The 57,671-nt window shown below is 58.5% G+C and carries 44 protein-coding genes (1 of these 44 running past the window's edge); 34 read left to right on the forward strand and 10 right to left on the reverse strand.

The genetic code is table 11. The annotated features are described in order from the left end of the window. Nucleotides 1-268: hypothetical protein (locus RBT76_04805; GenBank protein MDX9857085.1), on the reverse strand; the 268-nt coding region annotated here is incomplete at its 3' end. A gap of 419 nt (nt 269-687) precedes the next feature. Further along, on the reverse strand, nt 688-1,884 hold the full coding sequence (locus tag RBT76_04810) for a GNAT family N-acetyltransferase (protein MDX9857086.1): 1,197 nt from the start codon (nt 1,882-1,884) through the stop codon (nt 688-690). Between the two features lie 666 nt (nt 1,885-2,550). Here RBT76_04810 and RBT76_04815 point away from each other — a divergent pair. Beyond that, a complete protein-coding gene (locus RBT76_04815; GenBank protein ID MDX9857087.1) occupies nt 2,551-3,462 on the forward strand; it encodes a DMT family transporter in 912 nt (303 codons plus the stop codon). 244 nt (nt 3,463-3,706) lie between these two features. Here RBT76_04815 and RBT76_04820 read toward each other — a convergent pair whose 3' ends face one another. Then, entirely contained in the window at nt 3,707-4,207 is a 501-nt protein-coding gene (locus tag RBT76_04820) for a PTS sugar transporter subunit IIA (protein MDX9857088.1), read from the reverse strand. Between the two features lie 304 nt (nt 4,208-4,511). On the opposite strand from RBT76_04820, the gene aspS reads away from it, so the two are divergent. From aspS to RBT76_04875, 11 genes are all read left to right on the forward strand, one after another. Continuing rightward, entirely contained in the window at nt 4,512-6,344 is a 1,833-nt protein-coding gene (aspS, locus tag RBT76_04825; GenBank protein MDX9857089.1) for an aspartate--tRNA ligase, read from the forward strand. A 2-nt stretch (nt 6,345-6,346) separates the two neighbouring features. Beyond that, nucleotides 6,347-7,333 (forward strand): PhoH family protein, encoded by a 987-nt coding sequence (locus tag RBT76_04830; protein ID MDX9857090.1) that lies wholly within the window; start codon nt 6,347-6,349, stop codon nt 7,331-7,333. 18 nt (nt 7,334-7,351) lie between these two features. After that, nucleotides 7,352-9,604, forward strand: a complete 2,253-nt coding sequence (locus RBT76_04835; protein MDX9857091.1) for an HDIG domain-containing protein — start codon at nt 7,352-7,354, stop codon at nt 9,602-9,604. Nucleotide 9,605: 1 nt separating this feature from the next. Then, on the forward strand, nt 9,606-10,037 hold the full coding sequence (ybeY, locus tag RBT76_04840) for an rRNA maturation RNase YbeY (GenBank protein MDX9857092.1): 432 nt from the start codon (nt 9,606-9,608) through the stop codon (nt 10,035-10,037). Between the two features lie 4 nt (nt 10,038-10,041). Continuing rightward, entirely contained in the window at nt 10,042-11,337 is a 1,296-nt protein-coding gene (locus tag RBT76_04845) for a hemolysin family protein (protein MDX9857093.1), read from the forward strand. A gap of 230 nt (nt 11,338-11,567) precedes the next feature. After that, the gene (locus RBT76_04850; protein MDX9857094.1) at nt 11,568-11,849 is read left to right on the forward strand and encodes a hypothetical protein; all 282 of its coding nucleotides are present in this window, start codon (nt 11,568-11,570) and stop codon (nt 11,847-11,849) included. Nucleotides 11,850-11,965: 116 nt separating this feature from the next. Further along, entirely contained in the window at nt 11,966-14,905 is a 2,940-nt protein-coding gene (locus RBT76_04855) for a sigma 54-interacting transcriptional regulator (GenBank protein MDX9857095.1), read from the forward strand. A 136-nt stretch (nt 14,906-15,041) separates the two neighbouring features. Continuing rightward, nucleotides 15,042-15,791 carry a hypothetical protein gene (locus RBT76_04860; GenBank protein ID MDX9857096.1) on the forward strand — a complete coding sequence of 250 codons (750 nt, stop codon included), beginning with the start codon at nt 15,042-15,044 and terminating at the stop codon, nt 15,789-15,791. Between the two features lie 280 nt (nt 15,792-16,071). Further along, on the forward strand, nt 16,072-19,416 hold the full coding sequence (locus RBT76_04865; GenBank protein ID MDX9857097.1) for a TonB-dependent receptor: 3,345 nt from the start codon (nt 16,072-16,074) through the stop codon (nt 19,414-19,416). A gap of 56 nt (nt 19,417-19,472) precedes the next feature. Next, the gene (locus RBT76_04870) at nt 19,473-20,465 is read left to right on the forward strand and encodes a PorV/PorQ family protein (protein ID MDX9857098.1); all 993 of its coding nucleotides are present in this window, start codon (nt 19,473-19,475) and stop codon (nt 20,463-20,465) included. 21 nt (nt 20,466-20,486) lie between these two features. Next, nucleotides 20,487-22,712, forward strand: a complete 2,226-nt coding sequence (locus RBT76_04875) for a hypothetical protein (protein ID MDX9857099.1) — start codon at nt 20,487-20,489, stop codon at nt 22,710-22,712. Nucleotides 22,713-22,769: 57 nt separating this feature from the next. On the opposite strand, the gene RBT76_04880 is transcribed toward RBT76_04875, so the two are convergent. After that, on the reverse strand, nt 22,770-24,938 hold the full coding sequence (locus RBT76_04880; protein MDX9857100.1) for a glycosyltransferase family 39 protein: 2,169 nt from the start codon (nt 24,936-24,938) through the stop codon (nt 22,770-22,772). A gap of 275 nt (nt 24,939-25,213) precedes the next feature. On the opposite strand from RBT76_04880, the gene RBT76_04885 reads away from it, so the two are divergent. From RBT76_04885 to RBT76_04960, 16 genes are all read left to right on the forward strand, one after another. Further along, the gene (locus tag RBT76_04885) at nt 25,214-28,126 is read left to right on the forward strand and encodes a S8 family serine peptidase (GenBank protein ID MDX9857101.1); all 2,913 of its coding nucleotides are present in this window, start codon (nt 25,214-25,216) and stop codon (nt 28,124-28,126) included. 84 nt (nt 28,127-28,210) lie between these two features. Next, a complete protein-coding gene (locus tag RBT76_04890; protein ID MDX9857102.1) occupies nt 28,211-30,988 on the forward strand; it encodes a M6 family metalloprotease domain-containing protein in 2,778 nt (925 codons plus the stop codon). A 193-nt stretch (nt 30,989-31,181) separates the two neighbouring features. Beyond that, complete coding sequence (locus tag RBT76_04895; protein ID MDX9857103.1) at nt 31,182-31,637, forward strand: transcriptional repressor; 456 nt, start codon at nt 31,182-31,184, stop codon at nt 31,635-31,637. Then, the gene (locus RBT76_04900) at nt 31,634-31,864 is read left to right on the forward strand and encodes a FeoA family protein (protein MDX9857104.1); all 231 of its coding nucleotides are present in this window, start codon (nt 31,634-31,636) and stop codon (nt 31,862-31,864) included. The genes RBT76_04895 and RBT76_04900 overlap by 4 nt, the downstream gene beginning before the upstream one ends. Before the next feature lie 34 nt (nt 31,865-31,898). Then, nucleotides 31,899-34,313, forward strand: a complete 2,415-nt coding sequence (gene feoB / locus RBT76_04905) for a ferrous iron transport protein B (protein MDX9857105.1) — start codon at nt 31,899-31,901, stop codon at nt 34,311-34,313. 230 nt (nt 34,314-34,543) lie between these two features. Continuing rightward, nucleotides 34,544-35,347 carry an energy-coupling factor transporter transmembrane component T gene (locus tag RBT76_04910; GenBank protein ID MDX9857106.1) on the forward strand — a complete coding sequence of 268 codons (804 nt, stop codon included), beginning with the start codon at nt 34,544-34,546 and terminating at the stop codon, nt 35,345-35,347. 2 nt (nt 35,348-35,349) lie between these two features. Further along, the gene (gene truA, locus RBT76_04915) at nt 35,350-36,105 is read left to right on the forward strand and encodes a tRNA pseudouridine(38-40) synthase TruA (GenBank protein MDX9857107.1); all 756 of its coding nucleotides are present in this window, start codon (nt 35,350-35,352) and stop codon (nt 36,103-36,105) included. 18 nt (nt 36,106-36,123) lie between these two features. Further along, nucleotides 36,124-36,771: a fructose-6-phosphate aldolase gene (gene fsa, locus RBT76_04920; GenBank protein MDX9857108.1), complete on the forward strand. Its 648-nt coding sequence runs from the start codon at nt 36,124-36,126 to the stop codon at nt 36,769-36,771. Further along, nucleotides 36,771-38,066: an adenylosuccinate lyase gene (gene purB / locus RBT76_04925; protein ID MDX9857109.1), complete on the forward strand. Its 1,296-nt coding sequence runs from the start codon at nt 36,771-36,773 to the stop codon at nt 38,064-38,066. The genes fsa and purB overlap by 1 nt, the downstream gene beginning before the upstream one ends. Further along, nucleotides 38,063-38,764 carry a phosphatidylserine decarboxylase family protein gene (locus tag RBT76_04930; GenBank protein MDX9857110.1) on the forward strand — a complete coding sequence of 234 codons (702 nt, stop codon included), beginning with the start codon at nt 38,063-38,065 and terminating at the stop codon, nt 38,762-38,764. Before purB ends, RBT76_04930 begins: the two co-directional genes overlap by 4 nt. Continuing rightward, nucleotides 38,754-39,518 (forward strand): CDP-diacylglycerol--serine O-phosphatidyltransferase, encoded by a 765-nt coding sequence (gene pssA / locus RBT76_04935; GenBank protein MDX9857111.1) that lies wholly within the window; start codon nt 38,754-38,756, stop codon nt 39,516-39,518. Before RBT76_04930 ends, pssA begins: the two co-directional genes overlap by 11 nt. Continuing rightward, nucleotides 39,505-39,750 carry a phosphoribosylformylglycinamidine synthase subunit PurS gene (gene purS, locus RBT76_04940; protein ID MDX9857112.1) on the forward strand — a complete coding sequence of 82 codons (246 nt, stop codon included), beginning with the start codon at nt 39,505-39,507 and terminating at the stop codon, nt 39,748-39,750. The genes pssA and purS overlap by 14 nt, the downstream gene beginning before the upstream one ends. A gap of 1 nt (nt 39,751) precedes the next feature. After that, nucleotides 39,752-40,462 carry a phosphoribosylformylglycinamidine synthase subunit PurQ gene (purQ, locus tag RBT76_04945; GenBank protein ID MDX9857113.1) on the forward strand — a complete coding sequence of 237 codons (711 nt, stop codon included), beginning with the start codon at nt 39,752-39,754 and terminating at the stop codon, nt 40,460-40,462. Next, the gene (locus tag RBT76_04950) at nt 40,462-40,728 is read left to right on the forward strand and encodes a DUF4321 domain-containing protein (protein ID MDX9857114.1); all 267 of its coding nucleotides are present in this window, start codon (nt 40,462-40,464) and stop codon (nt 40,726-40,728) included. The genes purQ and RBT76_04950 overlap by 1 nt, the downstream gene beginning before the upstream one ends. Before the next feature lie 31 nt (nt 40,729-40,759). Next, nucleotides 40,760-41,008, forward strand: coding sequence for a twin-arginine translocase TatA/TatE family subunit (locus tag RBT76_04955; GenBank protein ID MDX9857115.1), 249 nt, complete (start codon nt 40,760-40,762; stop codon nt 41,006-41,008). Between the two features lie 22 nt (nt 41,009-41,030). Further along, complete coding sequence (locus tag RBT76_04960; protein ID MDX9857116.1) at nt 41,031-41,513, forward strand: hypothetical protein; 483 nt, start codon at nt 41,031-41,033, stop codon at nt 41,511-41,513. 82 nt (nt 41,514-41,595) lie between these two features. On the opposite strand, the gene RBT76_04965 is transcribed toward RBT76_04960, so the two are convergent. From RBT76_04965 to RBT76_04975, 3 genes are read right to left on the reverse strand one after another with little or no spacing between them, the layout of a single operon-like run. Then, nucleotides 41,596-44,088, reverse strand: a complete 2,493-nt coding sequence (locus RBT76_04965; protein ID MDX9857117.1) for a serine/threonine-protein kinase — start codon at nt 44,086-44,088, stop codon at nt 41,596-41,598. A 12-nt stretch (nt 44,089-44,100) separates the two neighbouring features. After that, a complete protein-coding gene (locus tag RBT76_04970) occupies nt 44,101-44,829 on the reverse strand; it encodes a metallophosphoesterase family protein (protein ID MDX9857118.1) in 729 nt (242 codons plus the stop codon). Continuing rightward, complete coding sequence (locus RBT76_04975) at nt 44,829-45,524, reverse strand: FHA domain-containing protein (protein ID MDX9857119.1); 696 nt, start codon at nt 45,522-45,524, stop codon at nt 44,829-44,831. Before RBT76_04975 ends, RBT76_04970 begins: the two co-directional genes overlap by 1 nt. Before the next feature lie 265 nt (nt 45,525-45,789). Here RBT76_04975 and RBT76_04980 point away from each other — a divergent pair, with 265 nt between their 5' ends. Continuing rightward, nucleotides 45,790-46,749: an electron transfer flavoprotein subunit alpha/FixB family protein gene (locus tag RBT76_04980; GenBank protein MDX9857120.1), complete on the forward strand. Its 960-nt coding sequence runs from the start codon at nt 45,790-45,792 to the stop codon at nt 46,747-46,749. Nucleotides 46,750-46,822: 73 nt separating this feature from the next. On the opposite strand, the gene RBT76_04985 is transcribed toward RBT76_04980, so the two are convergent. Further along, a complete protein-coding gene (locus tag RBT76_04985) occupies nt 46,823-47,989 on the reverse strand; it encodes a PKD domain-containing protein (protein ID MDX9857121.1) in 1,167 nt (388 codons plus the stop codon). 375 nt (nt 47,990-48,364) lie between these two features. Between RBT76_04985 and RBT76_04990 the strand changes: the two genes are divergently transcribed. From RBT76_04990 to RBT76_05010, 5 genes are all read left to right on the forward strand, one after another. Further along, on the forward strand, nt 48,365-50,995 hold the full coding sequence (locus RBT76_04990) for a hypothetical protein (GenBank protein ID MDX9857122.1): 2,631 nt from the start codon (nt 48,365-48,367) through the stop codon (nt 50,993-50,995). 8 nt (nt 50,996-51,003) lie between these two features. Next, the gene (locus RBT76_04995) at nt 51,004-51,987 is read left to right on the forward strand and encodes a PorV/PorQ family protein (GenBank protein ID MDX9857123.1); all 984 of its coding nucleotides are present in this window, start codon (nt 51,004-51,006) and stop codon (nt 51,985-51,987) included. Between the two features lie 17 nt (nt 51,988-52,004). Next, on the forward strand, nt 52,005-52,901 hold the full coding sequence (locus RBT76_05000; protein ID MDX9857124.1) for a PorV/PorQ family protein: 897 nt from the start codon (nt 52,005-52,007) through the stop codon (nt 52,899-52,901). Between the two features lie 32 nt (nt 52,902-52,933). Next, complete coding sequence (locus tag RBT76_05005; GenBank protein ID MDX9857125.1) at nt 52,934-54,052, forward strand: isocitrate/isopropylmalate dehydrogenase family protein; 1,119 nt, start codon at nt 52,934-52,936, stop codon at nt 54,050-54,052. A 914-nt stretch (nt 54,053-54,966) separates the two neighbouring features. After that, nucleotides 54,967-56,469, forward strand: a complete 1,503-nt coding sequence (locus RBT76_05010; protein MDX9857126.1) for a T9SS type A sorting domain-containing protein — start codon at nt 54,967-54,969, stop codon at nt 56,467-56,469. A gap of 331 nt (nt 56,470-56,800) precedes the next feature. On the opposite strand, the gene RBT76_05015 is transcribed toward RBT76_05010, so the two are convergent. Together RBT76_05015 and RBT76_05020 are read right to left on the reverse strand one after the other, a co-directional pair. After that, nucleotides 56,801-57,403: a polyhydroxyalkanoate synthesis regulator DNA-binding domain-containing protein gene (locus RBT76_05015; GenBank protein MDX9857127.1), complete on the reverse strand. Its 603-nt coding sequence runs from the start codon at nt 57,401-57,403 to the stop codon at nt 56,801-56,803. Between the two features lie 98 nt (nt 57,404-57,501). Beyond that, nucleotides 57,502-57,671, reverse strand: partial view of a response regulator gene (locus tag RBT76_05020; protein ID MDX9857128.1) — the end only. 232 nt of this gene lie beyond the right edge of the window; 170 of the gene's 402 nt are visible here — the last part of the coding sequence; its start codon lies off the right edge, out of view; its stop codon occupies nt 57,502-57,504.

A 57,671-nucleotide genomic window follows, 5' to 3' on the forward strand; every position in this document is an offset into this window, starting at 1 on the left:
TGACCTGGGTATAGGTGTACCGAACTCCCAAACGAAATATCTCCGTGCCCGTGACCTTGGTCACGGTGAACCGACCTCCCAAACGAAAAATCTCCGTGCCCGTGACCTTGGTCACGGTGAACCAACCTTCCAAACGAAAAATCTCCGTGCCCGTGACCTCGGTCACGGTGAACCAGCCTCCCAAACGAAAAATCTCCGTGCCCGTGACCTCGGTCACGGTGAACCAACCTCCCAAACGAAAGATCTCCGTGCCCGTGACCTTGGTCACGGTGAACCAACCTCCCAAACGAAAAGCGAACCGACCGCGACCAGGGTCGCGGGCACAAGGTCAAACCTCCGCCGAGTCACCAGGACTCCTGAATTTCCGGCACACCCCTCTCACACTTTCCCTACCACCTCGATGGAAAAAATGCCCGCTCCCCCTTTACAAAGACTTCTCTCACACAGGGTGCAAGAACGATGGAACTTTGGTATCGCGACAGATCGTCAAAAACCTGCGTTTACAGCAGTTTTTCCCCTGCCGGACATCAAGATCGGGGGAAGGGGAAGAAATGGGTCCCCCTAAAAATGACAAAACAAAGCCATTTCCCCGTAACCCCCTCGCATTCACGTTTGTACAATGACTTTTTTATTTTTCGGAGAAATCGTGATGTTAGATGCGCCCGATTGGTCAATCCGAATCCGCACTCAGCGCCCGCGCAGCCGCTGAACGGCTCTGCGAAGCGGCGTGATTCGTTTCAGACGTTCCTTCAGTCCGAACAACGCGCCGACAACCCGCCCGCGCAGGCTCGGACTGAACGCAATTGTCTCGTACGCATGCGTCTCTTGAGTCGCAAAGCGGTACTTGTAGCCCGAATCCCAGGGGAATAGATGCAGAAGCGCGATCTCCGGATAGTTCTGCATGCAGTCGCGAATCACTTCCCGAAGCAGGTTGTTCGACGGCGACGTCTCATGATAGGTTTCGTCGTATGCGGCCTTGAGATAATGCAGCGTGCCGCCGTCAACATAGCCGAACGCGGCGGCAATCGGGTGGTCGTTGATTTGGAGCTCAAACAGGTGAAGTGCATCCTGCTCGGCCAGCAACCGAACAAATGCCTCATAGAACCGCCGGCATCGCGCGTCACACCGGGCAATCGATGTTCCGTTGCGCCCTTTCCATCCGGCGTCCTCGATTCCCACCAGCACCTGCCACGCCGCGACTGCCTCCGCACCCTGCCGATGCACGTACCGGGGTTCGCCGAGATTATTCAGCCGCTCGCCGGTCCGACGAAACATGCGGCGCGCCTCGCGCGACAACCCCGCGATATACTGCTCGAAGTCCTGATCGAGATCCGTGATAAAGGTCGGCTCCGCGCGCTGTGCGAACCGCAGGTTGAAGCGCTTCAACAGCTCGCTGTGAAGCAGCGGCTCCGGGCGCTCGAACGAATACGCGAACTCGTAATCGACCAGATCCCAGTCGGACTCGTGATCGACCAGTTCACGCACCAGCCGTTCCGCGAACGCAGCCTCGTAGCCCGGCACGATCAGCGGTTCCGCGTGCAGACAATGCGAGTTCGTGAGGCCGGTGAGCACTCTGATGCCGTGGCGGTTCGACAGCGTCATCGGCAATATGCCGATCACCCGCTCCGAGTCGGCGATCTGGAACAGCCGCACGTGCGATGGCTCGGCGAACGTCTCGTACCAGAGCCGCGCATACTCGAACGATCGAAGCGGCGACGGTTGAACCAGCGTCGCCTGGAGCTCCGACCACGCCTCGCGTACCGTGTCCATGTCCGCGAGATTTCGGACGACCGTCGTGCGGGCCGGTCCGCGACGGTCAATTGTCCGTACGCCGACTGCCGGCGGGCCTGCCGCTACCGGTTCGTGTTCCAGTTTGTCGCTCATAACTTCTATGCCCCTCTCAGGCTGCACATGCGCACAGACATCGCGCCTGTACCCATCCGTTCCTGGCCGGTTTCGTACCGCATTGCGTACACCTCCCCGACCTTTCCTCCAATCGAGTCGCCGATCCCAGCCGATAGAATGAGAATCGACCCGACAGCACCTCGAATCTGGTTCGCACACCGATGCTCGTCGGGTTCAGGCAGAAGACCAGTCCCCGTTTGGTCAACAATCGTCCCAGCCCTGCAGCAAGTTAACTTTCCGCCTGCCGTAGTGCCGTACGTACCGCGTCGAAGGTGTCAATCAATGACGTGTGCAGCCCTGAATCCCTCTAAGTAACATAGTGTGTTTTGTCCAGATTACAAGAACTCTTTTTGATAACTTCTTATACCTCTCCGAAGCGCAACCACATGTCGTTTCGATGGTTACCAGTCGTCATCTTGACGTCCGCAAGCCCCAATATCGACGGCATAGAGTTCGAAAGGGACTCGATAGACAGATTCTGCCCCGCCGAAACCGACTCCGCTGCCCGGGAAAAGCCGTGAAAATCGGCCCGTTCCATCGATTCTTATCAGTTTATCGGCTGTTACCGCTCCGGCGTTAACGACACCGGTTCAACGAGAGCGCACCCAAGTGCGGGATTGACTGATCACCGGGAAACGCGTATGTATGGCCATGCTGTCGCGACTGAAACTGCTCTTCTGCGTCGTCATCTGGGGCTGGACCTTCGTCGCCACCAAAGTCGTGCTGTCCTACGTGACCCCCGTCGAACTTCTGGGGCTTCGCCTGCTCCTCGCGCTTCCCGTTCTCCTCGCAGTCGTTCGACTCAAACGCATCCGATTCCGCTTCGGCCTTCGCGATTCGGGCAAGGTCGCTCTTGGATCGGCGATCATCACGGCACACTTCCTGATACAGATCACCGGACTGCAGTATACCTCGGCCACCAACACCGGCTGGATCATCTCGATCACGCCGCTGGTACTGGCTGTTCTCTCATTCCTGTTTCTGAACGAGCGGCTGGGAATAAGAGAGTATGCCGGTATCGCGGTCGCAACGGCGGGAATCCTGCTGCTGGTATCACACGGCAATCTGTCGAGTTTCGAGTGGCTATCGAGTGTTGGCGATTGGCTCGTACTGGCTTCGGCGCATACCTGGGCTCTGTATACAATCGCGACTCGCGACCTCTCCAGGGCGCACAACCCGCTGGCGCTGACCTTCGCGGTCCTGGCGCCCGCCGGGCTGATGATACTCGGCTACATGGCCGTCACCTCGGACTGGGAGAGATTTCTGCATCTGCCGGCCGATGCCGTGGTTGCGCTCTTGTTCCTCGGCGTGCTTGGGCTGGCGATCGCCCACTGGTTCTGGCAGGAGGGTGTTGCTGATATCGGCGCCGCCCGAGCCGGCATTTTCCTCTACCTGGAACCGGTCGCCACTACCGTACTCGCCGTTCCGTACCTCGGGGAGCAATTCACCTGGGCGACTGCCCTCGGCGGCCTGGCGGTCCTGGGCGGCGTCTACTTCGGACAGCGGCGACGCAAGCCGAAGCGGGCCGCCGTATCGATTGCCGCTGATGACCATTAAAATGGTCGCCCGGCAGATTCAACGGGCGACCATGAACGGTGTGGGGGTAAACACACGGGGATGAGGTCTACCGGAGCAGCCCACCACCGATTGTCCGGTCGGCGGGACCTGCTTTCTTTGACGGATTTTATCTTCGAGCTTCGCTCGGTAAGTGATGGACGATCCTCCCGCCGGATTGTGTAAAGGAATTGATCGCGCGCCTCAGTGTCGCGGCGCACATGTCCACTACCACTATAGCCGCCGGCTATTCCATCGAGCGAACGAGGCGGATGATTTCGCCGGGAGATTGCGCGTTCATGAGATCGCTGCGGAATGACTCGTACTGCAGCATCCCGGCCAGCGTCTTGAACGCCTTGAGATAAAAGTTGTCGTCGTATGGCGGGGCCGCCATGACAAAGAACATATGAGTGGGCTGATTATCCAGCGAGTCAAAATCGTAGCCGACGGTCGAGCGGGCGAATGCCAGCATGAACTCCTTGGCCTGCAACGACCGGATGTGCGGGATTGCAATTCCATAGCCGATTGCAGTCGTCGCCTTGCGTTCGCGATTCACGAAATCGATCAGCAATTTGGTCTCGTTGCCGACCCGATTGTCGGCGGCCAGCAGTTGCACCAGCTCACCAAGCACCTTTTCTTTGGCGTTCTGACGCCACTTTTCACGCGATGCGCCTTCTTCGGGCGGCTCGATGACGGTCGTCAGCTCCAGCTTGACCAGCTTTTCTGTCAGATAGCGCGAAAGATTCATACAGTCATTTATCGACAATTTAGTCCAGAACGTGCACCGTTCCGGCCCGTTTACTCGGACCCCCACGATACGACCAACCCCGGTGCATTGTCAAGTGCCGGCGACACTTGCATGCGGCGGACCGCCTCGGTCAGGGCCGCGCTGCCCACCACCGCCGCGTATTTGCAGGCGGCCGATGAGCCACTTGACTTTTCCGGTACGCAGAATGATATTCGGGCCACCATGAGCCTATCCGGTGATGTCTCAATCCACGGCTGCCTTCTGCCGATAATTTAATGAACAGCAAACAGTTAATGAGGAGCCTGTGCCACCCTTCCTAAGCCTGAAACGAACGCACACCTGCGGCCAGTTGCGGCCCGCCGATATCGACACGCCTGTCCGCCTCAACGGCTGGGTGGCCGGCTACCGAAATCTCGGCGGCTTGATGTTTTTTGATCTCCGTGACCGATACGGAGTTACTCAGGTAGTGGTCAATCCCGAGACTCTGGAGAAGGACATGCTCGCCGCGGCGGAGCGAACCAGATCGGAATTCGTCGTCGCTGTTGTTGGCCATGTCAGAAAGCGCCCGGACGGAACCGCCAACCCCAAGCTTGCCACCGGGGAAGTTGAAGTGGTCGCGGATCAGTTCCACATTCTTTCCGAATCGCGCACCCCGCCGTTTGAGGTTGCCGATCAGACCAACGTCAATGAAACCCTCCGTCTTGAGTATCGTTACCTTGATCTCCGCAGGGCTCCGCTCCAGCGCGCCTTGCGTATGCGGCATCAGGCGACCATGGCGGTGCGCACCTATTTCGACCGAAACGGCTTCTATGAAATCGAGACGCCCCTTTTGATGCGGTCCACGCCCGAGGGCGCTCGCGATTACGTTGTCCCGAGCCGCGTCTCGAAAGGCAAGTTCTACGCGCTGCCGCAGTCGCCGCAGCTGCTCAAGCAGATCCTCATGATCTCGGGTTTCGATCGCTATTTTCAGATCGCCCGGTGTTTGCGCGACGAAGACCTGCGGGCCGACCGTCAGCCGGAGCATACCCAGATCGATGTCGAGATGTCGTTTGTGACACCCGACGACGTATTTGCAGTGATTGAAGGCATGCAAAAAGAGCTGTTTCGAGCAGTCCTCGATATCGATATCGAAACACCCTTTCCACGATACACCTTCGACGAAGTCATGAATCGATGGGGAATCGACAAGCCCGACCTGCGTTTCGGCATGGAGATAGTTGACCTGACTGATATTGCAGGCCAAAGCGACTTCAAGGTGTTTGCCGACAACGTCCGCTCGGGTGGCGTCGTGAAGGGCATCGTGCTGAAAGGCGGGGCGTCCTACTCGCGAAAGCAGATTGATGACCTCACCGAGCTGGCGAAAAAGCACGGAGCCGGCGGGCTGGCGTATATTCTGCGATCCGAGGGCCAGGACAAGTCGCCCATCCTGAAGTTCATCGGCGAGGACGTCAAAAACCGAATGTGCGATCGTGCGGGAGCCTTGGCGGGCGACGCGCTGTTTATCATATCGGACAGAAGACTGCGCACCGAAAGCATCTTGGGGCAGCTCCGCCTGCATCTCGGGCGCGTGCATGATCTTGTCGACAGAAGCCAGTTCCGGTTCCTGTGGGTAACGGACTTTCCGCTGCTCGATTATAACGAAGAGGAACGGCGATGGGACGCCATGCATAATATCGTCTCTCATCCGCACGAGACCGATCTTCCCTTGATCGACGAAGGGTTCTCGTCGACTCTGCCGGGCACCGACCTGAATCACCCCTGGCGTCGCGCCCGGGCGATGCAGTATGATCTTGTGGTGAACGGGTGGGAGATCGCCTCTGGCGGGCAGCGAATCAACCGAAGTGAACTGCAGAAGAAGATTCTGGCGATTCTGGGTATCGACAACAACCGGGCGGAGAGGATGTTCGGTTTTCTGCTTCGCGCGCTCGAATACGGCGCGCCTCCGCACGCGGGCATTGCCCTCGGTCTGGACCGGCTGGTCACACTGATGGGCGGATATGAGTCCATTCGCGACGTCATCGCATTCCCGAAAACGGCTAACGCCTCGTCGTTGATGGACGGCTCCCCGTCCGAAATCGAGCCGTCGCAACTCGAAGAACTGGGGCTGCAAATTGTAGCGAAGGAGACCTCGGCTTAGGCATGCAACCAGATTACGACGAGAAGAAGATCGGCACGTTTACGCCTGGCGATATTGATCAGCGGCTTTTGTTCGGGCAAAACGATTCCTTTCTCCGCATGATCGAAAGCCGCTTTCTCAGCCGTATCGTTGCGCGCGGCGAACGCATCCAGGTGGAGGGACCGCCGGAGGAAGTGGAGCAGATACTCCGGTTGCTGACCGATCTGACCACCCGCATCAAGCAGGGCGAAGTAATCACCGAGCAGTACCTCAACTACGCCATCGGAATGATCCGCCAGAACGGTCTCGGTCCGGCGGCGTCGATTTCCACCGAAGCCCTGTTGACCAGCGCGCTCAAGAAAGCGATCAAACCGAAAACGATCGGGCAGACGCGATATGTCGAGGCCGTCGACCAAAACGATCTGGTGTTTGCGATCGGCCCGGCCGGCACGGGGAAGACCTATCTCGCCGTCGCGATGGCTGTCGCCGAACTGAAGACCAAGCGGGTCAACCGGATCGTCTTCGCGCGGCCCGCCGTCGAAGCAGGCGAGTCGCTGGGATTTCTGCCCGGCGATGTCCGCGCCAAAGTAGATCCGTACCTTCGCCCGGTCTACGACGCACTGTACGACATGATGCAGCCGGACAAAATCGCCAAGCTGCTCGAAATGGGCGTTATCGAAATAGCTCCGCTCGCGTTTATGCGTGGTCGGACGCTCAATGAGGCGTTTGTGGTTCTTGACGAAGCCCAGAACACTACGACCGCTCAGATGAAGATGTTTCTCACCCGTATCGGAGAAAAATCGAAAGCGGTCATCACGGGCGATGTCACGCAGGTCGATTTGCCCGACAAAAAGACTTCCGGCTTGATCACCGTGCAGAAGATCCTGAAAAACATCAAAGGAATCGAGTTCATTCACCTGACGGAGAAGGATGTCATCCGTCACCGGCTCGTCCAGCAGATCATCAGCGCCTACGAGCGATACGAAGGCGCCCGGCGAAAGGATTCCTGATCCCGCAGGGAATGCCGCATGGCCAAGCTGATTCGCATACTCATCCGCCGCGTTCAGCGCTTGCTGAAGGTCCAGTCCGAAAGCAGGCAGGTGCAGACGCCGACCGCCCAGACGCGGACCATCAAGGTCCTGCTGCTGGTGCTGTTCTCGGTTCTGCTCGTCGTCATGTACCCCGGCGAGGACCTGTTCGATCCGTTTGATATCCCGAGGCGCGGCGAAATATCTCTGCAGGACATCCTGGCGCCGTTCGAAATCACCGTGTTCAAGGGTGAACAGGACCTTGCGCGCGACCGCGAGCGGGAACGTCAGTCCGTTCCCTACGTGCTGGTGTCCGATTCGTCGGTGATCGATACCGTCCGCCAGAGATTACGTTCGTTCCTCGGGTTGGTGGATTCCGTGCGGACAGCCCGACCGGAGGGCGCGGGCATGACCGAGGATGAGGTGCGCCTCGTCAGCGGACGATTCCCGCTGATGAGCCGCTCGGCTATCGAGAAATCGCTCGGTCGCCCCATCAGGCTCACCCGCGTCGGTACGCAGCTGGAGCGCATTTATGACTCGGATATCTATCGCATCGGCGTGCTGCCCACCGGCGCGTCCCTGCCGGAGGGGGGAAGCCGCTCCGTGGTCGTTCAGCGGGGAGAACACGAGGTGTCGTTCCAGCGGGACCAGTTGTACGATCGCGCCATGGCGAACCTCCGGCTGTTGACTGCCCTCAATCGAGTGGCCGACCGTGATACGATCGACGTCGACTATTATTACAACGTCGGCAAGAACTTCATTCAGCCCAACCTCCGCGTCGACATGGACGAGTACAACAATCGGCTGGCGAAGGCGCTGGAGTCAATCTCGCCCGTCAAGAAGATCGTCGAAGAAGGTGACATCATCGCGCGCGCCGGGCAGCGTGTCACCGTCGAACAGGAAGAGGTGCTGGTCGAGATGGCGCGCATCCAGCGCCAGCAAGCCGCCGAAGAAGGGTGGCTGCTCGCCGCACTGCCCTTTGTCGGCCGCGTCCTGCTGACACTCGCCGCATTCATCGCGCTTTATCTGTTCCTGTACAAATTCCGCAGGACGATCTACAACTCAAATCCCAAAATCCTGGCGCTGTTTCTCGTGTTCGTCCTCCAGTTCGGCCTGATCTATCTGATCGGGTCCATGACCGAACGGATAGGCATATCATCGATCTACATCTACCCGATCGCGGTCCTCCCGGTGATGATTACCGTGCTGTTTGATCCTGAGATCGGCATACTGTCGACGATCATCCTCGCGCTGTTGTTGGGCGTGATGCACCGTTTCAGTTTTACGATTACCCTGATGACCGTGGTGGTCGGTATGGTCGCGTGCTTTACGGCCGGGCGGGTTTACAAGCGGTCCGACTTCTACCGGATTATGCTTGCCGTCATCATGGCCTACGTGCTGCTGATCCTCGTCGTGGAAACGCTCAAGCTGACACCGAACCCCGAGATCATACCTGAGCTGGCCCTCGGCGCCCTCAACGGTATTATCACGATCGTTCTGGCGATATTTTTCCTGCCCATATTCGAATCGTTGTTCGGATTCACCACCGACCTGACGCTGCTGGAGTTGTCGGATCTCAACCACCCGCTGCTCAAGCGGCTGGCGCTGGAAGCTCCCGGTACGTACCATCACTCCATCGTGGTCGGCAACCTGTGCGAATCCGCTGCGAAATCGATTAATGCCAATCATCTGCTGGCCCGCGTCGGCGCCTATTACCATGACATAGGCAAAATGGAAATCCCGGAGTACTTCGTCGAGAACCAGCTGAGCGTCAAGTCGAAGCACGATGTGCTCACGCCGTCCATGTCATCGCTGATTTTGTCCGCGCATGTCAAGAAAGGTCGCTGGCTCGGCGAGGAGGCCGGCTTGCCCAATGAAGTGCTGAATTTCATCGAAGAACACCATGGCACGATGGTGATGAGCTACTTCTACGACAAGGCGCTGAAACAGGGCGCCGACCCGTCGGATATCGACAAATACCGCTATCCCGGCCCCAAACCGCAGACGCGCGAGACCGGGATATCGATGCTTGCCGACGCGGTGGAGGCTGCCAGCCGAACGCTCGACGAGCCCAAGCCGGCGCGGATCAACAACCTGATCCAGCGGATTATCAACGATCGGTTCCAGTCCGGACAGCTTGACGAATGCCCGCTGACGCTTCGTGATCTGGCCCGTATCAAGGAGTCCTTCGCGAAGGTGGTGATGGCGGCTTTCCACCAGCGGATCGTCTATCCTGGCAGGGATGAGAAATAGCATGCGTCTTGTCGTTTATAAGGAGGTACGGGCGCGTCTTCCGCGCGCCAGGATCACCGCGATGTTCGAAGCAATTACCAATGACGAGGCCGAACCCGACAGTCGGGCTGTCATCAATCTGGTTTTCACGTCCGACAGGCGGCTCAGGACGCTCAACCAAACCTTTCGCAGGAAAGATGCGGCGACCGACGTCCTGTCATTCAATCTGGACACGTCGAAAGAACCGAGCTCGACGTTCGGCGAGATTTATATTTCGGTGCCGACCGCCGACCGGCAGGCTGCCGCGTATGGCGCGAGCCGGTCCGAGGAGTACCTGCGTCTGGTCTGCCACGGCCTGTTGCACCTGTTCGGGTACGACCACACCCGGCGCGCCGACGCGATCGAGATGAAACGGCGGGAGCAACTCTATCTCGCCATGGCGATGGAAGGGTGATGCCATGTTTGAAGCCATCGCCCTGTTTTTGATCGCCGCCAGCTACACCGCCGGCTATTTCGTCTCGTTGTATTCCATGGCCGTCTATGTTGATCCGGACGACCTGTCCGAACTGGCTCCCGACGTTTCCAACGGCACCCGGCACTTTCTCGAGACCCTCGCCAAGAATCCGCGCGCCAGCCTTCAGGTCGCCACCGTGTTCAAGTCGTTTCAACTGGTGCTCGTATCGGTGATGAGCGGTCTCTTGTTGGAACAAATCTCCGCCCGCTCGGAACTGACCGTTTTTGTCGCCTTTCCGGTCGGATTCGCCGTCGTCTGGCTTCTGCAAATACTCTTTGTCGAATTTCTGCCGCGCCGTCACGCCCGCCGTGCGGTAAACCCGAACATGCTGCGACACCTCTGGCTGATTCGTCTGGTCCACTGGCTGTTTCTGCCCATTGTCGGGGGCTACCGCCGAATTCTGCGAAATAATGCCGACGTGCCTGTGAGCGAGGAAGACAAGGAGGATATCATCGAGCGGGCCATTGAGACGCTCGCCGATCAGGCCGGCATCGACGAGCGCATCGTCGAAGACGAAGAAAAGGAGATGATTGGGCAGATTTTCCAGCTCGACCAGACCGTGGTTCGTGAGATCATGATCCCCCGTATAAAGGTGACCGGGATCGAACGCCACATGTCATTCCGCGACATCCAGCAGCTGGTTGTCCAGGACGGTCATTCCCGGTTCCCCGTTTACGAGGAATCGATCGACCGCGTGATCGGCATCCTCTACGTCAAAGACCTGTTCAACAATATGCCGGGACCGGGGGAGGAGTTCGTCATAGCCCGGTATCTGCGGAAGCCGTTTTTCGTTCCTGAGTCAAAGGTGATCGGCGAACTCCTGCGCGAGTTCAAAGCGCGCAAACAGCATATCGCGCTCGTGGTCGATGAATACGGCGGACTGGCCGGTCTGGTGACGCTTGAAGATATCCTCGAGGAGATTGTCGGCGATATTCAGGACGAACACGATCCCGATGAAACCCAGTTGCTGGTGCGGACCGACGACGGTTACCTGGTCGATGCGTCCATGCTTGTCAGCGACCTGCAGGAGGTCCTCGACACTGAATACGAACAGGGGGATTACGATACGGTCGGCGGCCTTATGTACCATCTCTTTGGCGAAGTTCCTCGTCAGGGGCAACGAATCCGCTGGCATGATCTTACCTTTGAGATCGTCTCAGTTGACGCTCATCGAATCCGGCAGGTTCGCATCCGCCAGCGCGCGGGAGCCCGTATCAACGGCTTCGAAGACGAATTATAGCCGTCCCCGGATTTCTGCCGTCGAGATCCGTGCAGCATCATCGCTGCTACTCGGAGCGGTCTGTCGGCGCAATAACTGCGCCGCGTAAAATATTGCTTGACAGATGGGTATGGGATTTTTACCATACAGATGGCAAAGTATGCGCTCGACGCGCCCTTTGCGTCGTGTTCATTGAGTTCTCGCAGTTTGCACCAAGCAGGGCGATTTCACGTTGTACAGGAGGCAGGGTTATGAGAGGTTCACGAGTCTCAGCATTTCTGGTGCTGTGCGTGTTCGTGGCCGCTTTTGTCATCTCAGCCCCGATGTTGGTAGCAGAGCATGCCTGGGACGCTGACGCGTCGGGCAGCAGCACCGGCGTAACCGGCGATCCGGTCGGCCCGACCGGTCCCGATTCGACCAATGAGGGTTCCTCAGGCATGGAATCCACCAGCACCGTGAGTTCGGGAGGAACGACCGTTCTCGAGCAAGTGTTGTTCCAACTGATCTTTCACGTGTCCGGGGGTGGGCTGTAGCCCCACTGGAGATGATCGATGTGAGGCAGTGGCCAACAGGTCCAAATGCAGGGAGAGAGTTGATGTGATTGGAGCGTTAACGAAGATTCAGACGTAACACAAAACACAGAAGAATCATGGACCGACCCTCACAAAAATTCGCGTTCGATAACCGCCTGCTCGAGGTAGAAGAACTGTTCCGCCAGCGCAGCATCGGTACCGCGATCCGCCAGTTCGATACCTTGAATGCCTCCGACTTCGAAGACAGCCCGCACCAGAACGGGCTGTTTCTGTTATTGGCGGCGGAGAAGGGATTCGCCGAAGGGAATTACCGCACCGCCATTGAACACGGACTCAAGGCCACCCGGGTCCTCGCGGACTTCCCTCTGAACCGGCAGTACGGCCGTGTCCAGCTGGTCCTTTCCAAGTCATATTCAGCCATCGGCGATCTGAAAAACGCCGAAATCCGTGCACACAATTCGCTCGCATCGTATCGCCGTGCGGCCGATCACGTCGGCCAGGTCAACGGCCTGAACGAGTTGGCCCGTATCGCATTCATCCGAGCCGACTTCGACAAAGCCCTCGGGTATCTTGATGAGGCGATTGAAATCGCCGGTGAGGAGCCCCGCAAAGTCGCCCAGCTGACCGGTAACGCCGGCACGATTCGCATGCTCGCCGGTCTCTGGAAGCAGGCCGAACAGGATTTGAATACGGCGCTCGAGTTCAACACCCGGCACAAACAGGAAATCTCGCAGGCCGTCAACCTGCTCTCGCTTGGGTACCTGCACATCCGCAAACGTGAGTTTGTCTTCGCCGCGCGCCACCTCGATCGCGCCCACGAGATTATTAGCCGTCTCAATCTGAAACGAGAGCGCGTCATATATCTCGAGTACATGGGTGAAATGGCCTTCGAGCGCGGTGACATTTTTAAAGCCAAGGCAACCCTGTCAGACGCATACCAGGAAGGCCGTATGCTCGCCCCGGAATCGTCGCTCGTCAGCCAGGCAAGCCGTCGGCTTGCCGATGTCGAGCTTGCGCTCGACAATCACTCCGAATCGATGAAGCATGCGCAGAAAGCGCTGGAACTTGCCCAGACAGTGGGTGAGAAAGCGGAAGTTGGCGCTTCCTTTCGCGCCATCGCACGCATCTTCGCCGAGCGCGGAGAGTTCGACGACGCCCTGACCTATATCCGGCAGGCGGTGGAAACCCTCCAGCACGTTGGCGATCCGCTTGAGCTGGCTCGCACCATGCTTGTCCAGGTCCAGATCAAGATGAAAGCCGGGCTCGACGACACCGATCGGATGCGTCAGACGCTAGATGACGCCCTGCGCATTTTCCGCCGCCTCGAGCTCGAATACTGGATTGCGGAGACCGATCACATTGCTGGTGTGCTCGCCTGCCAGGTGGGTGATCTGGCCCGCGGATTCAAGCACCTCTCCCGGGCCGAACGGTCGTTTACCGCGCTCGCTGAAAAAGGCAAGGTGCGCGCCGTCAATCAGTTCCTGCGTTCCCTTGCCGATTCGGCTGTGGCGGTCGCAGTCTCCGACCAGAATGAATTCAAAGTCTTCGGCAATCTGGTGTCCCCTTCGGAAATGAAGGAGCTTAAGATGGGACGGATCGAAGAGACTCTCGACGTCCTCATCAAGCGGACACGGGCCAGCCGTGCGATAATCTACACCCCGGACTTCTACGAGACTCCCGTCGTCGCATCGAAGCCGATGACCGAGCTGCAGGCGCACCGGTTCGCCGAGTCGTTCTCGCAGTTGCTGGGCGAAGAAGTAGCGCAGGACCGTCCGACCTTGTTGCTCGATTGCCGGCGCGACCCGTACATCAACGATCTGTTCGGCGACATCCCGGACCCCGTGGCGAGCGTTATTGTCGTTCCGTTCAAAATGAGCGACAAGTCCACCAGCTACCTGTATCTCGATCGTACGGCCGGCGACAATTCCATTAACCCGTTTTCTCAGCCAGATCTGAACTTCACGGTTGGCTTCTCCGACCTGATCGCATTCAAGGCGGCCGAGTTGCAGAAGATGAAGCTGCTTGAAGATAACCGGCGGCTCAAAGACCAGCTCAAGATGGAGGCGGCGTTCCCGAATATCATTACCCGGTCCTCCCGGATGCTGGAGATGCTCGCACAGGTGCGACAGGTCGTCGATTCGTCTATCTCTATCTCCATCGAAGGGGAGACCGGGTCCGGTAAGGACTTGCTGGCCCGCGCCATCCATTACAATTCGGTGCGGCGTGACAAGCGGTTCATCTCCGTCAACTGCGCCGCGCTGCCCGAAACGCTGCTCGAGTCGGAGTTGTTCGGCTATCGCCGCGGCGCGTTTACCGGCGCCGATCGCGACAAGGCCGGGCTGTTCGAGGAGGCCAACGGCGGGACGTTTTTCCTCGATGAAATCGCCGATATGCCGCTCGGGATTCAGGCGAAGATCCTTCGCGTGCTCGAAGAAAAAGAAATCGTGCGGCTTGGGGAAACCTCGCCGCGCAAGGTCGACGTCCGGATCATCTCGGCCACCAACAAGAGTCTTCGCGAGGAAATCGAACGTGGGACGTTTCGCCATGACCTGTATTATCGCCTTTCCGCGCTGACCTTCCGGCTGCCGCCGCTTCGCGATCGCAAAGAGGACATCCCGCTGCTCGTGGAGCATTTTCTGCGCGAAAGCGGCAAGTCCGTCTCTCCCACCGTCATGAAGTGCCTGGTTGCGTACGACTGGCCGGGCAACGTGCGCGAACTCGACAACGAAATCAAGAAACTCATTTTGTTGACCGGCGACGCCGAAGAGATTTCCAGCGACACTCTGTCGTCGAAAATCGCAGCTGCGCTTGATGCCGACCAGATCGAGTCCGCCCCCGACATCATGCCCGTCTCCACCGGCATAGAGTTTACCGAAGAGTACTCCCTGTACGACTATCTGGCCGAGCACGAACGTCAGTTCATCATCAAGGCGCTTCGTGACCAGAAGGGTGTCAAGAAGCACGCCGCCGCTCTGTTAAAAATCCCGGAATCGACCCTTCGGCTGAAGATCAAGCAGTACAACATCGACCTGAATCAGATAGATTCGATTCACTGACGGATGACACGGAATTGTATCGAGAGCGCCTTGTCTCACAGGGCGCTCTTTTGTATTCTGTCGTATGCGACCGGCCCGGCTATACACGCATCACTGCGGCGATCCCTGGTTCAACATGGCCTGCGACGAATGGCTCATGGCGTCAGCAGCAACCACTGACACCGTTTTGCTGAGGCTGTACACCTGGCGTGTCGGAACGATTACGATCGGATACAACCAGCGCCGCGAAAGCGCGTGCGACTGGACGCGCGTCAGCGATACGCCGGTCATCCGGCGCGTTACCGGCGGCCGGGCGCTCTTCCACGACCCATCCGAACTGACATACTCCATCGCTCTTGATACGGCGGCCGGCCACCCGTCACATCCTCTGAACAGCACTGTCTCTCAAACGTCGAGGTTGATCGCCCACGCGCTGGCAGCTTTCGTCGCCGCAGCCGGCAAGCCCGTCTCATACGTCAGGGTGTCATCGTCCGACAACGCGCGCCCGGCCTATTTTCATTCGGCGCCCTGTTTCGCCTCGCGGGCGCGATACGAACTCGCCGACGAACACGGCAAAGTCGTGGCCTCGGCCCAGCGCCGGATCGGATCGGTTTTGCTGCAGCACGGATCGATCAAGTTGCGCGGTGTGGCCGGACACCCTGCGCTGCCCGGTGTTGGCGACGATGCCGGCGGAAGTGCCCGGCACCCCATAAGTGCCGACGAATTTTCACGTTACGCTGCGCTTTTTGCTTCTGCCGCAGGCGCATCCCTCGATCTTGAGATCGCCCCCGCCGAACTTGACTCGCGTGATATTGACGGGATTTCTCACTGCGCCGAGCGCCTCTCCGAAAACGGCCTGGTGCGCCGTGATCCAATTAAACAAAGTACTTCAGACGCCAGTCTATAATGCGTCGGGCGAACTCCCCCGGTGGGGAAAAAATCGCTTGACGCGAGCGCGGAAATAAGGCTATTTTTCGAGCCATTGTGGATCAGTACAGCGTGGTAACCGTCAATGAATGATAGGCTTGTGGGAACGGTTCTGAGGTTGGGACAACACCAAGATACTCTCTCACGCAATCATCCATCTCCGCACTTTATGTACTGACCTGAAACAGCTCGCGCTCTTGACCGGCGTGAGATAAGGCGTTGCAAGATAATAACATTTCAGATACGTGAGGAGGAAGACGATGCAGGGCGTTGGTAACGCAGTCCGCTTCGGTAGAGTGCTTCTGCTCGTGGTCTTGCTTCTGATTCCCTTGCAGGTGTTCGGTCAGACCGGGCAGATCAAGGGACGAGTCACCGATGAAAAGTCGGGCGAGCCGGTCATCGGCGCTTCCGTGCTCATCGTCGGGACTAGTATGGGTGCGATGACCGACGTCGATGGTCGGTATCAAATCCTGCGTGTGGAAATCGGCAGCTATGACTTGCGGATCAGCCACCTTGATTTCAATACCGTCGAAGTCAAAGGCGTCACCGTCAACGACGGTCTTACGACGGAGCAGAATGCGAAACTCTCGCAGAAGGTCACGGATATCGGCACGACCATCGAAGTCGTTGCCGACCGCGATATTATCGAAAAATTCGAGACGCAGACGTCGACCAAGATCACCGCTGAACAGATCCAAACCAAACCGGTGCAGAATGTCGATGCCTTGTTGACGCAGGTGGCCGGTGTGCAGACCAGCGCCACCGGTGAAGTCTTTATCCGCGGCGGTCGCGCCAACGAGGTGTCGTACATCGTCGACGGTGTGGAGATCGGTGACCCGCTCGGCGGGCAGGGAGCTGCCGGCGCCAACCTCTCGCTGGTCTCCGGTTCGATTCAGGAAATCCAGATCATCAAAGACGGCTTCGACCCCGAGTACGGAAACGCGCTATCGGGTATCGTCAACATCAAGACGGCGACCGGCTCCAAGGACAACACCCAGATCAATATGCAGTACATCACTGACGATCTGGGCAATTCCGAGTTGAACAAGTACTCGCGCAACTATGACTACGCGCGCTTTTCGCTCTCCGGTCCGGACCCGCTGCTGAAAAACAAGATCCTGCCGGCGCTCGGCCTCAATTTCCTGGCCGACAAAGAGTTTACGTACTTCTTCTACGCCGAGGTCTCCAAGGACGATGACTATTATCCGATGCAGAACTACGATACCCCGGCTACCGAACGCGGTTGGTCGTCCTTCAATTTCCTCGGCGTCGATATTCCCGAGAGAGCCCGCAACCAGACGTACTGGATGGGTAACCTCAAGTTCAAGCCGAGACAGAACCTGAACTTCGTGCTTTCATACAAGTCGACGCACTCGAAAGACACGCGTCTGTTCGGCTATTGGGAGTACCGCTACTCCAACGCGACCCTTCCGGTCCGCCAGGAGAATTGGGAGTCGTTGTCGCTCGAGGTGTCGCAGTCGCTGAGCCGCAATACGACATATGAATTGAACCTGTCCTACTACTCGCAGGACATCTCGCTCAAGCCGGGCGACCCCAACAACCCCGGCCGGACCCTCGATCCTGATGACTTTATGCTGCAGGGTGAGTGGGAGGATTACACCGACCTCAACGACAACGGCGTGTACGACGCCCCGGAGCCGGTGATTAACCTGTTTCCCGACACCGCAGTTTATGGCACGGATTTTTCCGGCCCCGCATATACGTTCGGCGAACTGAATCTGGATCAGGATCCTCTCGACCCGCAGAGTCCCGTCCTCTCGGATTTCCGATTCAATGATAACGGCGTGATCGACTTCCTCGAAGGCGAGCCGTTTATCGACCTGAACGGAAACGGCGTGTGGGACAGCGGCGATTTGCTGCAGGACAAAAACGGCAACGGACGGCTCGATCTCAATCGGGTCCAGCCGATCAACAATCGGACGCCGGAAGCATTTGTCGATGGAGACATCATTCTCGGCGAACCGTTTACCGACATCAACCGCAACGGCGTCTACGACCGTGGTATTGACCGCTTTGTGCGATCCGAAGATCCGGCCATCAACCAGGATCTGAACTACAATGGTGTCTACGACGGTCCCAACAGCGTCTGGCAGCCCGGCATCCCGTTCCTCGATCGCAACGGTAACGGCATCTACGACGCCCCGAATTTCCGCTACGATCCGGGCGAAACCTTCACCGACGTCAACGGCAACGGCTCCTATGATTACGGCGGCTCATCCACCTTTCTCGATCCGTACAACTACGACCCAGATGCGTTCTGGGTCGAGCGCGGCATCGATCGCTGGCGCGGTGAATTGCAGGTCTATCAGCAGCTCGGCAACCACGAGTTGAAACTGGGCGGCGCCATCATCCGTGAAGACTTCAATTTTGTCGAGATCCAGCGGCCCTACCTCAGCTACACCGGCCGCCCGGATGGAGGCCCGTACCCGGACCGCGGGGCATTCCGCGACGTGTTTGATTACACCCCGTGGCGCGGTACGGTTTATTTCCGCGACAAGCTCGAGTATGGATCGATGATCGCGTCGCTCGGCTTCCGCTGGGATTTCTTCCTGCAGGATGTTGACAACCTGATCGATGTGGCTGTCAACGACGATCTCGGGTCCGGTATCATCGAAGGCGACCGTCAGAAGTTCTCGCCTCGTATCGGGTTTTCCTACCCGATCTCGGACAAGGCCAAGGTCCACTTCAACTACGGACACTTCTACCAGTTGCCCGAGTATCAGTGGATGTACGCTCGAAACACCGCCTCCGTGGACCAGGACCGGGTCGTCGGCAACTACAACCTGGACTTCCAGAAGACTATTCAGTACTCGTTCGGCGTGAAGTACGCCATGAGCGAGTATTATTCGATTGACGTTTCCGGCTACTTCAAGGATGAGTTCGACAAGATCAACAGCCAGTCGGTGCGTATCGGCGGTCTGACCCGTCAGCAGTACCGCAACAGCGACTACGGCCGCAGCCGCGGATTCGAGATCACGCTCGACAAGCGGGGCGGCGGATATATCACTGGTCAGCTCAGCTACACCTACGCATTTGCATATGGCAAGGCGTCGCAGACCAACGAGAACTACCTCGAGGATTTCGAGCTGTCGAACGAACCGCTGTCGGAAACCCCGCTGGACAACGACATCCGCCACTCGCTGAAGACTGCTATCACGTTCTATATTCCGAACAACGTCAAACCGCGGCTCTTCGGCCTGCCGATTCCGAACGGTTGGTCCATGTCGATCGAATCGATTATCGAGAGCGGTCGTCCCTTCACGCCGTCGCGCTCCTACCCGGGGATCTCACAGTCCACGGCCGAAGCGATTGAAAACAATTCGCTCCGCTACCCGGCTACGGCGGTGTTTGACGCTCGGTTTTCCAAGGAATTTACGTTCGCTGGACTCAGCTTCGAGGGCATCCTCTGGGTTGAAAACGTGTTCGACAGCCGCAACGTGCAGGCCGTCTACACCAACACCGGCCGCCCGGACACCCAGCAGAACGTGAACCAGGTCATCAAAGGCGGTACGCCCTACGACGCCAACCCGTACAACTGGGACTACGGTCGCCAGGTCCGCGTCGGCATCGAGGTCAACATTTAAGCGGGCAACCGTGAGGCTGTCGAAAGAAAAGTGGTGAAGAATAAATGAGGCGAGACATGGTACGCACAACGACACGTCGACCGCTCGGCTGCTCGGCCCCCGTCCGGGCGGCTCTGGCGCTGACGGCGATTACGCTTGTACTGGTCGTTCTGCTGACACCCGCGGACGCGAGAGCTCAGGCAAAGGTGGGAACCACCGGCGCCCAGTTCCTCGAACTCGGGGTTTCGGCGCGAGCGATGGGTATGGCCGAGGCGTATACCGCCGTCGTCGACGACATCTCTTCCATATATTACAACCCCGCTGCGCTCGTGCAGATGTACGGGCGGGAGGGCATGCTGACCTACATCGACTTGCCCGCCGACATCGACTACGGATTCGGCGCCGTGGGGTTCCCGCTTGAGTCGATCGGCGGTGTGCTGGGTTTCAGTATGGCGGCCCTCACGACCGGCGATATCATCGAGCGAACCTACGAACAGGGAACTGAAGTCGGAACCGGCCGCGTCTTTACGGCCAACGACTTCCTGTTCTCCGTCGGATATGGACGGTATCTCACCGATCGCTTCTCGATCGGCTTCAACGTCAAGTATATCGGCGAGTTCTTTCATGAATATTCGGCCAGCGGATGGGCCGCCGACGTCGGTACCGTCTACGATACCGGGTTCCGCGGGTTTAAGATCGCGATGGTCATTACCAACTTCGGTCCCGATCTCACCATGATCAGCACGTCCTATCCGCTGCCGATCAACTTCAGATTCGGCGGCGCCATCAACCTGTTGGAGAATGTTGATCATATGGTGACGTTTGCGGCCGAAGGATCGCACCCCTCCGACAACCTCGAGAAATATAATGTCGGTCTCGAATACACGTTTAAAGACCGGTTCGTCCTTCGCGGCGGCAGCCGCTTCAACTACGACGAGGACGGTTTCACCGCAGGCGGCGGCATTCGCTGGCCGTTGGGCGAGGAAAGCGAAATTCGCGTCGACTACGCGTTCCAGGACTTCGGCGTGCTGACCGAAGTTCATCGATTCACCATGGGATTCGCGTTTTAAGGAGGGTGGAAAGTCAGGCTTATGAACGCTCTATATAACAACGCAATCGCCCGCGTGCTGATCGCGATCACCGCACTCGTCCTCGTTCTCGCAGCCGTCGGCTGTGATCGATTGACAGGCGAAAAGACCCCAAACCGGGCGCCCGATGTCTACTTCGTCAACGTCCCGCCGGACGGCCACCAGACGTCGTTTGATCCCGTCGTCTATTGGGTAGGTACTGACATCGACGGAACGATCAGCATGTATCGCTATATTGTCGTCCGTGAGGACGAAATGGGCGGAACAACCGACCCCGCGGTGTATGCGCAGACCGTCCTGCCGAACCGTCCCGAAAGCGACTGGACGTATCTCGACGTGCCGCCGGAAGATCCGCAGACGACGAACATCATTCCGATGTCGGCCAACCTCAACGATCCCATCTCGTCCTATGTAGGACAATACGTGTTCCTGCAGGCCTTCGACGATATGGGAGCGCACTCGCCCATCATTTGGAAACTGTTCCTCCGTAACGATAACCCGCCGAATACCAATATTTCCATCACCGATCAGGTGTATATCAATGCGGCGGAACCCGCCGGCGCCATCACCGGCGTCCGGTTCTCGATTTCGTCGGAGGACCCGGACGAGGCCGACAGCCTCTTCGAGTTCCAGTGGAAGGTGTTTGGACCGTACACATTCGACGATGAGTCTGATACCGCGCAGTGGCAGCGCCTCGCCGACCTCTATTTCAAGCGCGCGCTGGTGACTACTGACGCCCGCGTGTTTATCTCGGGCTATGGACTCGCCGACACGATCATACAGGTCGTGGTGACCCCCGGCGGCATCGATACGGTCGAGTCTGTTATCCTTATTGATACCGCTGTCGTATCGAGCAATCTTGACCCGTTCTACGGCCGGGTCGAAACAACGCTCGATATGGAAGCGTTCGTGCAGGACGGCGAGCTGTTCAAACCGGTCGACAGCTCCTACCGGAACGGCAGCCCGTGGGTATCGAACAACAAGGCGGATACCTATGCGGATTCGTTGTACAATCTGTTCCGTAACGAGTCGAACACCGTCACGCTTCAGCGCTACTTCCTGCTGTGGGCGCAGGCCCGCGACGCCGCATCGGTAGTCGACGGGACGCCGCGCTACCGCGGATTCGAAGTCGTCGATCCCAAGTACGAACGTGACATTCTGGTCATCGACTTCATGAGCTTCCTGAGCCGCATCAACGCCCCGGTCTTTGCGGCGGCCCAGGGTATCGATACGGCGCGGGACTACTGGGCCGAGAAGATTGCCACGTGGGCGAACACGTACTATCCCGGGGAAGTGGACTTCATTCCGTCGCGCGACATCATCCGCACGGAAGCCCAGTTGAACGAATTGCCGCTCGGCCAGTTGCTCGGATACAAGGTATTGATTCTCTACAATGACTACCTCCCGGCCGCGGGTATGGCCGATGCGTCGGGTGTCGGCAGCACGCCGCAGGCGCTTAATATCTTCACCGCTATCGACGCAGGCGTGAACGTGTGGGCGACCTGGCGCTCGCCGGTGTACGGTGGTATCACGAATACGCCGTCGTTCGCCGTCCGGGTACCGCCTGAATTTGTCACCTACTTCGGTGTCCAGCAGCTTGCCTATTCCGGCTGGGGCTTCTATGCGCGCGGTAACGCCGGCCCCAAAGTCCGAATCGAGGACTTTGTCGGCGCCATCTCCCTCAAGAAAGGCGAGGGATGGCCAGACCTCACCATTGATACGGCAAACCTGCACCGTCGCTACGACTGGCCGATCCGCCAGTCCGGCCAGACCATCGACTCCTCGTTTGTCTGGGAGCCGCCGCTCGGGTTAAAGTTTGACCTCGACAATTACTCGTATCCGGAGGTGAACTGGGCGCTGAGAACCTATGGCACCGACATCATCTATCTGTACAAGTCGTTCTTTTCGCCGAATCTTCATCCGCTCGGACAGGAACTGACGTTTGATGGAGCGCCCGTCGGCATCAGGTACGAGACCGACCTGTTCCGGACCGCTTTCTTCTGCTTCACGCCGCTTCCCATGGAAGACGACGTCATGCAGACTGTCATCGACAGCGTCATGAACTGGCTCTATGATCCGCAACTTGCGGTTCCGACAACCGGGACCCGCTACCATGGCTCCGATGTCACGATTGGCGCCGATCGGGCGCGCGAGGCGTTTTTTGAGCGCGGCCTGCGAGAGGAGCAGCATCGTCGTCAGACGAATAAGACGGTGCGGATCGAACGATAGCTGCCGGGTGATGACTGATGGACCACTCTGGGGACCGGCCGCGTGCCGGTCCCTTTCTTATTGTGGTTGTTCGGGGACTAGTCGCTTCAGCGTTTCCGCGCCAAACCGCCTGTCAGCCTCGGCCATCACGCTGTCTGCGACCGCCGGGCGACCGGACTGATAGTAGCCACGGGCGAGATTCACGTACGCCTCCACTCGCATCGAGTCCAGATCGATCGCTTCCCGGCTGTACTTGATGGCATTGGCGAGATCGCCACGGATGCCCGCGAGGAACCCGAGCTGGAAGTTCGACTCGGCGAGGGCGCGTCGGCGGTTGGACGGGCTGTTGCGAAAGTCGCGGTCAAACGCCGTATCGTCCATCTCGATCGGCGGGCGTTTGGCTCCCAGGGCGACACGCAAGATGGAATCGGCAGTGCCGTACGCTCCGCGCGCGGCCGCTACAGTCGCCGCCTCATTCAATACGAAGATATCGTTGTCGGTATCACGAGCCCGCTCCCGGATAATATTCACCACCGAATCGACCGACAAGGTACTGTCCCCTGCAGCCGCGCGGACCATGATCCGCGAGGCCATCGGGTCGTACGGCCGAAGGGCAAGTGACCGACCCGCCGCGGATCGTGCGCTATCGGCGTGCCCCTCGATAAGCATCAGCGACGCTAAATTCGCGTAGCCCGCCGCCCGCTCGGGATGTTTCGCTATTTCACGCCTGTAGTAGTACTCCGCGGAATCGGCCCGGCCGAGTCGCAGCCAGGCTGTCCCCATGTTGAGATTGACCTCGGGGAAATCGTCGTCCTGTCGAAGCGCAGCGGCATAAAGCTCACGCGCAGTCTCAAAGTCTTCGGCGGCGTAGAGGTGGGACCCGCGTATCATCAGCGTGTGGACGGCCGTTCCCTCCGACAACGATACCAGTGGCGCGTAGCTGACTATCCCGGCGCATATCCCGATCAACATCGCCGGCGCAAGGCCAATTGCGCTGTGCCGTTGCCGCCATGCTTCGGTGATGCCGGCTCCCGCCAGGACCGCAAAAAACGGAATGAGCGGCAGTCTGAATCTACTCGCGAAAAAGAAGAGCGCTCCGGAAAGTACAGTTGCCAGTAGCACGGCGGCCAGCCAGCGAACCCGCTTGTTTTGCTTCCACAGCAGTATCAGGCCCATGATCGCCAGCGCGAATACGAGACCGAACTCGATGGGGTTGTATCGGAGCAATGCGACCCGCGAAAAGTACTCGGCGAGATCGCGGTTGTTGGAAACTTCACGGTTCGAGATGCTGTAGTGCAGCTTCCTGCCAAATAGCGACAGGAACGAAACCGGGTTGTCTTTCATCCACTGCACGGCCTGATCGGTCCAGTAGCCCGATACCTCCCCAGGCGTCAGGTCCCGGCCAAGAGCTTCCTCCGCTCGGTGAACGACGTCCGCGATCCGCCAGTTGTGCCCCAGCGGCTCGGGAAGCACGGCCGAGAGACCGTCGGCGCGCTCGTTGTTGCCGATATAGAGGTTTATACCGCCCTGCGATGCAATCAGGACGGGATCGTCCGCCACAACGATGTTCCGCACGGTCAACGGGACAATGATGAGCCCCGCTCCGGCAAGAAACACCGCGGCTCGCCGTAGACCCACCCGCCAGCTTAGAAGCGCAACCGGTATCAGCGCGCATACGATCATCCAGACGAGCGCGGTTGGTCTGCAAATCGAGGCCAGCCCAAACCACAGCCCGGCCGAAAAAAACATCCACGGCGTCGGCCGCTCCCACCACAGTAGAACCCGGTACATGGCTACTTGCAGCAGGAGCGTGAACAGGGGGTCGAGCAGCAGCTCGAATTCGAAATAGATGGCAGCCGGGTAGACGGCATGAATCAGCCCTGCTGCAAATCCCGCCCCGGGCGATACCAGTCGGCTGGCGAGTCGATAGGTCATGAATACCGAGCCAAGGCCGACCACGAGACCAAAAAGCCGACCTGTAATCAGGCCATCACCGAACACCGCATACAACGCTGAGAGACACCAGACATACAGCGGTGCCCGGAAGTATGTCGTGTCGCCGACTACGTCTCCACCGGCAATCACCTGCGCCCAGTGATGGTGATAGTAGTTGTCAACCGTAAGCATCGTCCAGTCCGGCATCGCCCGGTAAACCCAGAAGTACACCAAACGGATGGCCACGGCGATCGCCATGAGAATGATGATGGTTGGGAGATTGCTGGCGTGCGCGTGTTGGGATCGAGTCATGCCTCGAATATAAGGTCGCTGCTCGGGACACACCTTGAAAAATTATGCACTCTTCGGAACTCATCGTCCGCCGTGGTCGTCAATTTGCACACATGTGCTGACACATTCCTTTCGACCCTCGCCTCCACAATTCCATGAATAACCATGTAAGCTATTATCTGTCAATATCTTAAACGATTTCCTCGGCGGCGGGAGTGCATCCGCCTGCAGGGTGTCGGTCCGTACCAATCGACGGCACAGCCTTTGCAGCAAGACCCTGTTGAATGGAGGAAAGTATGAGACTCCGGTTTGCCATCATCTTCGGTATCACTGCCCTGGTACTCCTGGCCGCTGTCGATGCGGTCTCGGGCCCAGCCAAACTCTCGCCCCGGCTTCAATCGCTTGATCGCCGGGCCGCCGATAGTGACAGCCTGATCGAAGTGGTGGTTTTCCTTGAAGACCGATCGGCGCAGGACAATCTGCCTTACGCGGTCTCCCGGCCTCATATGAAGCGATCCGACCGCATCAAGTCCGTGCTTTCCCGGCTTTCGTCTGCCCGCGCCAACGGTTCATCAGAAATAGAAGACTTTCTCAATTCCTTTGGCCACGGTGAATCGCGCCGCTTCTGGATCGTCCCCGCGTACGCCGTGACGCTTCCGGTCAGTCGCATCGATGAGCTCGCTGCCATGGAAACGGTCCGGATGATCGTAGAGAACGTCTCTTTGTCCTTCGATGAGCCGGTCGACGTACTCGCCGCCGGTGAGTTGTCGACGTCGTCGGCGTCCACCCAATTGAACTTGCTCAACGTCCCGTATCTCTGGCAGCGCGGGCTCACCGGTTCCGGCCGGCTGGTCTGTTCGTTTGACACGGGCGTGGAAGGATCCCATCCGGCGCTCGCCTCCAAGTGGCGCGGAACTCACGCACCCGTTTCCGAATCGTGGTTCTCCCCGGTCAATCCAAACGCCACACCGTACGATGTCGCCGGCCACGGTACGCATACGATGGGAATAATGGTCGGCTCCAACGCCACCGACACGTTTGGTGTCGCCCCGGGCGCCGAGTGGATCACCGCCGGGGTGATCGATCAGGGACGTACCTTCAATACTACGCTTGCCGACATTATCGCCGCCTTCCAGTGGGTTCTCAATCCTGACGGCGATGTCAATACAACTGACGACGTACCCGATGTAATTCTCAATAGCTGGGGTATACCCGCCGGCCTGTTCGCGCCCTGCGACCCGACCTTCTGGGGCGTCATCGACGCGGTCGAGGCTGCAGGCATCGTGACCGTATTCGCCGCCGGCAACGAGGGGCCCAACGCCCAGACTCTTCGCGATCCCGCCGACCGTGCCACCACTCCGCTGAACTCATTCTCCGTCGGGGCGGTTGACAACAGCCGGCAGATCGCATCCTTCTCCAGCCGTGGACCGTCGCGGTGCAGCCCCGGCGAGATCAAGCCTGAGGTCGTAGCCCCCGGCGTCACCGTATACTCATCCACAAAGGGTGGAACCTATGCCTTCATGAGCGGCACCTCCATGGCGGCTCCTTATATTGCCGGCCTTGTTGCGCTCTGTCGGCAATACAATCCCGATGCGACAGTTGAAGAGATCAAAAACGCGTTTCTGCAGTCCACCGTGGATCTTGGTCCGGTCGGCGAAGATAACGCCTACGGGCACGGTATTGTGGATGCTTCCCTGTTGCTCGAACATCTCCCGATGCCGGGCGGATATATGTTCGTCATGAATGGCGATCCGTACCTCCCCGACGGTGTCGCGCTCCCCGGCAATGACGTCTCCATGCAGATTCTGCTGACAAGCACGACCGGCAACGCCAACCAGATCACGGGCCGCCTGGTCAGCGACGACCCGGCGATCGCAAGCGTTCTGGACAGCATAAAAACTTTCTGGTTCGGTTCTGGAGCGACCACCGCCCTGAATCAAACCCCGTTCACGATCCGCCTCGCTGCAGACTTGGTCCATGGTTCGGAGGCAGACTTCACGTTGTACCTGGCGCTGGAGAACGGCACGGTTGTCGACACGCTGACGTTCGGAGTTACGGCCGGATATCCTTCGCCCGGCGCCACCCTCGACCACGAAGGCGGCTCACTCCAGTGGACTGTTTCGGATTTCGGCCAGTACGGCTTCGCCGCCGGATCGATTTACAACCTCGGCGGCACGGGCTTCAGCGCTTTCGGTGGAGAGAACCTCCTGTATGAGGCCGGTATAGTGGTCGGCCGAAATTCGCTCCAGCTTGCCAGCTCCCTGCGCGCCGAAGACGGCGCGTTTCGCCCCAGCGACTTCACGCCGACTCGGGCAATTGCCTCCGCTCGCCAGGACGACGACGGCGCCGTGCATTACACCGCCGAGTTCGTAGATACGTACGCCGACATCCCCATTCCGGTCGCCATCCACCAGACGACCACTCACTTTACAAACGAAGTCTCCGGCGGCGTGGCCCTCGTTCGTTACCGGCTGATTAACGACTCGATCGAACGCCTGACCCATGTCAGCTTCGGTTTCCTCGCTGATTTCGATCTCTCCGACCACGCTGACCGTCTTCAATTCGACCCGACCGCCGGCCTGCTCTGGCAGACCAACGATTCGGGGCTGCTGGTCGGTCTGCTGGCTCTGAATGGTCTCGATGCCTTCCACGGAATGTCCAATGGAGACGCCAAGTCGGGCTTTTCCGCCACCGAGCAGTATGACCTCATCAGCGCCGCTGTCAGCCGGATGGATGACTCCACAACCGGGGACATGATCATGATGATTTCGTCCGGCGAATTCGACATCGAGGTCGGTCAGTCGGTGGAAGTTGCGTTTGCTATCGTAGTCGGCCGCACGATCACCGAACTGTACGGCGCGGTCGAAGATGCCCGTCATGCGTACGACATCTCTACACCGGTCGACGACGGTCGTCGCGATCAACTGCCTCAGGCCTTTGTGCTCGAGCAGAATTATCCCAACCCCTTCAATCCGGTTACGACGATCGCCTTCTCGCTGCCGGCCGCGTCCGACGTTCGGCTCGAGGTCTTCAATACGCTCGGCCAGCGCGTCTCCGTGCTGCACAACGGCGCTCTCCCCGCGGGCTCCCACACGATCGAGTGGGACTCCACCGATGACGCCGGACGTACTGTCGCCTCAGGTGTCTATTTCTATCGTCTCTCCAGCGATACGCACGCCGACTCTCGCAAAATGATCCTTTTGAAATAACCCCTCGCCGGACTATATTACCTTTCACAAACACAGGACGGATTCGTCCTGCTGCACCAGAAGTCACGAAGAGGTATGATCGGTATGGAGAGGTCCAACAGGTTGTCTACCGCCGCTGTCTGTATCGCCGTCGTTGTAGCTTTGGTTTCATCTGCAATCGGCCGGCCGCCCTCCGACGAAGCTATCGCGAAATGGAAGGCTGAAGGCGTCTACGAAGAGAAGATTGCGCAGTGGCAGGATTTCCTGAAACGCGAAGGACTGCACCTGTCAACGTGGACCCCTGAGCAGCTTCAGCGGTACGCCAAAGACGCCGGACTCGATGACAACGATCCTACCGATGTAGACACGATCAACTTGTGTGTTATCATCGTCGATTTTTCGGACAATCAACTGAGCTGGGGGTTGGTTCGCGGAGACAGCACCGCTTTCGACTCGGTGTTGTTCGGCGACGGTCAGGACGGGCGCCCGCTCAACCCCACCGGATCGATGACAGATTATTACCTCGAAGTGTCGTACGGCCAATTGTATGTAACAGGGAAGTGCTACGGGCCTTTCCGTATGCCCGAAACGTACGTGCATTATACCTGGATAGACGACGGCCTGTCCCGAGGTTCGGAACTCGCTACTGATGCCGCGGTGGCAGCCAATAACGTTATCGACTACACCCAGCACGGAACCCCCGGGCTCGGCATGCATGGGCTGACGATAATCCATGCCGGGCTCGGCGCCGAAAGCGGTGCAACAGGGATTTGGTCCCATGCTGCGGATATCGGGACCGCCCTCACATTGGACGGAGTAGCCATCGTTGACTATATCATGAATCCGGAAGAAGTTCCCGGTGGTGGGCTGTCGCCCATCGGGGTCTTCTGCCACGAATACGGTCATACGTTGGGCTGGCCGGACTACTACGACACCCAGTACAACCCCGGATCATCCGGACTCGGCCGGTGGTGCCTGATGGCCTCCGGCAGCTACAACGGCAATTCAATGCGACCGGCCCATCCAAACGGCCGGGCGAAACAATTCAGGGGCTGGCTGCCCGCGGTCGAAGTCCTCAGCAACATGAGTCAGGTCGAGATCGCTCCTCTTTCGACGACCCCGTCCGCCTACTACATGAGCAACCAGCCGGGTTACGCGGCGGAGCCTGAGCGGTTTTTTGTGGAGAATCGCCAGCCGTATGGATTCGATGAGGCGCTGCCCGGATTTGGGTTGTTGATCTATCACCAGGACTTTTCCCAGCCCAACAATAACAACCCCAACGCCTATCAGGTTGGCGTGGTTCAGGCCGACGGTCTCTGGAGTATGAATTTCGGCGGCAGCAGCGGTGACGGCGGCGATCCGTTTCCCGGTACAACCAACAACCGCGAGTTGCACGCCTATAGCTATCCGAACACCCACCTGAACACCGGCGACACTACGCAAATCGGAATCTGGAATATCTCAGACTCCGATTCGCTCATGTATGCTGATCTCGATGTCACCTGGTCGCGTCCGTGGCTGGTCTTCACCGGAAGCGATTCGCTCGTGTTCACCGAACAGGCCGGGGACGGCGACGGATACTTCGAGGCGGGGGAGACCGTTGCGTTCAACTGCCGTGTCAAAAACCTGATGCGCAACGCGGCGTACGCAACCGTTACTCTTTCCGCCGACGCCCCGGAATTGCAGTTCGTCACCAACGGCGTGCTCACCGATTTACTCCTGTCGCCGTTGAATCGACCACGGCTGGCGGAACCGATCGTCTTTTCGATTCCGTCGGACTTCGAAACCCGCAACGTCAATTTCACGCTCTCGTTTGAGATCGACTCCACCATATCGGCCCTCAGCCAGTTTCATTTCGAGTTCCAGTTCCAGCGGCTGATCGGGACGCCGGAGCTCCTCATCGTCGACGATGACAACGGCGTCGACAGCGAGGAGCCGCTCAAGGACATTTTCGACCGTCTCGGGATCGGATACGCGATATGGGAAAGCCAGGATGCGGCCGACGCTCCGGACTCGCTGGACCTGATGGAATTCCCGTACGTGTTCTGGATTACGGGTCCGCCGCACCTCGACTGGGCGGCCGATGGGCAGATCGGCGTCGACGATCGGGCGGCAATTCGCGGTTTCCTCAATCACGGCGGGAACCTCTGTATTTCCTCTGCGTCAACAGCAGAGATACAGGACGAGTACGCTCCGACCTTCTTGAGTGACTATCTGCACGCCGGATATCCGGGAACCAACACCGAGGGCAAGCCAACGGGCATACTCGGCCTTGCCGGCAATGCCATCGGCGGCGACCTGGTCAGCTTCGAGGTCGACCCGTACGCGCCGGGCTTCTGGTGCAACCGCCTGACCGCCGTTAACGGCGGCTCGGAAGCATTCACGGGTATCTTCCAGTCGGGCACCATGGGCGTTACCTACAGCGGCGCCTTTCGTACCGTGCTGATGAGTTGCCCGATCGAGTACCTCGCTGCGGTGCCCTCTTTCGGGGAAGACTACAAGTCCGTCGACACGCTCGTCGCTCGAATCATGCAGTTCTTCGGTCGGATCCCCACCGATGTCGGTGAGGGAGAGGGGATCGAAATTCCGGAATCATTCTCGCTCGATCAGAACTACCCGAACCCGTTCAACCCAACCACCACGATTTCGTATGCGATCAGCCCCGCCGCCGGCGGCGGTCCTCAGCGGACACAATTGGTCGTGTATAACGCTCTCGGTCAGAGAGTCAGAACATTAGTCGATAAACTCCAGTATCCCGGCGGTTACGTCGTAGATTGGAACGGGACCGACGATGCCGGGCGGAAGGTCTCGACCGGCGTCTACCTCTACCGATTGACGCGCGGAGATCAAAGTGAAACTCGGAAAATGATCCTATTGAAGTAAAAGATGATTTCATCTACGTTTTTATTCCAAGCCGCCCGGATACGGGCGGCTTATTTATTGCCTTCCAATAGATTAAAAACGTGAAAAAATTCTCATATTTCGCTTGACTCCTGCCGAAATACTAGTATAATCGAAAATGAAAATCGTTTTCAATTAAATCGAGTAATTGAGAACATAATAGGACCATGGCACGATGAGAGAGTTCCTCAAAACCAAGGGCTTCAAGATGACTCCGCAGCGGGAGTTGATCTTTCGCTCCTTTTTCGCCATGGGCAAACACGTCTCGGTCGATGAGTTGTACGACAAAGTGCGTCAGGCGGACTCATCGGTCGGCTACTCAACCGTCTGGCGAAATCTCAAATTGATCTGCAGAGTCGGACTCGCCGAGGAAGTGAACCTGGGAGACGGCGTGACGCGGTATGACCGTGTCACCGAAACGCCTCACGGCCACTTTTATTGCGTCGAGTGCAAGAAGCTCACCGAGTTCGGCATGGACAACATAGTCGGCCAATTGGCTATCATTTCCCGCGACTATGACTTTGTTCCGTCGGGATTCAAGATAGAAATTCAAGGGCGCTGCCGGGCGTGCCGCGAGAAACTGGCCATCGATCACACCACCGATGCAAGCGCGGAGGCACACAGGGCATGACCGTACTCAGCAAACTCACCCCCGGACAACGAGCGCGCGTTGTCGGCTACGCCGAAGACTCGCCGTTGGTGCGCCGGCTCACCGAACTTGGATTGATTCCGGGCCGCGAAATCCGGTACGTGCGTAATGCGCCGCTTCGTGATCCGCTCGAAATTCAGATCGGCGCCAGCTATCTGTCTTTGCGACACGCCGACGCCTCGCTGGTTGCCGTAGAACTGGAAGACTGATCGTCCGGGCCGACGCCCGGCGCCGGTGTCGCGTATGCTACAGCCCGCCCGATCTACCGCCTCCCGTACCACGACGGTCGCCATCTGCGGCAATCCCAATTGCGGAAAAACAACGATTTTCAACGCTATCACCGGGCTGCGCCAGCGGGTCGGCAACTACCCCGGCGTGACGGTGGAAAAGGTGTCCGGCGATTTCCGCCTCGACCGCTTCCCCGACAAAACGTTCTGTCTGCTTGACATCCCCGGCAGCTACTCACTGGCTGCCTTTTCTCCCGACGAGTACATCGCCGCCCGGGCCCTGTTCGGCGCGATCGACGGAGAACCGGCCCCCGATGTCATCGTGTGTGTGATCGATGCCACGCAGCTCGAGCGCGGCTTATACCTGCTGTTCCAGGTGATGCAGATCGGACGGCCCGTAGTCGTGGCGCTGAACATGATCGATCTCGCTCTCCGAAAAGGTCTGGTCATCGACACGAAAAAGCTCTCGACTCAACTCGGCGGCGTGCCGGTCGTCAATGTCATCGGCAGCCGTCGCGAAGGAATCGACGACCTCAAGGCCGCAATCGGCGAGGTCTCCGCCGCGCAGCATCAAAACGATGTGCGCTTCTACGATCGTGATGTGGAACAGGCGATAGACGACATAGCCGCTGGCGGCAATGACGGCTATTGCACCCGGGCCGAATACGTCCGGGTATTGTTCGATGTCGATGGCCCCGCGGAGAAGGCGTTTCTGGCCAATCACGACCCCAATTTGGTGCGGACGATTGAGGCGGGTCGCGCCCGCCTTCGCGATCGCTTCGGCACGCTGTCGGCAGCCGAAACGGCGCCGCTTACACAACGGGCGGCTGCCATTCGCGGCGAGGTAGTCAAAGCCGGCAAAGCCCGCAAGTCGCGCTCCGACCGAATCGATACGATCGTTCTGCATCCTGTCGTCGGCCCCGTGTTGTTGCTCTTGATCATGACATTGATGTTCCAGTCGGTGTTCAGCTGGGCCGAGCCGGTCATGAATCTGGTGGACGGCATGTTCGGGTGGCTTGCGAATCTCGTGGCCGGTTCCATGGACGATGGACCGCTGCGGTCTTTGCTTACCGACGGCATTATCGGTGGTGTTGGATCAGTCGTCATCTTCCTGCCGCAGATCGTCATTCTGTTTTTGTTCATTTCGCTGATCGAGGATTCCGGCTACATGCCCCGCGCCGCCTTTCTCGTCGACCGCCTGTTCGGCTGGTGCGGGTTGTCGGGAAAATCGTTCATCCCCATGTTGTCGTCGTTCGCCTGCGCCGTACCCGGCATTATGGCGACGCGAACGATCGAGGACCGGAAGCTGCGGCTGATAACCATCATGGTGTCGCCGCTGATGGCCTGCTCGGCGCGCCTGCCCGTCTACGCCATCATGATTGCCGCGTTCATCCCGCACCGCACGTATGCGGGCATCTTAAACTCACAGGGACTGGTGCTGACCAGTCTTTACCTGCTGGGGATTGTTGTGGCGGTCCTCGTCTCGTTTACGCTGAAGAAACTCGTGTTCCGTTCCGACCGGAGCTCTTTCGTCATGGAACTGCCGTCATACAAGGTTCCGACACCGGATTCGGTGCTTATTCGTGTGTACAACCGGGCGCGCTCTTTTCTCGTGCGGGCCGGGACGGTCATCGCAGCCATCACCATTATCGTCTGGGCCTTGAGCTACTATCCACGCTCGTCCTCGATTGTCGCCCAATATGAGGTCGCTCAAGCGGCTGCGGAGACTTCTCACGCCGATGAGCTTGCCCTACTCGAACCCCCGTTGCAGGAAGCGCTGGCGGCGCTTGAGCCGGTTCGACGCGCCGAATTCGCCGCTTTCATGAGCAGCCTCACCGAAACCGCATCGGATGCGGATGCCGCACGTGTTCGCGCCGCGTTTGACCCTCGGTCAGATGCCGAACAGCGCGCCGCCGATCTGGCTCTGCAGCGACACCTGCTTTCCATCGCACACGAGCTCCGGCTCAGCGAACTCGAACGCGAAATGGCGGGCGCCCTGCTCCGCCACTCGTACTTCGCCCGAGCCGGCAAAGCGCTTGAACCGATCTTCGTGCATCTCGGCTGGGACTGGAAAATTACCATGGCCGTGCTCGCGTCGTTCCCCGCGCGCGAGGTGATTATTGCCACGCTCGGGACAATCTACAATCTCGGAGGGGATGTCGACGAAAGCTCCGGATCGTTGGTTGACAAGATGCGGCGAGCGACATGGGAAGACGGCCCCCGCACGGGAGAACGGGTCTTTTCGCCGGCGGTAGCGCTGTCGGTAATGGTTTTCTTCGCCCTGTGTTGTCAGTGCGGCGCCACCGTGGTCACGATCCGCCAGGAAGCGGGAGGGTGGATTTATGCGGTCGCGACCTTTGCATACATGACTACGTTGGCGTTTGTGGGGGCCTTTGTCACCTACAACCTTTTTACCTGGCTGGGCTACTGATGGACATACTCTGGCAACAGATCACCACCGGTGTCCTCCTTGCCGGCGCCGCCCTTTATCTGGCATTCAGATTCATCAGGCGGCGCCGGGAAAAAGGATGCTGTCCCGGATGTAAGGTCGGCCGGATCGTCCGGCCTCAGGCAACCTTTGAAGAAAGAGATCGGCAGTCGCCTTCGCGTTGACACGTGCCGGCTCCCGAGCCTATATTCCCTGCGACTGATTGTCGCACTATGATTTACCGCTCAACCACATTTCTCGGGCAGTACCGGCCGCTCGATTCGTTTCTGCACCGGCTCGACGCCCGGGCTAAACTCGCCCCGGTCGTGCTGGTTATGATCCTCGCTCTGCTCACTGAGTCGTTTGTCTTCTACGGTGTCATCCTGGGAGTGCTGATCCTGTCTCTGATCGCATCCGGAGTCGGCCCCAACCGACTACTGGTCAGTTTTCGTCCGGTTCTGTTTATGGTTGCGGTGACAGCGCTGTATCATCTGCTTTTCTCCGAGCGTGCGAGCGAACCGCTGGCAAGCATACTGGGGTTTGCGGTGACTGAGGGTGGCGTTCGAATGGCGGCGTTTTTCTCCCTGAGACTGCTGATTTTCGTATCCATCGCGTTTCTGGTGACTCTTACCAGCTCCCCATCCGATCTGGCCGAAGCCCTCACGCGTCTGGCGCGACCGCTGACGGCCCTGAGGGTTCCGGTAAATGACCTGGGACTCGTGCTGTTCATGGCAATCAGGTTTGTCCCAATCCTGATGGACGAGTTTGCCGCCATCCGCAGCGCCCAGATGATTCGCGGCGTCGACTTCTCCGGCGGATTTTTCGCCCGGATCAGGAAAACCGGTTACCTGCTGGTTCCGGTATTTCTGGCGGCGCTGTCGCGTGCCGACGAGCTGGCGCTGGCCATGGAAGCGCGAGGTTACCGGGGTGGAGCCCGTCGCACGTTCTATTCGCATACCTCATTCGCTGCAATTGAACTCTTCTTCCTGATGACAAGCTGCGCCGGAATCATGGCTCTCTACCTGGGGACGAGATAGCCATGGTACGACGCAATATCAGACTCCTCATTGAATACAAGGGGACTTCGTTTGCCGGTTGGCAGATGCAGAAGGAACAGTCAACGGTGCAGGGAGCGATAACCGACGCGATAGTTCAGGTCACCGGCCAGCGAGTCGCGGTTACGGGCGCCGGACGAACCGATTCCGGCGTGCATGCCCTCGGTCAGGTCGCCAATTTCCATATCGAGCACCACCTCGATCCCGAACGGTACCGGGACGCTCTCAATTTTTACCTGCCCGATGACATCCGGATCAGGAAGTCGGATGAAGCCCCGGATGATTTCAACGCCCGGTTCAGCGCCAGTTTCCGACGGTACCGCTACCTGATCGGGCGCGAACGGTCAGCCCTCTACCGGGAGTACCGTTGGGAATTGCCGGAACGGCTGCGTTTCGAAGATCTGCAGGCAGCCGCGCGGATCGTTGCGGGAACTCATGATTTTACGCCGTTTTGTGTGATATCGTCCCGACAGGACAATGGCGATTGCACGATTTTGCACTCGCGATGGCATACGATCGGGCCCCTGCTGACATACGAAATCCGTGGTAACCGCTTCCTGCACAGCATGGTACGCTCGCTTGTGGGCGCCATGGTGAATATCGCCTCGGTGAATCGCGATAACCACCCCGCCAACTTGACTTTGACCTCCTTTGCGGATATCATTAACGTTCCTTCGGAAACCCGTATCCCTTTCACGGCCCCGGCACACGGTCTGTACCTGGTGGCTGTGGGATACTAGACACAGGACTAGGCCCCGATGAAGTTTTTTATCGACACGGCGAATATCGATGAAATCACCAGAGCCACCGCTATGGGCGTGCTCGATGGCGTGACCACCAACCCCTCGCTTGCTGCCCGGGAAGCCGCCCCGTACCGCGACATCCTGGCCGAAATCTGCCGCATCGTGCCGGGTCCGGTTTCTGCCGAGGTTATCGCCACTGACTACCAGGGAATGCTCAATGAGGCAGAGAAGCTGTGCAAGATCGCCGATAACATCGTGGTGAAAATCCCGACCATCGGTGAAGGGCTTCGCGCCATGAAGTCCCTGTCGGGTGATGGTATTGCCGTCAACGCGACCCTGGTATTCTCTGCGATGCAGGCGCTGCTCGTCGCGAAAGCGGGCGCGGCTTATGTCTCCCCGTTCGTGGGCCGGCTCGACGACATCTCCACCGACGGCATGCAACTAATTGAAGATATCATCACCATCTATCACCAGTACGACTACCAGACCGAAGTACTGGTTGCCTCCGTGCGACATCCAATGCACGTTCACCAGGCGGCCCTGATGGGTGCGGACGTGGTTACGATGCCGTTCAAAGTCATCGACCAGCTCATCAAACATCCGCTGACAGATATCGGCCTCGAGAAATTCCTCTCCGATTACAGGAAGGCCGGGAAGCGCTGATGATAGACCGCTACACTCTGCCGGACATGGCCGCGCTCTGGAGTGAACGGGCCAAGTTTGAAAGCTGGCTGGAAGTCGAGATCGAGGCCGCCCACGCGATGGCTGATGCCAGGATCATTCCGGTCAAAGCATACCAGTCGATCAGAAGAAAAGCGAAATTCGACATCGCTCGGATCGACGAAATCGAGGCCGAGGTTAATCACGATGTGATCGCGTTTTTGACCGCCGTATCGGAGCATGTTGGCGAAGATGCCAAGTATCTTCACTTCGGTCTGACGTCCTCCGACGTGGTCGACACGGCTCTGGCTCTCCGCATGAAACGCGCCGCTGCCATAATCGACAGGAAAATCGCCGAAGCGCTCAAAGAGATCAAACGTCTTGCGTTTAAGTACCGCCTAACTCCCTGTATCGGCCGCACTCACGGCGTGCTGGCGGAACCCACGACGGCTGGGCTGAAATTTGCCCTGTGGTACAGTGACCTGACCCGGGCCCGCGACCGATTCGCACGGGCAGCCCAATCGATGGCGGTAGGCAAGCTCTCCGGCGCCGTCGGCAATTTCGCGAATCTCGACCTTTCGATCGAACGGGCTGTGTGCAAGCGCCTCGGACTGGCGCCGGCTGACATCTCTACCCAGGTGCTGCAGCGCGACCGTCATGCCGAATTCGTCGCGGCGCTTGCCATTCTCGCCTCCACGCTCGAAAAATCCACGACCGAAATCCGCAATCTGCAGCGACCCGAAATAGGGGAAATGTCCGAAGGGTTCGCCAAGTCGCAGAAGGGCTCTTCGGCTATGCCGCACAAGCGCAACCCAATCACCTGCGAACGCATCTCCGGTATTGCCCGGCTGGTGCGGGGGTATGCGTTGACGGCAATGGAGAATATCGCGCTGTGGCACGAACGGGATATCACGCATTCCTCGGTCGAGCGAGTGATTATCCCCGATGCCACGACTATTGTCGACTATGCCCTAAAAAAATTCATCGACGTGCTCAAGGGTTTGGTCGTAAATGAAGAACGGATGATGCGGAATATCTACTTTGGCGGTGGGCTCGTATTTTCTCAGAAACTGCTGCTGAAGCTGGCCGGGCCGGTCGGCTCGCGCGACACCGCATATCGCATGGTCCAGCGCAATGCCCTTGCCGCGGCCGAAGGGCACGGATTGTTCAACGAGCTTGTTAAAAAAGATACGGATATCAGGGCGCACCTGTCGACTGCCGAAATCGACGCGTGTTTCGATCTGAAGCAATACACGAGGAATGTGCCAAAAATCTTCAAGCGAGTGTTCAAAGGATGATTGCGCGCGAAGGTCTGCTCCTCATTTTTATCGGGCTGGTCGCCACCGGCATCTGTGTTTTGCTGGCTTCCCGCTTTGACAGCCGATCGCTGTTCGTCGGAAGCCTTCTGCTTGGCGTCTTGACGTTGTTCACTACCTTTTTCTTTCGCGATCCGCACCGGCCGATCCCTGCCGGCCCGGGACTGTTGGTGTCACCCGCCGACGGAAAGATCGTGGCGATTGACCGGCTGGTCGACCATCCGGTCATCGGCGGCCCGGCCATCAAGATCTCCATCTTCCTGTCGGTATTTGATGTCCACGTAAACCGGGTGCCGATATCCGGGGTCATCGACTACGTCAAGTATAACCCGGGGGAATTTCTGGCCGCCTACGAGGACAAAGCGTCCCAGGTCAACGAACAGACTGAAATTGGCATGACCGCGGCCGACGGCCGCCGGGTCGTCTATAAGCAGATCGCCGGAATCATTGCGCGCCGGATCGTCTGCCGCCTCTCGCCGGGCGACCGCGTTGAGGCCGGAGATCGATTCGGACTGATTCGATTTGGCTCGCGCACTGACCTCATTATCCCGGCTGACAGCCGCATCGACGTTTCTATGGGCGACCGCGTAAAAGGCGGTCAGTCCGTGATCGGCTGTCTGGGAGTCAACGAGACGGGCAGCGCGGCCGAAAAGCTGCGGGAGCGCCGCGATGCAGGTTAACAGAGAGATGTTCCCCGGCATCTTTACGATGGGGAACGTCGTGTGCGGCTTTTTCGCGATACTCTCGGCGTTTGACGGCAAAATCACGACGGCGTGCTGGTTCGTCCTGCTGGCCGGCTTTCTTGATGTGCTCGACGGCAAGGTGGCCCGCCTGAGCGGGTCGACCTCGCGATTCGGCATCGAACTCGACTCGCTGGCCGACTTCCTGTCGTTCGGCGTCGCCCCCGCCGTCATCGTCTATGTCATCAAGCTTCACGAACTGGGCGAGTGGCGGTGGATTCTCTCTGTCGTCTTCATTATTGCCGCCGCCTACCGTTTGGCGCGATTCAACGTCCTCGCCGACACCGAGGAGAAAAAGGACTTTCTCGGTTTGCCCGTTCCGATGGCGGCGGTCGGTCTGGTGTCCTTTGTCATCTTCTGCTGGTACATCTGGGGGAAGCTCGAGTACTCCGAGTGGCTGATCACGATGATCGTGCTGTTTGCCTTCCTGATGGTGTCCCAGGTGTCCTACGACGCCTTCCCGGACCGTTTCACCAGCCCTCGCGACCGGGTCAAGCTTGCCGTCACAATTCTCGCGGGACTGGCCATCGCGCTGAATCCCAGACTCCTGTTGTTTCCGTTTGTGGCGTTGTATATATTGTACGGCATGACTCGAGAGGGTTTTCGACTTTTCAATGCCGGGGTCGGTCGTGTAACCGGACGGCCTTTTCGACCCGGCAGAACGAAACAGGATGACACCGATGACGAGCAGTAAAAAGGCAACCGTGTATGTGCGCCTCAAAGACGGCGTGCTCGATCCGCAGGGAGTGACGATCCAGAAGGCGCTTGCCCAGATGGGCTACGATGACTTCCTGTCGGTCCGCACCGGCAAGTTCTTTGAACTTGAAGTGAGCGCCGGGGCGAAAGATATCGATAGGAAGATCGACGAGGTGTGCTCGAAGCTGCTCGCAAACCCCGTGATCGAGGCCTTCGAGGTAAAAAAGTAGTATGAAAGTCGGCGTCGTTACATTTCCCGGCTCCAACTGCGATTATGATGCCTACGCCGCCATCCGGCATATACTGGGTGAGCATGTGGAGTTCCTCTGGCACAAGTCTGAAGATCTGGCGGGCTCCGACCTCGTCATCCTCCCGGGCGGATTTTCCTACGGTGACTACCTGAGGGCGGGCGCAATCGCCCGGTTTTCTCCCATCATGAAGAAGGTCATCGACTTTGCCAGAGGCGGCGGACTGGTTGCCGGCATCTGCAACGGATTCCAGGTTCTCACCGAGTCCGGACTGCTGCCGGGCGCTCTTATCCGCAACCGGTCACTGCGATTCAGCTGCAAATACGTTACGCTTCGGGTGGAAAACACCGCTACGCCGTTTACCGGCGCGTGCCGCAAAGGTGAACTGCTCCGTATTCCGATCGCACACGGCGAAGGCAATTACTACAATTTCGACGGTGACATACGGCAGCTTGAGGATGCCGGCCGTGTGGTGTTTCGGTACGTCGATGCACAGGGATCGGTCACCGACGACGCAAATCCGAACGGCTCCGTTAACAACATCGCAGGGATCGTCAACGCCGACGGAAATGTGCTTGGCATGATGCCGCACCCCGAACGCGCTGTTGAGTCGATTCTCGGCTCGCGTGACGGTCTGAGGATTTTTGAATCGGTTCGGGCCGCCGTGCCCGCACTTAACCCGGTGGGGGACTAGTGAAACGACGAGAACTCACGTTTATTATCATCGCGCTGGTACTCGGCGCAGTCATGGGCGGCCTGGTCGGCGATATCATCGGAACCTACCTCCCGCCGGGTGCGGCCAAAACAATGTTCACGAAGTCCGTGCAAATCGGCATCAATACCACACAGATAGACCTGTTTGCCGTCTCACTCACGTTCGGCCTGATGTTCAAGATCAACTTCATGTCTGTGCTCGTGGTACTTCTGGTAATCGTTTATTTCCGCTGGTGGTACCTGTAATGACCCGGGTAACATCACAGGAGGTTGTCTGATGTTTGGAATGGGACCCTGGGAGCTTTTCCTCATATTCGCCGTCATCTTGCTGCTATTCGGCGCCAAACGGCTGCCGGAGATGGCGCAGGGTCTCGGCAAGGGGATCAGGGAGTTTCGCAAGGCGATGAAAGAGACCACCGATGAAATCAAGGGGTCGACCGACGCCGCCGACTACATCGAACGCCACGATCCCAAAAAAGGCGCCGCGAAACCGCCGTCGAGCGACAGCGACACCAAACAAGGCTGAGCGCGGTCGAAGGTAGGGCGATATGAGTGCGAAGTTCACCAAGGAAGACGCAGATAGAATCGGCGCCGTGATCGGCCCCGAAAAGGTCTCCTTCGAAAAAGACCACTACCGCATGAAGGTCTCCAATCCCGAGGAAAAACGAATCCTCGTTCTGGAGATCTATCCCGAGACACAGCTCGGCCGAAAACGCGGAATGCTGGTGGTCGTCTACACCGGTAATACCCACCTCCAGCTGCATAACTGCACCGGGTACGTGGTTTCCGAAGAACTTGGCGAGGTTACCTTTGTCGCCGAAAAGCGCGACCGCCTCTCCGGTCTGGTCGTCGAACGCGGCGCTTCCTGTTCCCTCTACGCCGGACTCGACCGCGACCTGATTTCATCGGACTTCACCCAGCTGGGCGTCGAGGTGATGCTCTCCGGCGTCGCCCTGTCGCTGACTGAAGAAATTCTCAGCAAGGACGGTGAAACGGACGAGGCGCTTGACGGACACGATCAGGACGACTGAGTTCGCCGCCCGCCGGTTCGCATCGATAAAAAAGCCGCCACGAATCGTGGCGGCTTTTCTCATCCAGCCTTGTCGCCGGCCATCACCGAGACGCGAACGACTCCACGAAATCTTTCATGTCGTTGGCCAGCTCGCTGGCGCGCTGGTACCGCGCCACTGGATCCTTCTTCAGCGCCTTGGCTATGATATGGTCGAACAGCAGCGGCACGTGCGGATTCACGTCCGACGGCTTCTGCGGCTCATGATTCATGATTGAATAGATGAGCGACGTGATGTTCTCGCCCTTGAACGGACGCCGTCCCAAAAGCATCTCGTAGACGACGACACCCAGCGAGAACAGATCGGCCCGGCGGTCGATCGCCATCCCCTTCAGCTGCTCCGGCGATATGTAGTTGGGCGTCCCCATCGCGATTCCGGTCTTGGTCATCGAATTGGAGTCGATGCGCGCGATACCGTAATCCATCACCTTGACCCGGTAGTCCGACAGTATCATGATGTTCGCCGGCTTGATATCGCGGTGGACGATTCCCTGCTCGTGGGCGTAATCCAGCGCGTTGCATATCTGCATGATGATCTGCGCGATAATCCGGTAGTTGAATCTCGTCTTTTTCTTGATCAGGTCCTCGAGCGTCACGCCCTCGAGGTATTCCATCGCGATATACTGCAGCGGCCCCTCAGAACCGACATCGTAGACGGTCACGATATTGGGATGTGACAGCTTCCCGGCCGCCTGGGCTTCGCGGTGCAGACGCTCCTTCAACTCCGTCATCTCCTCAGGATCGTTGACGAAATCGAGGCGGATAGTCTTCAGCGCGACGGGACGATTAATGGCCGGGTCGATGCCCTTGTACACAAGACCCATCGCTCCCTTGCCGAGGATTCCGGTCACCTGGTACCGGCCGAGGTTCTTGACGTCGGGAGCCTGGTGCTGCAACTCGACCTTCTGACTGTCGGTCATGTTACCCGACCGCTCCACGCCACCCGATTCCGAGAGTCCATCCACCGATTCCGGAATGCGGATCTGGTCCGACGACATGCCGATTTTGTCCGAGTCGCGAAGTCCCGGGGGCGTATCGTCATGCGTCGCCGCCGCACTGGTGGCGCCGTGTCGCTGTGAATCGGACAGAGGCGGCTTGTCGCCGGATCCGTCAAGCTGCAGCATCTGGTAATCGTCATACGACGATTGTTTATCGCCGAAATCCATCGCGGCCGTGGCCACATTCAACGGATCAGACGAACCCGACTCGATCACGCGGACACGCCCGCTGTCGCCGTGACTCACGGTGTCCCGGGTCTCGACCATTCTCGACGGTTTCTTTGAGGTCGGCCGACGAGCGGGCGTCTCACCCGCGATCCACACCGAGTCCAGGAGCGGCGACGCAACCATGAACAAGATCAACTGCAGGCCGAGGTACACGGAATTGAACAGCACGTTGGCGCTGGTCAGCAGCACGTAGTTCACATTCGCCAGCACCACCAGACCGCCCGCCAGAATTACCAGTCGATACAGAAGCGACACGCGCGGGAGTATAAACGCACACAGCCCGCCGAGACCGAACAGCACCAGCATGTCGATCATCGGCGTCCCCGTGCGCTCTATCGTGAAGCGCTGGTCGACAATGTTCGCGATAGCCGTCGCCTTGACGACCGATGTCTGTACCTGCTCGCTTACCGGCGTGCGGAATCGTTCCTCTCGCGACGGATCGTCCACCGATATGAAAACCAGGCGATCTTTGAATCGCGACCGATCGAAAGTGTCGGAAAGAACATCAGCCGCCGAATACTGCGTAAAGGGATTACCGTCGGCGAACGTCAAAAACAGGTTGCTGCGCTCGTCGATTGGAATCGTCCGCGCCGCGCCCAGTTCAATGGACTCGCCCTCGTGTACCGTGATCATCTCCGGAGGAACGTTGAGGAAAAGCCCGGTCGCTATCAGCGCCATCGACGGGTAATAGAATCCCTCGTAGTTGACGATCAACGGTGTGCGCCGAAGCGTCCGATCGTCATCCGGACTCTCATAGTTGAAACCAAGGTAACTCCGCGTGGCGAGCAGCTTCTCGGCCGGCAAAAATACCTTTCGTGCCAGCAGGCTGCTGTTTTCGGCCATCAACCCGATCGGGTTGTCGATAACCATCGCGTTATTGAACAGATACTTGGGGTTGCTGGTCAGGCTGGTACGGTAGGTCGCCAGTGCGATGTCGTAGGGAAGCACCGTGTTTTTGATCCAGCTGAGCTGTCCCGCCAGTACTTCCGTATAGCCGGCCGTGTCCTGCGCCGCGTCTTCAAACAACTCCGTATTCAGTACCAGCACCTTCGGTTCGCCCGCCGCGGTTGCGGCTGCCAGATCGGCCAGGCGGTCCCGGTTCCATGGCCATTGTCCGAATTCATCCTGCGCCCTGGCGTCGATACTTACCATGACCACTTTGGCGTCATGGGAGTCCGGCGCGGTCACCCGGCACAGAAAATCGCTGATCGAACGCTGCAGGCTGTCGAGCGGACCGACACCGTTCGCGTACAGGATGACGATGAAAATCGTGATCAGCAGATACAGAATATACGATGAATACTTAGCCATGGCTTCCTCGCCTTACTGACCCACTGTAAGTCGTTCCACGAGCATTCCGGGTACTCCAGCCGCTCGCATTTTCTGCTGCGTCGCGGCTATGTCATAAGCAACGCGGTGATAACTGACCGACCGGCTTTCCGTGTCGAACGAAACATAACAGGCATTGGGATCGCCGTCCCGAGGCTGACCCACTGAACCTACGTTTATCAGGTACTTCTTTTCGTCGGATGGCTGGATGTCATGTCCCACCTGGTGACGAATATCCCCCTCCGGTGACTGAGAAAAGATCATCGGCAGGTGTGAATGACCGTAAAAACAAATCGTCCCGCGCATCCGGTCAAACGCCCGGCGCGCCTCCTGAGTGGCCAGGATATACCGCCAGCTGTCCGGCTCGTACGGAGAGGCATGAACCAGGTCGATATCGGCCAGGTGGGCCTCCATATCAAATCCCGCGATCGTCTTGATATCCGCGTCGGAAAGGTGCTGCTGGGTCCAGACTGCGGACTGAGCGGCGACCGGGGAGAGGTACTCGCTGGACACTTTCCCCAGCGCATAATACTCGTGGTTGCCCATCAGGCGAATGTCACAATGCTCCATCACGAGGTCCAGGCAGGCCGATGGATCGCAGCCGTAGCCGACCACGTCGCCGAGGCAGTACGTCGACTCAAAGCCTCTGCCGCGTATGTCCGCCAGCACCGCAGTGAGCGCCTCGAGATTGGCGTGGATGTCCGATATCACGGCAAAAACCACTAATTGCCTCCTTCGACAAACTTCAGAGTCGTTTTTCCGACCGAAACCAAATCGCCGTTTTTGAGCCAGCAACGCTCGACCGGCTCGCCGTTGACGCACGTCTTCCCCTTGCGACCCAGATTCACCACCGCATAACCTTCCGGCTCCTTCGTGATCTTCGCCTGGATGCCGGAAAGCATGAGTCCCTTCGCCTTGACATGAACGAACTTGGCTTTGCCGATCGTAGTGACCTCACGGTCGAGCGCGTATTCGGCAAACTCTGCGTTCTCCTCGCCGAGCAATACCGAGCCTCCGTACTTGGCGACTATTTCACGCTCCGACCGGTCGGTTTGGAGAAGCTCTTTCTGCCTCTTCGTGTTCAGAACCATCGTGCCATCCATGTCGGACCCGTCGTCGGCGGGGCCGGTGGCCTGGCAGTTGTAAATGAGTGAATACTTCCCTATTGTGACGACATCTTTGTCGCGAAGCACGTCCTCGCCGATCTTCCGGTTGTTCACGAACGTGCCGTTCAGCGATTCATTGTCGATAATGACTGCGGCGTTTTCGTTAAACTCGATCATGGCGTGCTTGCGCGAGACGCCGCGGTTCTCAAGTACGATGTCGTTGTCGTTGGTCCGGCCGATCGAAATGCGTTTCTTCTCGGTGACGATCCGCTCGATGACCTTGTCTTCGTACTTAACGATGATCTCCGGCATACCGGTATCCTTTCATCCTGTTTAGAACAGCAGTATCCCGCATCGAAACCGGGCGGTCGATAGCTGCGGCACGCCGCGACACGGACGGGATAAGCACTACTCTTTTCTCTTTTTGTCGGCAATCGCCTCGCAAAACTAAACCCTCGTCCCATAAGCCGTTGGCACCCTTGCCACCGGTCGCCGCTGACGGGTGAAAAAGGTTGCCTCGGGTTGCGGATGATTCTATATTGGCGGGAAATTGATATCCAACCCGCAGGTGACATGCATGAAGATTCTGGCTATCGCGTTGCAAAAGAACGGCTCCCTGTTGTCGGCCGATTTTGAAGTGCTGGAAGCTGCCAAATCTCTTGGCGGAGAACTACATACGGCGATCCTCGCGGAGCAGGCCGAAAGCCTCGCAGCCGAGCTCGCCAAACGCGGCGGCGGCAAGGTCCTCGCCGTCTCTAACCCCGCGCTCAAGTTCTTTCACGATGAGATATATGCAAAGGTCATCGGCGAACTGGTCACGAAGCACGGCATTGACCTCGCCCTTTGCCCCGCAACCACCTACGGAAAGGCGCTGACAGCGCGATTAGCCGGCGCCAATGGCGGCCGGGCCGCCTCCGACGTCACTGCCGTCAAGGTCGAAAGCGGCAAACTCACCGTCACGCGCCCCACCTTCGGCGGCAACGTCATTACGACCCTGCAGACCGACAGCGGGCCGTTTTTCGTCTCCATCCGCCCCAAGATCTTCAATGAGTCCAAAGACGGCTCGGGCAACGTTGTCGTCGAATCCGTCAGCGCTGCCGCCTTTGAAGGCAAGGCGGTCATCAGAGACGTCCGGGTTGAAGCCGCCGCGACACAGAATCTCGCCGAGGCCGATGTTATTGTCTCCGCCGGCCGGGGCATCAAGGGGCCCGAAAACGTCAAGCTCATTCAAGATCTCGCGGCCGCCCTCAACGGCGCCTTCGGCGCGTCTCGCGCGATCGTTGATGCCGGCTGGGTCGAGTACAAACACCAGGTCGGGCAAACCGGACGAACCGTGAATCCCAAGCTCTATATTGCCTGCGGAATCTCGGGCGCCATCCAGCATCTCGTCGGTATGCAGACGTCCCGGACGATCGTCGCCGTCAACAAAGACAAGGACGCCCCCATCTTTAATATCGCTACCTACGGCATAGTCGGCGACTTGTTCGAGATCGTGCCCGCTATGACGAAGAAGTTCAAGGCGGAATTGGGCGCCTGAATCGGCTCCGATAAAAACTGGAAGCCCGTTGACCTCGCGGTCAACGGGCTTTTTTCTCAGTTTCCGATTTTGGTCACTGGAATGTCGTAGAATCCGTTACGGTAATCGTGTCAAATGCCGTGTCCGGCACGTTGCAGTCGTTGTTCACAACAAGAAAGACGGCGTACTCACCGGCCGTGTCGTACGCGTGTGTGGGGTTGAAAATTGCCTCCGTACCGCCGTCGCCGAAATCCCAGAAATAGGACGTGGCGTTGGTCTGCGTGGACGCGGTGAAAAACACGTTGGTAATATTGGAGTCGAGCTGGCTGATCGTGTTGATTACTGCCTGCGCCAGCGGGTTGACATACACGATTGACTTGAGCGTGTCGCTCAGAAAGAGCCCTTCGGTATACACTTTGTTCCATATGTTCCGTGCGCCCGCCGTCGTATAGCCGCTGTACAACACCGGGCTCGTCTCGCCGCGAACGGAATCTGTGGGGGAGAAGAACCAGTAAATGCTGTCGACCGTCCCCTGGGTTATCGTGAAGTCCACGGTTACCGTCTCGAGGCCGCAAATTGTATCCTGGGTCAGGCCCCCGTTGACCGTGAATTCCACGAGCGCGCAGCTGCGTACGTCAATCAGATCCTGCTGGACGATTGTTGAGTCTCCGCACGCACCGCTGACCGTAAGCGACACCGAATACACCCCCGGCTGTGTAAACACGTAGTCGGGATTTGAGCGAAAGCTGGAGTCGATATACGACGAGTCTGCCGTATAGAACATCCACTTGTAATCCGTAATTCCCCCGTGAGACTCATTGATGAACTCAACCCGCGTGCCCGCGCATAAAGTCAGACTGCCGCCCGTTCGGAATGCGGCCACCGGATTCGAAACCAGCACATAGCGCGTTTTGGACTCCGAGTCGGTCCGATCCAGCGAATCCCGCACCACAAGCGACACGGAATAGAAGCCCGGCTCGACGAATATGAACTGCGGATTGGTGTCGCGAGAAGAATCCACAATCGTATCGGCAAACCGGATCACCCAGTTCCAGGCCTCTACCGGACCATGGGATTCATCTGTGAATCGCACCGTGCACGGGGCACATCCCTCGCGTTTGTTGGCCGAAAACTCGGCCTCTGGATAATCAAATACCACGGTGGTGTTGTTTTCAGTGATTAATTCATCGCAGCCCGGTCCGGTGAACAACAGGATAATAGCACAAAGGGCCGATGCCGCCAGAAGCACTTTACGATGCATACATATGTCCTGTTACCTGAGTGAGTCTCGGTCCTATATACGGTCGCGAGCGAAGACTGTCAATGCTGGAGTTCATCCCGGTGTCGCGCCTTTTGTACACCGGAGTTCCCCAACCGTTTCTGCCGGGCACCCGATCTCTCCCCGGTTGTCTACCCGCACGGAGACACTGGAACTCCCGGTGCGCACCCGCTGTATAAGAGTCGAAATACCAGACAGATCCAAACCGCTTGCCTCAGAGGAGTCTTTTCGCTATTATCTCGACTGTTATCGATATATGAACGTTTCCGAAACTCTCGACGTCCATTGAACAAACGGTTGAGATAATCCCGTACTTTCGTCGGTCGACGGGGTACGGCTTTTTTGTGGGAGCGCAGCGTGAAATTTCTCGGATCGCTTCTTCTGGTCTTGAGCCTCGTCCCAGCCACTTTTGCCGACACCCCATGGACATTCGAATTGTCCGCGCCGCGCCAGGCCGCCGGCAGTGCCGCCGAACCGCCTGATACCGGCCTGGTCACTAATTCGGCGGTGGATATCGTGCTTCATGACGGAGCCGTCTGGCTGGGCACCAGCAAAGGACTCATGTTCACCTACGACGCGGGACAAACCTGGCTTCGCTACGACCAGACCAACGGTCTGGTGAGCGCTAACCTGTCGGCCCTGTTTTCGGCGCCGGGAGGGGACCGGCTCTGGATCGGCAGCAATCACGACGAGTTGGTGCAGGATCAGCTGTTCTCGATTTCCGATGGCGTCTCTTTCTCGCCCGACAACGGGGACACATGGACGCAGGTCGACTTTGGAACGTCCGGCCTGAATATCCCGTTCGTGACCGGCGGCAACCGACAGGTGTTCGATTTCACCGGAATGAATCGAGCCGACCTCGGCGGCAACTGGCGGTTTTTCGCCGCCTTTGCGGGCGGTTTGCTCGCCTCGCAGGACGGTGGTGACGGATGGCGCAGGATATTCCCGACACCTTCAGATTCCGTGCAGTTTTACACCCCGAACGCTCAGCCGTCGCTCCGCAACCGCTATTTCTCCTGTATTTCTGACACCGCCCACACGGACTCAGTTTTTCTCTGGGCAGGCACCGCCGCAGGTATCTTCCAGTACGTGTGGGTCAAGCCCGGCGACAAGCTGTACAACCGCACCATCAGGTCCGTCGCCTTCTGTGATACCTGCTCGGTCGGTGATCGGTACTCGCTGTTCATCGGCGGAAATCTTGGTCTATCCCGAGGCCGGTTCACCGGTGGTCCGTTCGATACGAAATTCGAGGCCGACGGCCTCCCCGGCGAATACATTTCAGCCCTGGGCGTGTTTGAAGGGCGGCTGTTACTCGGTATTCTCGACCTCCCGTCGCTGACTCCGATACTCGCCTACTCCGACGACCAGGGAGAGACATTCACCGACATCACCCCGGCGTCCCTGACTGACAGCGTCACCGCTTTCGAACGCATGGGCGACCGGTTGTACATGACCGCAGGCGCCGCCGGGCTGTATGTATCGAGCGACACCGGCCTTACGTGGCAGCGAATCCTCTTTGACTCGCTGGACGCAGCGTCGCCCGTCAACGCGGCGAACGCCCTCGAAGTGATGCCCGACACCCTCCGCATCGGAACCGACTCCGGCTTCGTCACCGCCGTTTTTGATGCGGCCGGAAGTTTCACGCAACCGCCGCTCATCAACGCAGACACGGTCTTTGTCGAGTCGTTGCGGCGTTCCCAGCGCGTCGTTGGCATCCGGACCCAGCGGCTTGCCGCCGACACCATCACGTGGCTTTTGTGTCATCCCGCCACGGCTCAGGGCACGGCGGTACTTCTGTACACCGATGACGGCGGTATCGATTGGGACGGCCGCTTTGTCGATTCGGTCATGACCGATATCGAAATCGTCAACGATACCCTGTACGTGGTTGGTGAGGAGGGCATTTTCTATAACGTCACCGGTCAGGGCGCGGACTTCGTTACCGGCTCCATTACCGCCGGCGGTCTCTCGCTATCCGATGATTCCGTCCTGACCGTGGTTGCCCGTGACTCCCAACTCGTGTTTGGCACCAACCGAAGCCTGGCGCTCTCGACCCAGCCCGATTCCGTCCGCCGTTACTCGATTCACCGTGCCAACTTCGATACCCTGACCGCCGATTTGAACATCAACTACAACTTCGACAACACCCTGCTGATAGACACCGGTGGCGTGCGAGTCGGACTCACCGGCGACTTCATCCCGGCCCTCGATATCCAGTACCGCCAGGGCGGCCAGCCCCCGCGTCTCTGGGCGTCGGGCCGCCCGGTCAGCAGTGGCGGCAACGGCATCTCCGTCGCCCGCTTCAACGAAGTCGAGGTCGTCGACACGCTCGGGACTATTCTCGATACCATTGTCGAAGTCCGGTGGCGCGGCGTACATTTCGACGATTTCGCGTGGAACTTCGCGTTCGACGACGAAGTCGTTTTTGCAGCCTGCAACAGCGGTCTTCTTATGAAAGACATGAGCGCCGCCGACAGCCTGGACAACACCTGGGACACGGTTCGGTTCGCCGGTACCGATGAAGTGTTCGTGAACCCCGGTACGCCGGTCTACGCGGTCGAGGTCATCGACAACTACCTGTGGGCGGGGACGGCCGACGGCACGGTGCGGATCAATCTCGATGACTTCTTCGACCAGCGGCGTTTCCATTACACCGATGAGTCGGCCGGTGACGACGAGGTCTATGCGTTTCCGACGCCGTTTCGTCCCGATCGCGGCGAGGAACTTGACTTCCATTTCACGGTCGTCTCCGACGCGTACGTGACGCTGGAGATATTCGATTTCGCCATGAACCTCGTGGCGACGCCGATCGACGACGTGTTCCTCACCGCCGGTATCTATCACGGCGGCACGCCGAGCGGAGCACAGGGCATTACCTGGAACGGGCGCAACGACGAGGGCGACCTCGTGGCAGTCGGCGTCTACTACTTTAAAGTCACCTATTCGACCGGCGAGGTCCACTGGGGCAAGCTCGCCGTGATTCCATAGGAGTTCGCATGGTACGGTTTCTTGCGACAATGGGTGCGCTTCTTGCGCTGATAACGCCGGCTCTGAGCGCGGGCGACGGTGACGGCGGCTACGGTGGCGCTTTTTACCAGGTTCCGTTGGGCGCTCGTCCGACCGCCATGGGCGGCGCCTACCGGGCAATATCGAATGACGGCGCTGCCCCGCTGTTTAATCCCGCCGGTCTGTCGCTGCTCGATCGTACGCTGGTGGCGTCTTCCTATCGAGCCATGCAGCTCGACCGACAGCTCGGTTATCTGACGTTTATGTTCCCCGTGCAGGGGCAGACCGCAATCGGCGGCCACTGGCTGTATGCCGGCTCCGGCAAGGTGCGCGAGCGGGACTCCGACGGATTCGATCTGGGACGCGATTTCTCGCTGAACCACCACCAGTTCAGCGTCGTGTTTGCCAAACGGTTCGAGAAGTACCTCGCGGTCGGCGCCAACCTCTCCTATCTATACGCAAAGTTTCCCGAAGTCGTGGCGACCGGGGTCGGCTTTGACTTCGGCGGGCTTCTCTTTGTCGACGAACTGATCGACCGCGAAAAGCGCGACGACATGCCGGTGAAAGATATCCGGCTCGCCCTCACGATCAAGCACATCGGCAAGGAGTTCGCCTGGAACAGTGAGAAGTACAACGCCAGGTACTCCGGCGACGCTATCGGGTATGAACAGACCGACAAGGTGCCAGTCGAGTTCGCCCTCGGCTCCTCGGCCCGTTTTTTCGCGCGCAAGCTTCTGCTCGCCGCCGACGTATCCATGAACGAGAAGCAGGGACCGATCGCCTACGCGGGAGCGGAATTTTTCCTCCGACCAGAGTTTGCGCTGAGAGCCGGCTACTACCAGAAACGCTTCACCGCCGGCACGGGCTACGTCTTTACGTTTGGCAGCGTCACGATGGCCGTCGATTACGCCTTCTCGACCGACCGGGTCGACGAAGGTTCGGAACACATTTTTTCGTTCGACTTTCTCCTGTGATGAGGCGGTGACAGACCATGCACATGCGACAGTTCACGGCCGCCCTCCTGATTGTTCTTGCGGGCGCCGCTCAGGCTAACGACGGGCTCGCGTTGATGCGGGTCGAACCGGGTGCGCGACCCTCCGGGATGGCCGGCACACTGGTGTCCATCGACGGCGACCCGCTCTCGTCGGCGTACAACCCGGCCGGCGGTGGCGGCGTTTCCTCCTTTGTCGTGTCGTTCGGGTACAACACCTATTGGGAGAATATCGAGCTGGCCGACGGCTACTTCGTTGCTCCCTTGTTCGCGCGATGGAGTCTGCACGGCGGGATTCGCTACGCCGGTGTCAACGATATCGAAGGGCGAACGCAGCCCACGCTTGATCCGTTCGAGATAACGACCTTCGATGCCGAAGACGTGTCTTTCAAGGCGGGACTCCGGTACGACGTGTCGTCGACCGTATCGGCCGGTGTTGCGGCGGGCTGGTATATCGAGAAGATCTCCAGCTACCGGGGGTCGGCCTTCAATGTCGATCTCGGCGTACTCGTCCGCGCGACTCACGCTCTCACGATGGGAGCAGCCGTGACCAGTCTCGGGTCTGACTTCCAGCTCGAAGAGAGCGGGCAGGGTCGCTCCCGTGACATCTCGCTGCCGACCACCTACCGTGTGGGCGGTTCCTACCGCTACGACCGGTATCTCGGCGCTCTCGATGTCGTCTACGTCAACGACGATCCTCACGTACACGTGGGGGCGGAGGCCGACATCCATGAAGTCTTCACCGTGCGAGCCGGCGTGATGACCGGGTACGATTCCAGGAACATCACCGCGGGCGCAACCATCCGTCGGCGGAACTTCTCTTTCGACTACGGCTTTGTCCCGTACAGCAATGACTTCGGGACATCGCACCTGTTCAACCTGACCGTCACTTTGTAACATATAAACCGCTAAGGAGCGCATTACGTCAGATGGCTAAGTACAAGATTGCGTGGATGCCGGGCGACGGCGTCGGCAACGACGTCATGGACGCCGCAAAGATCGTTCTCGACAAGACCGGACTCGATGCGGAGTACATCCACGCCGATATCGGCTGGGAGTTCTGGCGGACCGAAGCCAACCCGCTTCCGGATCGCACCATCAAGATCCTCAACGAAACCGACTGCGCGTTGTTCGGCGCGATCACGTCGCTTCCCAAAGAGGAGTGCGAGAAGGCGCTGGTTCCGTCGCTGCAGGGTAAGGGGCACGTCTACTCCTCGCCGATCGTCCGGCTTCGCCAGGAATTCAACCTTCGCACCAATCTCCGCCCGTGCAAGGGTTATCCGGGTAACCCGCTGAACTACCGGGACAACATCGACCTGATCGTGTTCCGCGAGAACACCGAAGACCTCTACGCCGGGGTCGAGTTCTTCCCGCTGCCGGATGAAGTTCGCGAAGCAGTCAAGAAGCACAACAAGAAGATGGCGCGCTTCGACAAAACACCGAGTAACGAAATCGCCGTCTCGCTTCGTATCAACACCAAAACGGCTTGCCGGAATATCATCATCGACGCCTTCGAGCACGCGAAGACTTACGGTTACAAGAGCGTCACGGTGGTCGAGAAGCCCAACGTGGTGCGGGAAACATCGGGCCTGATGGTCCGTACCGCCCGCGAAGTGGCGAAGAACTACCCCGGCATCGAACTGTGGGAGACCAATATCGACGCCATGTGCATGTGGCTGATCAAGAACCCGCTCGACTACGGCGTGCTGGTGACCTCGAACCTGTTCGGCGATATCGTCTCCGACTTGTGTGCGCAGCTGGTGGGCGGTCTTGGTTTTGCGGCCTCGGGCAATATCGGCGACAAGTACGCTGTCTTCGAGCCGACCCACGGCTCCGCGCCGAAATACGCCGGCCAGTACAAGGTGAACCCGATGGCCATGCTTCTGTCGGTGAAACTCATGTTCGACTGGCTGGGCGAGTCGAATCTGAGCGCCGCGCTCGAGAACGCTATAGCCGACGTCGTCAAAGAGGGCAAAGTGCGCACCTACGACATGGGCGGCAAAAACACGACGCTTGAGGTGGCGCAGGCGGTCGCCGCGAAATTGTAGGGCGGATCCGTATTCGAATCCGCTACTGGTAAAGCGTGCCACAGGTGCCGTTAGGCGAGATCGCCTGACGGCACTTTTTTTTATTCCCGGCGCATAGGCGAATTTGAAAAAGTCCCTGTAATTTGTTGTCGACGGGCCAGTTACAGCAAAATGGCTTTGTTTTGTTATTTTCAGGGTACCCTATAGTGTCAATCTGTCTAACTCGATGTGGCGGGGGAGGATAATATCTCGCCTGGTGTTGTTGTTCTCGCCGGGGCCGTGAGCCATGATTGAGATCGATTCCTCCGTGAATATCGGGGTCACGGTGATATCCGGGAATGCATCTCAACGTGCAACCCCGACTCCGCCGCAATACGGAAAAGTCATTGTACAAGTCTGATCGCATGGGAGTTACAGCCCGCCGCGGCGGGGTTCGTTTTGTCATTTTTGAGGGGGCCCCATTTTTGTTCTGCGGATCGGTGACGGCGATATGACGTTGCCGCAGCCGTGTTACGGTGTCAGGCAGACAAGTACACCGGTCGTTTTTCGCGTGGTTCGCAGACATCAGTTAGGCTCCTCTTTCTACAATAGAGGGTCGCGCCGTTTTTACCTTCGAGGATGCAGCGAAAGTGAGGGGGGATTGATTCGAGGAAACAAGAGCGTCACGTCGAAGAGAACGGGGGTCCTGTTAGTGAACCCATAGCAATCAATGGGGGACTCAGCCACGGCGGCGATAATGGCAGGTCCGGAGACGAACTTTCCGTACGGTGACTGACGGTCCTGGGGGCAGGCCCACCACAGGCGGGCGGGCCAACGGGCGGGGCACCACGGGGTCGAGGAAGATGCTGTTGCTGAAGCAAGCGATCTGTCAGTGGTGCGGAGATAGAAACTGTACAAGCGAGTCGAGTTTTGTATATTGGTGCAGGAGGGACGTTATGACAAAAATAGCTCGTCTTTTGTTAGGTCTCGCACCGCTGTTATTTATCGGTTCCGCAGGCGCGGTCGACATTCTTCATCAGGATGTAATTGGTGACCTTGCTACCTACCATCGATTAAGCCCAATCGCAAGCGCCGAGGGGGGTTACCGTGGCTTCGTCGCAAGCGACCTTCTGCAGGACCGCATTGATATCTACGATATTGCTGGGGTCATCACCGATAGCCTGCTCATACCGATCGACCTCTCGGATGCGATTGCCCGCCTGAGTGAAGGCGACGATATGTTGCTCGTTTATGTACTTACGGACACTTCAGGCAGTGTGCATGGTACCCAGTTCCATGTGCCTCGTGTGACCCTCTATACGTTGCCCGGTCCTCAACCAAGCGCGGTGACCGACGATCCGGAGCTCATCTCGCTTTACAATCCGGCGATGGGGACGTATATCGTTGAGGTGAGTGGCAGGCTCGCATTTGAGCAAGACACTGCAGGTTATCCCTCGGCGGTGATCCTTCGTGCTAACATTAGCACTTCCCTCTCCGAAGGGACGATGGGGACGCGGTCTGACGGGGGGCAGTCATTCGTTCGATACGGGCTCGACCTCGCCGCCCGGCAGGTGTGGGGAAGCGCCGGAGATTATGTCACCGGAGATTTTTGTGGCGCCGCATCGGCGGGATACGCCCGTTTCGTGAATTGGATGCACTCCGTCGCCGACGATCCCTGGAACAGCGGATACTGGTGGGGAACGTACCTGCGTGTCGGCCTCCACGACAGCGTGGCCGTCGGCTGCAGTACCGACGAAGGAGCCTCTTACCGGTTGTTCGCCGGTAACTTCGACCCAGCGTCGGCAACGGATGAACTCATCCACCATGGGCGAGCCATCGACATGCTCGGACTGGACAGCACGGCTTCCCGCCACCTCGCCTGCTACAGCTTCGCGGACTCATCAGTCAGCATAGTATGGAGGATAAGCGAGCCGACCGGCTTTGTGGCACATCATTACCTACCCGAACGGAATGTCATCGTGGGCCTGCAGTCAAACGGGGTCGTGCTGACTATCGACTGTGCGACCGGTGCTATCGTCGACTCCATCCCGCTCGGCCGTGCGATCGTGCATCCCGCGTTTCTGTTCGGTCAGGATCGTACATTGCCGGACCTGTTTGGCCGAGTCGGCGATACGGTGTTCGTTTTCGCCCCGGGTACGCCAACCGATGTTGAAGAAGCCTCTCCGGGATTACTCCCGAATTCGTTCGTGCTCCGGCAGAACTACCCGAATCCGTTCAATCCAACCACGACAATCTCGTTCGATCTTCCGGTCGCGGGTGAGTATCGGCTGACTGTCTACAACACGCTGGGTCAGGAGGTGGATCGCATCGATGGCATGTCATCGGCCGGGTCTGTCTCGATCGAGTGGAATGGTTCAGGACTGGCTTCGGGCGTGTATCTCTACAAAGTGACGGTCGCTGATTTCGAAGCGTCGAGGAAGATGCTGTTGCTGAAGTAGCGGCCGGGTGGGCCGCCCCCGGCGACAGAGTCAATAGGAATGGCAGGTCCGGAGACGAACTATCCGTACGTTGGCTTTGTACCGTTAAAATGTGTCACCCATGATCCCGGATCAACCTGTTACCTATGTCGCCGGTTTGTACCCGTCGACATCCCACCCGGGACGCCTGTCCGCCGAGGCGGGGGTGGGCTACTCGGTTAACCAATGTCCCGACAGAACATGTTACCTATCTTATGACACCGTACACCGAAGACGGACCTTCCCGACGGTGAGCTGCGCGCGGTCTCGGGGCATCCCGGCCGTGCGCAGCGATTAGCCCGACGAGCCGCCGTTATTTGTCCGGGTGCAGGGCGGCGACTTTTTCTTCGAGTTCACGCACGCGCTTGGTCAGGCGGGTGATCTTGCCGTCAAGCTTCGCCAAATCGGCCGGGCGGACCCAGATGTTCTCTTTGGCGAATTTGGACACGCCCTTCTGGGCTTTGTCGGCTTCCTCGATGACCTTTTTCCGGAAGGAGTCGGTCGATTTTTCGGCCTTGTCGAGCAGTTCCATGATGGCCGCTTTGCGGTCGGACTTGTCGACTTCGCCCTTCTTGATGAGGTCGTCGATAATCTTCTCGGCCTTCGCCTTGGTCACGTTGAACAGACCGATCGAGGCCAGAACCGTGTTTTTGAGGATCGACATGGAGGTATCCTTTCCCAATTGTATGGCATTATGCAGAAATTGAGTCGCTTCGGTGACATCGCTCCACAGGCCCGACTGGCCGGCCATGACCCGTCCCAGCACGGTGGGCGTGATGTCTTTGCCGGTGGCCGAGTCGAGCACCTGGACCTGCTCGCCTTCTTCGATCATCCGGGCCAGCTCGAACTGCGTGATCGTGCGACTGGTCCGGGTGTCGTACAGCCGCCGGTTTTTATACCGTTTGATAACGCGCATGGTACAGAAAATATAGTGCAGTGCACAAAAAAGTCAAGCGGTGAGATGCGGGGGCCGAAAGCGGCCGCCCGGGGGGATGCGGTGGGCAAAAAGGCCGGTCAGCGTTTGCCGGTCGACATGATGACGATATTGACGATTTCGAGCAGCCGTTCGCAGGAGAACGGCTTTTTGATGAACATGTCTCCGCCGACCTTGAACGAGCGTCCCATGTCGTCGTTGCGGTCTTTCCCGGTCAAAAAGATCACCGGTATATGGGAGAGGGTGGGGT

It is taken from the genome of Candidatus Zixiibacteriota bacterium (genome assembly GCA_034003725.1).
In the GTDB taxonomy this organism is placed as follows: Bacteria; Zixibacteria; MSB-5A5; order GN15; family FEB-12; genus WJMS01.

Bases quoted from the DNA above. Each gene is read 5' to 3' on its own strand.
- RBT76_04985 (MDX9857121.1), bottom strand. From the start codon at position 47,989: ATGCATCGTAAAGTGCTTCTGGCGGCATCGGCCCTTTGTGCTATTATC.
- RBT76_04855 (MDX9857095.1), top strand. From the start codon at position 11,966: ATGGACCGACCCTCACAAAAATTCGCGTTCGATAACCGCCTGCTCGAG.
- RBT76_05005 (MDX9857125.1), top strand. From the start codon at position 52,934: ATGGCTAAGTACAAGATTGCGTGGATGCCGGGCGACGGCGTCGGCAAC.
- RBT76_04865 (MDX9857097.1), top strand. From the start codon at position 16,072: ATGCAGGGCGTTGGTAACGCAGTCCGCTTCGGTAGAGTGCTTCTGCTC.
- RBT76_04965 (MDX9857117.1), bottom strand. From the start codon at position 44,088: ATGGCTAAGTATTCATCGTATATTCTGTATCTGCTGATCACGATTTTC.
- RBT76_04910 (MDX9857106.1), top strand. From the start codon at position 34,544: ATGATTTACCGCTCAACCACATTTCTCGGGCAGTACCGGCCGCTCGAT.
- RBT76_04930 (MDX9857110.1), top strand. From the start codon at position 38,063: ATGATTGCGCGCGAAGGTCTGCTCCTCATTTTTATCGGGCTGGTCGCC.
- purS (MDX9857112.1), top strand. From the start codon at position 39,505: ATGACGAGCAGTAAAAAGGCAACCGTGTATGTGCGCCTCAAAGACGGC.
- RBT76_04980 (MDX9857120.1), top strand. From the start codon at position 45,790: ATGAAGATTCTGGCTATCGCGTTGCAAAAGAACGGCTCCCTGTTGTCG.
- RBT76_04900 (MDX9857104.1), top strand. From the start codon at position 31,634: ATGACCGTACTCAGCAAACTCACCCCCGGACAACGAGCGCGCGTTGTC.
- RBT76_05015 (MDX9857127.1), bottom strand. From the start codon at position 57,403: ATGCGCGTTATCAAACGGTATAAAAACCGGCGGCTGTACGACACCCGG.
- RBT76_04860 (MDX9857096.1), top strand. From the start codon at position 15,042: ATGGCGTCAGCAGCAACCACTGACACCGTTTTGCTGAGGCTGTACACC.
- RBT76_04895 (MDX9857103.1), top strand. From the start codon at position 31,182: ATGAGAGAGTTCCTCAAAACCAAGGGCTTCAAGATGACTCCGCAGCGG.
- RBT76_04955 (MDX9857115.1), top strand. From the start codon at position 40,760: ATGTTTGGAATGGGACCCTGGGAGCTTTTCCTCATATTCGCCGTCATC.
- purB (MDX9857109.1), top strand. From the start codon at position 36,771: ATGATAGACCGCTACACTCTGCCGGACATGGCCGCGCTCTGGAGTGAA.
- RBT76_04960 (MDX9857116.1), top strand. From the start codon at position 41,031: ATGAGTGCGAAGTTCACCAAGGAAGACGCAGATAGAATCGGCGCCGTG.
- RBT76_04885 (MDX9857101.1), top strand. From the start codon at position 25,214: ATGAGACTCCGGTTTGCCATCATCTTCGGTATCACTGCCCTGGTACTC.
- RBT76_04995 (MDX9857123.1), top strand. From the start codon at position 51,004: ATGGTACGGTTTCTTGCGACAATGGGTGCGCTTCTTGCGCTGATAACG.
- RBT76_04875 (MDX9857099.1), top strand. From the start codon at position 20,487: ATGAACGCTCTATATAACAACGCAATCGCCCGCGTGCTGATCGCGATC.
- RBT76_04835 (MDX9857091.1), top strand. From the start codon at position 7,352: ATGGCCAAGCTGATTCGCATACTCATCCGCCGCGTTCAGCGCTTGCTG.
- RBT76_04810 (MDX9857086.1), bottom strand. From the start codon at position 1,884: ATGAGCGACAAACTGGAACACGAACCGGTAGCGGCAGGCCCGCCGGCA.
- RBT76_05010 (MDX9857126.1), top strand. From the start codon at position 54,967: ATGACAAAAATAGCTCGTCTTTTGTTAGGTCTCGCACCGCTGTTATTT.
- RBT76_04830 (MDX9857090.1), top strand. From the start codon at position 6,347: ATGCAACCAGATTACGACGAGAAGAAGATCGGCACGTTTACGCCTGGC.
- pssA (MDX9857111.1), top strand. From the start codon at position 38,754: ATGCAGGTTAACAGAGAGATGTTCCCCGGCATCTTTACGATGGGGAAC.
- purQ (MDX9857113.1), top strand. From the start codon at position 39,752: ATGAAAGTCGGCGTCGTTACATTTCCCGGCTCCAACTGCGATTATGAT.
- RBT76_04845 (MDX9857093.1), top strand. From the start codon at position 10,042: ATGTTTGAAGCCATCGCCCTGTTTTTGATCGCCGCCAGCTACACCGCC.
- RBT76_04880 (MDX9857100.1), bottom strand. From the start codon at position 24,938: ATGACTCGATCCCAACACGCGCACGCCAGCAATCTCCCAACCATCATC.
- truA (MDX9857107.1), top strand. From the start codon at position 35,350: ATGGTACGACGCAATATCAGACTCCTCATTGAATACAAGGGGACTTCG.
- RBT76_04850 (MDX9857094.1), top strand. From the start codon at position 11,568: ATGAGAGGTTCACGAGTCTCAGCATTTCTGGTGCTGTGCGTGTTCGTG.
- ybeY (MDX9857092.1), top strand. From the start codon at position 9,606: ATGCGTCTTGTCGTTTATAAGGAGGTACGGGCGCGTCTTCCGCGCGCC.
- RBT76_05000 (MDX9857124.1), top strand. From the start codon at position 52,005: ATGCACATGCGACAGTTCACGGCCGCCCTCCTGATTGTTCTTGCGGGC.
- RBT76_04815 (MDX9857087.1), top strand. From the start codon at position 2,551: ATGGCCATGCTGTCGCGACTGAAACTGCTCTTCTGCGTCGTCATCTGG.
- RBT76_04890 (MDX9857102.1), top strand. From the start codon at position 28,211: ATGGAGAGGTCCAACAGGTTGTCTACCGCCGCTGTCTGTATCGCCGTC.
- feoB (MDX9857105.1), top strand. From the start codon at position 31,899: ATGCTACAGCCCGCCCGATCTACCGCCTCCCGTACCACGACGGTCGCC.
- RBT76_04975 (MDX9857119.1), bottom strand. From the start codon at position 45,524: ATGCCGGAGATCATCGTTAAGTACGAAGACAAGGTCATCGAGCGGATC.
- RBT76_04870 (MDX9857098.1), top strand. From the start codon at position 19,473: ATGGTACGCACAACGACACGTCGACCGCTCGGCTGCTCGGCCCCCGTC.
- fsa (MDX9857108.1), top strand. From the start codon at position 36,124: ATGAAGTTTTTTATCGACACGGCGAATATCGATGAAATCACCAGAGCC.
- RBT76_04820 (MDX9857088.1), bottom strand. From the start codon at position 4,207: ATGAATCTTTCGCGCTATCTGACAGAAAAGCTGGTCAAGCTGGAGCTG.